The organism is Bradyrhizobium sp. SZCCHNS2022, from assembly GCF_032377575.1.
Lineage (GTDB): Bacteria > Pseudomonadota > Alphaproteobacteria > Rhizobiales > Xanthobacteraceae > Bradyrhizobium > Bradyrhizobium aeschynomenes.
Map to the genome: position 1 here is coordinate 7528515 of NZ_JAUHHZ010000001.1, position 57463 is coordinate 7585977.

General features: G+C 66.3%; 47 protein-coding genes (2 of these 47 only partly in view). 28 read left to right on the plus strand and 19 right to left on the minus strand.

Features of this window, described 5'->3' with window-relative positions:
• The 8 genes from QXZ94_RS33620 to QXZ94_RS33655 all read left to right on the plus strand — a co-directional run.
• On the plus strand, positions 1-1684 hold the 3' portion of the coding sequence (locus QXZ94_RS33620) for a penicillin-binding protein 2 (protein WP_315725721.1). 65 nt of this gene lie to the left of the window's left edge; only the last 1684 of its 1749 coding nucleotides appear in the window; its start codon lies off the left edge, out of view; its stop codon occupies positions 1682-1684.
• Positions 1685-1752: 68 nt separating this feature from the next.
• Entirely contained in the window at positions 1753-3213 is a 1461-nt protein-coding gene (locus QXZ94_RS33625) for a UDP-N-acetylmuramoyl-L-alanyl-D-glutamate--2,6-diaminopimelate ligase (protein ID WP_315725723.1), read from the plus strand.
• Positions 3210-4586, plus strand: a complete 1377-nt coding sequence (murF, locus tag QXZ94_RS33630) for a UDP-N-acetylmuramoyl-tripeptide--D-alanyl-D-alanine ligase (protein ID WP_315725725.1) — start codon at positions 3210-3212, stop codon at positions 4584-4586. The genes QXZ94_RS33625 and murF overlap by 4 nt, the downstream gene beginning before the upstream one ends.
• Before the next feature lie 181 nt (positions 4587-4767).
• Positions 4768-5874 carry a phospho-N-acetylmuramoyl-pentapeptide-transferase gene (gene mraY / locus QXZ94_RS33635; protein WP_315725727.1) on the plus strand — a complete coding sequence of 369 codons (1107 nt, stop codon included), beginning with the start codon at positions 4768-4770 and terminating at the stop codon, positions 5872-5874.
• A 109-nt stretch (positions 5875-5983) separates the two neighbouring features.
• Positions 5984-7384 carry a UDP-N-acetylmuramoyl-L-alanine--D-glutamate ligase gene (gene murD / locus QXZ94_RS33640; protein WP_315725729.1) on the plus strand — a complete coding sequence of 467 codons (1401 nt, stop codon included), beginning with the start codon at positions 5984-5986 and terminating at the stop codon, positions 7382-7384.
• Between the two features lie 248 nt (positions 7385-7632).
• Positions 7633-8784 (plus strand): putative lipid II flippase FtsW, encoded by a 1152-nt coding sequence (gene ftsW, locus QXZ94_RS33645; RefSeq protein ID WP_172179612.1) that lies wholly within the window; start codon positions 7633-7635, stop codon positions 8782-8784.
• Between the two features lie 46 nt (positions 8785-8830).
• The gene (gene murG / locus QXZ94_RS33650) at positions 8831-9934 is read left to right on the plus strand and encodes an undecaprenyldiphospho-muramoylpentapeptide beta-N-acetylglucosaminyltransferase (protein WP_315725732.1); all 1104 of its coding nucleotides are present in this window, start codon (positions 8831-8833) and stop codon (positions 9932-9934) included.
• Positions 9935-9956: 22 nt separating this feature from the next.
• Positions 9957-10811 carry a hypothetical protein gene (locus QXZ94_RS33655; protein WP_315725734.1) on the plus strand — a complete coding sequence of 285 codons (855 nt, stop codon included), beginning with the start codon at positions 9957-9959 and terminating at the stop codon, positions 10809-10811.
• Here QXZ94_RS33655 and QXZ94_RS33660 read toward each other — a convergent pair.
• Complete coding sequence (locus QXZ94_RS33660; RefSeq protein WP_315725736.1) at positions 10801-11538, minus strand: carbonic anhydrase; 738 nt, start codon at positions 11536-11538, stop codon at positions 10801-10803. The two genes, QXZ94_RS33655 and QXZ94_RS33660, sit on opposite strands and share 11 nt — an antisense overlap.
• A gap of 363 nt (positions 11539-11901) precedes the next feature.
• Between QXZ94_RS33660 and murC the strand changes: the two genes are divergently transcribed.
• The 9 genes from murC to recN all read left to right on the plus strand — a co-directional run bounded on the left by murC (position 11902) and on the right by recN (position 24284).
• Positions 11902-13305: a UDP-N-acetylmuramate--L-alanine ligase gene (murC, locus tag QXZ94_RS33665; protein WP_315725738.1), complete on the plus strand. Its 1404-nt coding sequence runs from the start codon at positions 11902-11904 to the stop codon at positions 13303-13305.
• 4 nt (positions 13306-13309) lie between these two features.
• Entirely contained in the window at positions 13310-14233 is a 924-nt protein-coding gene (gene murB / locus QXZ94_RS33670; RefSeq protein WP_315725740.1) for a UDP-N-acetylmuramate dehydrogenase, read from the plus strand.
• Between the two features lie 69 nt (positions 14234-14302).
• Positions 14303-15292, plus strand: a complete 990-nt coding sequence (locus QXZ94_RS33675) for a D-alanine--D-alanine ligase (RefSeq protein WP_315725742.1) — start codon at positions 14303-14305, stop codon at positions 15290-15292.
• Between the two features lie 306 nt (positions 15293-15598).
• Positions 15599-16654: a cell division protein FtsQ/DivIB gene (locus tag QXZ94_RS33680; RefSeq protein WP_315725744.1), complete on the plus strand. Its 1056-nt coding sequence runs from the start codon at positions 15599-15601 to the stop codon at positions 16652-16654.
• Positions 16651-17970 (plus strand): cell division protein FtsA, encoded by a 1320-nt coding sequence (ftsA, locus tag QXZ94_RS33685; protein ID WP_172111034.1) that lies wholly within the window; start codon positions 16651-16653, stop codon positions 17968-17970. Before QXZ94_RS33680 ends, ftsA begins: the two co-directional genes overlap by 4 nt.
• Before the next feature lie 90 nt (positions 17971-18060).
• Positions 18061-19902, plus strand: coding sequence for a cell division protein FtsZ (ftsZ, locus tag QXZ94_RS33690; protein WP_315725746.1), 1842 nt, complete (start codon positions 18061-18063; stop codon positions 19900-19902).
• A gap of 344 nt (positions 19903-20246) precedes the next feature.
• The gene (gene lpxC, locus QXZ94_RS33695) at positions 20247-21206 is read left to right on the plus strand and encodes a UDP-3-O-acyl-N-acetylglucosamine deacetylase (protein WP_315725748.1); all 960 of its coding nucleotides are present in this window, start codon (positions 20247-20249) and stop codon (positions 21204-21206) included.
• A 385-nt stretch (positions 21207-21591) separates the two neighbouring features.
• Entirely contained in the window at positions 21592-22485 is an 894-nt protein-coding gene (locus QXZ94_RS33700; RefSeq protein WP_315725751.1) for an outer membrane protein assembly factor BamD, read from the plus strand.
• Between the two features lie 125 nt (positions 22486-22610).
• Positions 22611-24284 (plus strand): DNA repair protein RecN, encoded by a 1674-nt coding sequence (recN, locus tag QXZ94_RS33705; RefSeq protein ID WP_315725753.1) that lies wholly within the window; start codon positions 22611-22613, stop codon positions 24282-24284.
• Between the two features lie 138 nt (positions 24285-24422).
• Here recN and QXZ94_RS33710 read toward each other — a convergent pair whose 3' ends face one another.
• Positions 24423-24710, minus strand: coding sequence for a GIY-YIG nuclease family protein (locus tag QXZ94_RS33710; protein WP_315725755.1), 288 nt, complete (start codon positions 24708-24710; stop codon positions 24423-24425).
• Between the two features lie 89 nt (positions 24711-24799).
• On the opposite strand from QXZ94_RS33710, the gene ligA reads away from it, so the two are divergent.
• Positions 24800-26950, plus strand: a complete 2151-nt coding sequence (gene ligA / locus QXZ94_RS33715) for an NAD-dependent DNA ligase LigA (RefSeq protein WP_315725757.1) — start codon at positions 24800-24802, stop codon at positions 26948-26950.
• Positions 26951-27207: 257 nt separating this feature from the next.
• On the opposite strand, the gene QXZ94_RS33720 is transcribed toward ligA, so the two are convergent.
• The 3 genes from QXZ94_RS33720 to QXZ94_RS33730 form a co-directional block, all read right to left on the minus strand.
• Positions 27208-28485, minus strand: coding sequence for a multidrug effflux MFS transporter (locus QXZ94_RS33720; protein ID WP_315725759.1), 1278 nt, complete (start codon positions 28483-28485; stop codon positions 27208-27210).
• 112 nt (positions 28486-28597) lie between these two features.
• Complete coding sequence (locus QXZ94_RS33725) at positions 28598-30421, minus strand: aminopeptidase P family protein (RefSeq protein WP_315726702.1); 1824 nt, start codon at positions 30419-30421, stop codon at positions 28598-28600.
• A gap of 482 nt (positions 30422-30903) precedes the next feature.
• Positions 30904-31800, minus strand: a complete 897-nt coding sequence (locus QXZ94_RS33730; protein ID WP_315725761.1) for a 50S ribosomal protein L11 methyltransferase — start codon at positions 31798-31800, stop codon at positions 30904-30906.
• 268 nt (positions 31801-32068) lie between these two features.
• On the opposite strand from QXZ94_RS33730, the gene QXZ94_RS33735 reads away from it, so the two are divergent.
• Positions 32069-32233 (plus strand): Flp family type IVb pilin, encoded by a 165-nt coding sequence (locus QXZ94_RS33735; protein ID WP_172111026.1) that lies wholly within the window; start codon positions 32069-32071, stop codon positions 32231-32233.
• A gap of 205 nt (positions 32234-32438) precedes the next feature.
• On the opposite strand, the gene QXZ94_RS33740 is transcribed toward QXZ94_RS33735, so the two are convergent.
• A complete protein-coding gene (locus tag QXZ94_RS33740) occupies positions 32439-34040 on the minus strand; it encodes an NAD(P)/FAD-dependent oxidoreductase (RefSeq protein WP_315725764.1) in 1602 nt (533 codons plus the stop codon).
• 214 nt (positions 34041-34254) lie between these two features.
• Between QXZ94_RS33740 and QXZ94_RS33745 the strand changes: the two genes are divergently transcribed.
• From QXZ94_RS33745 to QXZ94_RS33760, 4 genes are all read left to right on the plus strand, one after another.
• Entirely contained in the window at positions 34255-36534 is a 2280-nt protein-coding gene (locus QXZ94_RS33745; protein WP_315725766.1) for a fused MFS/spermidine synthase, read from the plus strand.
• Positions 36535-37030: 496 nt separating this feature from the next.
• Complete coding sequence (locus QXZ94_RS33750; protein ID WP_409998514.1) at positions 37031-37984, plus strand: sugar-binding protein; 954 nt, start codon at positions 37031-37033, stop codon at positions 37982-37984.
• A gap of 13 nt (positions 37985-37997) precedes the next feature.
• Positions 37998-39500: a sugar ABC transporter ATP-binding protein gene (locus QXZ94_RS33755; protein WP_315725768.1), complete on the plus strand. Its 1503-nt coding sequence runs from the start codon at positions 37998-38000 to the stop codon at positions 39498-39500.
• An 11-nt stretch (positions 39501-39511) separates the two neighbouring features.
• On the plus strand, positions 39512-40537 hold the full coding sequence (locus QXZ94_RS33760; RefSeq protein ID WP_315725770.1) for an ABC transporter permease: 1026 nt from the start codon (positions 39512-39514) through the stop codon (positions 40535-40537).
• Between the two features lie 51 nt (positions 40538-40588).
• On the opposite strand, the gene QXZ94_RS33765 is transcribed toward QXZ94_RS33760, so the two are convergent.
• Positions 40589-41386 carry a L,D-transpeptidase family protein gene (locus QXZ94_RS33765; protein WP_315725772.1) on the minus strand — a complete coding sequence of 266 codons (798 nt, stop codon included), beginning with the start codon at positions 41384-41386 and terminating at the stop codon, positions 40589-40591.
• Between the two features lie 313 nt (positions 41387-41699).
• On the opposite strand from QXZ94_RS33765, the gene QXZ94_RS33770 reads away from it, so the two are divergent.
• Positions 41700-42050: a hypothetical protein gene (locus QXZ94_RS33770; RefSeq protein WP_172131709.1), complete on the plus strand. Its 351-nt coding sequence runs from the start codon at positions 41700-41702 to the stop codon at positions 42048-42050.
• 26 nt (positions 42051-42076) lie between these two features.
• On the opposite strand, the gene QXZ94_RS33775 is transcribed toward QXZ94_RS33770, so the two are convergent.
• Complete coding sequence (locus QXZ94_RS33775) at positions 42077-42838, minus strand: ABC transporter permease (protein ID WP_172131710.1); 762 nt, start codon at positions 42836-42838, stop codon at positions 42077-42079.
• Positions 42835-43755, minus strand: a complete 921-nt coding sequence (locus tag QXZ94_RS33780; protein ID WP_172131711.1) for an ABC transporter ATP-binding protein — start codon at positions 43753-43755, stop codon at positions 42835-42837. Before QXZ94_RS33780 ends, QXZ94_RS33775 begins: the two co-directional genes overlap by 4 nt.
• 293 nt (positions 43756-44048) lie before the next feature.
• Between QXZ94_RS33780 and QXZ94_RS33785 the strand changes: the two genes are divergently transcribed.
• Positions 44049-44780, plus strand: coding sequence for a hypothetical protein (locus tag QXZ94_RS33785; RefSeq protein ID WP_315725775.1), 732 nt, complete (start codon positions 44049-44051; stop codon positions 44778-44780).
• 118 nt (positions 44781-44898) lie between these two features.
• Positions 44899-45948 carry a LysM domain-containing protein gene (locus tag QXZ94_RS33790; RefSeq protein WP_315725777.1) on the plus strand — a complete coding sequence of 350 codons (1050 nt, stop codon included), beginning with the start codon at positions 44899-44901 and terminating at the stop codon, positions 45946-45948.
• Positions 45949-45961: 13 nt separating this feature from the next.
• Here QXZ94_RS33790 and QXZ94_RS33795 read toward each other — a convergent pair whose 3' ends face one another.
• The 6 genes from QXZ94_RS33795 to QXZ94_RS33820 all read right to left on the minus strand — a co-directional run bounded on the left by QXZ94_RS33795 (position 45962) and on the right by QXZ94_RS33820 (position 52231).
• A complete protein-coding gene (locus QXZ94_RS33795) occupies positions 45962-46585 on the minus strand; it encodes an isoprenylcysteine carboxylmethyltransferase family protein (RefSeq protein ID WP_315725779.1) in 624 nt (207 codons plus the stop codon).
• Positions 46586-46626: 41 nt separating this feature from the next.
• A complete protein-coding gene (locus QXZ94_RS33800) occupies positions 46627-47652 on the minus strand; it encodes an NAD-dependent epimerase/dehydratase family protein (RefSeq protein ID WP_315725781.1) in 1026 nt (341 codons plus the stop codon).
• Positions 47652-48203, minus strand: a complete 552-nt coding sequence (locus tag QXZ94_RS33805; protein ID WP_315726706.1) for an Mpo1-like protein — start codon at positions 48201-48203, stop codon at positions 47652-47654. The genes QXZ94_RS33800 and QXZ94_RS33805 overlap by 1 nt, the downstream gene beginning before the upstream one ends.
• A 245-nt stretch (positions 48204-48448) precedes the next feature.
• Positions 48449-49117 (minus strand): OmpA family protein, encoded by a 669-nt coding sequence (locus QXZ94_RS33810; RefSeq protein ID WP_315725784.1) that lies wholly within the window; start codon positions 49115-49117, stop codon positions 48449-48451.
• Positions 49117-49533: a hypothetical protein gene (locus QXZ94_RS33815; RefSeq protein WP_315725785.1), complete on the minus strand. Its 417-nt coding sequence runs from the start codon at positions 49531-49533 to the stop codon at positions 49117-49119. Before QXZ94_RS33815 ends, QXZ94_RS33810 begins: the two co-directional genes overlap by 1 nt.
• A 118-nt stretch (positions 49534-49651) precedes the next feature.
• Positions 49652-52231, minus strand: coding sequence for an ATP-dependent helicase (locus QXZ94_RS33820; protein WP_315725787.1), 2580 nt, complete (start codon positions 52229-52231; stop codon positions 49652-49654).
• A 292-nt stretch (positions 52232-52523) separates the two neighbouring features.
• On the opposite strand from QXZ94_RS33820, the gene QXZ94_RS33825 reads away from it, so the two are divergent.
• Entirely contained in the window at positions 52524-52697 is a 174-nt protein-coding gene (locus QXZ94_RS33825; protein ID WP_006614063.1) for a DUF1328 domain-containing protein, read from the plus strand.
• 83 nt (positions 52698-52780) lie between these two features.
• On the opposite strand, the gene QXZ94_RS33830 is transcribed toward QXZ94_RS33825, so the two are convergent.
• The 4 genes from QXZ94_RS33830 to QXZ94_RS33845 are packed head-to-tail and all read right to left on the minus strand — an operon-like array spanning position 52781 to position 55813.
• The gene (locus tag QXZ94_RS33830; protein WP_210267840.1) at positions 52781-53425 is read right to left on the minus strand and encodes a hypothetical protein; all 645 of its coding nucleotides are present in this window, start codon (positions 53423-53425) and stop codon (positions 52781-52783) included.
• Positions 53422-54165 carry an OmpA family protein gene (locus QXZ94_RS33835; RefSeq protein ID WP_315725792.1) on the minus strand — a complete coding sequence of 248 codons (744 nt, stop codon included), beginning with the start codon at positions 54163-54165 and terminating at the stop codon, positions 53422-53424. Before QXZ94_RS33835 ends, QXZ94_RS33830 begins: the two co-directional genes overlap by 4 nt.
• A gap of 1 nt (position 54166) precedes the next feature.
• Positions 54167-54928, minus strand: coding sequence for an MBL fold metallo-hydrolase (locus tag QXZ94_RS33840; RefSeq protein WP_315725794.1), 762 nt, complete (start codon positions 54926-54928; stop codon positions 54167-54169).
• Between the two features lie 51 nt (positions 54929-54979).
• Positions 54980-55813 carry a roadblock/LC7 domain-containing protein gene (locus tag QXZ94_RS33845; protein WP_315725796.1) on the minus strand — a complete coding sequence of 278 codons (834 nt, stop codon included), beginning with the start codon at positions 55811-55813 and terminating at the stop codon, positions 54980-54982.
• A gap of 262 nt (positions 55814-56075) precedes the next feature.
• On the opposite strand from QXZ94_RS33845, the gene QXZ94_RS33850 reads away from it, so the two are divergent.
• Positions 56076-57463: the 5' portion of an amidase gene (locus QXZ94_RS33850; protein WP_315725798.1), read on the plus strand. It continues 124 nt past the right edge of the window; 1388 of the gene's 1512 nt are visible here — the first part of the coding sequence; its start codon is at positions 56076-56078; its stop codon lies beyond the right edge, outside the window.

The following is a 57463-nucleotide window of genomic DNA, read 5'->3' on the forward strand; positions in this document are numbered from 1 at the left end:
GCTGCTGTACGGGCGCGACGTCGATCGCACCGCCAAGGCGCGTGCCCGCATCGGGCTTGCGATCATCGCCTTCGCCGCGGTTTACGCGATCATCGGCGGCCGGCTCGTGATGTTTGCGGTCGGCTCCGACGGGCCGAGCGCGCGTCGTGCCGCGCAGCAGGACGCCATCGCGACGGCGCGGCCCGACATCGTCGACCGCAACGGGGCCGTGCTTGCCACCGACGTCAAGACGCCGAGCCTGTTCGCCGAGCCGCGCCGCCTGATCGACAAGGACGAGGCCATCGAGCTGCTGACGGCGACCTTGCCGGATCTCGATACGAGCGAGGTGCGCGACCGCCTGATGTCGCGCAAGGGTTTCGTCTGGCTCAAGCGCGAGATGACGCCGAAGCAGCAGCAGGACATCCATCGCCTTGGTCTGCCGGGGATTGGGTTCCTGCGCGAGAACAAGCGCGTCTATCCGACCGGCAACGAGGTGGCCCACCTGATCGGCCTGGTGAACATCGACAACCAGGGCATCGCCGGCATGGAGAAGTGGCTCGACAATCAGGGCCTCGCCGACCTGCATCGCGCCGGCTTCGCCACCGACCGTCTGCAGCGGCCGATCGAGCTCTCGGTCGACCTGCGCGTCGAGCATGCGCTGCGCGACGAACTGCTCAAGGCCAAGGAGAAGTTCAAGACCAAGGCAGCCTCCGGTCTCGTCGTCAACGTCAGGACCGGCGAGATCATCGCGATGGTGTCGCTGCCGGATTTTGATCCGAACAATCCAAAGGAGGCGCACGATCCCGACCGGATCAATCGTCTGACCACCGGCGTCTACGAGATGGGCTCGACCTTCAAGGCGTTCACCCTGGCGATGGCGCTCGACACCGGAAAATATGATCTCAACTCGCTGTGGGATGCGCGCGGGCCGCTACATTATGGCAAGTTCACGATCCATGACGACGAGCCGAAAGGACGCTTCCTCAACATGAAGGAGGTGTTCTACTTCTCCTCCAACGTCGGCGCTGCCAGGATCGCGCTGACGCAGGGCGTCGAGGGCCACAAGGCGTTCCTGCGCAAGATGGGCCAGTTCGACCGGTTGCGCACCGAGCTGCCTGAGAGCGCCTCGCCGATCCTGCCCAAGCGCTGGGCCGAGCTGAATACGGTCACGATCGCGTTCGGTCATGGCATGGCGGTGGCGCCATTGCAGGGCGTGATGGGCGTCAGCGCGCTGGTCAATGGCGGCTATCTGATCCCGCCGACCTTCATGAAGCGCACCGAGGCCGAGGCGATGGCGATCGCCAAGCGTGTGATCAAGCCGGAGACCTCGGAGAAAATGCGCTATCTGATGCGTCTGAACGCCGAGGTCGGCACCGCGCGCAAGGCCGACGTGAAGGGCTATTACATCGGCGGCAAGACCGGCACCGCCGAGAAGGTGATCAACGGCCGCTACGCCAAGAAGAAGGTGCTGACCCTCTTCACCGCCGTGATCCCGGCCGACAAGCCGAAATACCAGCTGCTGATCATGCTCGACGAGCCGCAGCCGCTGAAGGAAACCTACGGCTTCATCACCTCCGGCTGGAACGCGGTGCCGACCGCCGGCAATGTGATCTCCCGGATCGGGCCGCTGCTCGGCATCGAGCCCCGTTTCGACCTGCCGCCGTCCGACCGCCAAATTCTTGCGGCATCGCGGCTGACACAGTAAGCCGTCCGCGAATCGTCGGCTTTGCAGGTTCCGCCGCCCGGGCGGGCCAGAACCGGTACGGGACCAGGATGAAACTTCACGACCTCTTCGGGGATCAGGCGGAGCTCGCCCCGCAGATCGCCGCCGTCGAAGTCTCCGGCCTTGCCGTGGACAGCCGCGCCGTCCGGCCCGGCGATCTGTTCTTCGCACTCTCGGGAACCAAGGCCGACGGCGCCAGCTTCATCACCGCTGCGATCGCTGCCGGTGCGGTCGCGGTAGCTGGCGCCGCAGCGCCAGGATCAGTGCTGTCCGTTCCCTTCATCACGCTGGCGAACCCGCGGCGGGCACTGGCGCTCGCCGCCTCGCGCTTCTTCCCGCGCCAGCCTTCCACCATCGCCGCCGTCACCGGCACCAGCGGAAAGACCTCGGTCGCCGCCTTCACCCGGCAGATCTGGCAGATGCTGGGCCACAGCTCGGCCAGCATCGGCACCGTCGGCCTCGTGTCGGACAAGCGCACCGTCTACGGCTCGCTGACCACGCCCGATCCGATCGCGCTGCATCGGCAGATCGACGAGATCACCCGGGACGGCGTCACGCATCTGGCGTTCGAGGCCTCCTCGCATGGCCTCGATCAATTCAGGCTCGACGGCGTGAAGGTCTCGGCCGGTGGATTCACCAACCTGTCGCGCGACCACATGGATTATCATCCGGACCTCGCGCACTATCTGAGTGCCAAGCTCAGGCTGTTCCGCGATCTCGTTCCGCCCGGCGGTGCCGCCGTGATCTCGGCCGATCATGAGTGCTCTCCGGAGGTCATCGCGGCGGCGCAAGCGCGCGGGCTTCGCCTGATGACGGTCGGGACGAGCGGCGACGGGACCGGGGAGGGCATCCGGCTCGTGGCCGCCGCGGTGGATGGCTTCACGCAACAGCTCGAGCTGCAGCATTGCGGCCGCATGTCGACGGTCCGGCTGCCGCTGGTCGGTGCGTTCCAGGTCGAGAATGCGCTGGTGGCGGCGGGCCTTGCCATCGGCACCGGCAGTGATCCCCAGGCAGTGTTTGAATCGCTCGAGAGGCTCGAGGGCGCCAAGGGCCGGCTCGAGCTGGTCGGCGAGCACAATGGTGCGCCCATCTTCATCGACTACGCCCACAAGCCGGACGCGCTCGCCAAGGCGCTGCAGGCCGTGCGGCCCTATGCCTCAGGAAAGCTTGTGGTGGTGTTCGGCGCCGGCGGTGACCGCGACACCGGCAAGCGGCCGCTGATGGGGGCGATTGCCGCTGAAGAAGCTGACAGCGTCATCGTCACGGACGACAATCCGCGCAGCGAGGATCCCTCGGCGATCCGCGCCGCGATCCTGGCCGCGGCCCCAGGCGCCCGAGAGATCGGCGATCGCGCCGAGGCGATCCGGGCCGCGATCGGCGAGCTGAAGCCGGGCGATGCGCTGGTGATCGCCGGCAAGGGCCACGAGACCGGACAAATCATCGGCAGCACGGTGCTGCACTTCAGCGATCATGAAGCGGTCGCGGACGCATTGGCAGCGAGGGCATCATGACGAAGGCGCTGTGGACGGTGGCCGAGGCGGCACGCGCGCTCGGCCTCACCGGCGATTATCCGGAGACGCCGATCGACTTCGTCACGCAGGACAGCCGCGCCGTGAAGCCCGGCAGCCTGTTCGTTGCGCTGAGCGGGACCCCGAGCGGCGGCTTCGTCTCGAGCTTCGCCTCGAGCCGTGACGGCTGGGAGTTTGCCGCGAATGCCGAACTGGCCGGCGCCGTCGCAATGATCGTGCCGCGTCGGATCGAGGGCGTCGCGGTGCCGCAGCTCGTGGTGGCGGATACGCTGATCGATGGGTTGTGGGCGCTCGCGCGTGCGGCACGGGCGCGTTTTCATGGGCCGGTGATCGGATTGACCGGGAGCGCGGGCAAGACCTCGACCAAGGAATTCATCGCGGCCTATCCCAGCGCTTCAGCCAGCCCGTCGAGCTTCAACAATTTCTGGGGTGTGCCGCTGACGCTGTGCAATGCCGATCCGGATGCGTCCGTCTGGGTGGTCGAGATGGGCATGAATCAGAAGGGCGAGATCGCGCGGCTGACCGAACTGTCGCAGCCGACGGTGGCGCTGGTGGTCAATGTGCAGCCCGTGCATCTGGAAAAGCTCGGCAGTCTCGAGGCGATCCGGCAGGAGAAGGTCTCGATCGCGCGTGGCTTGCCGGCGGACGGCATTTTGGTGCTTCCCGCCGATCTCGCTGCGCCCGAGTGGAGCGGCAAGGTGGTCCGTTTCGGCGGCGTCGCCGAGGTTCGCGAGCTGTCGCACAGCTCCCGCGGCGAAAGCTGGGACGTCACTGCCGACATCGCCGGCCGCCATGTGGATTTTCTGCTGACACCCGGCGCCCCGCATCGCCTGCACAACGCGCTGGCGGCGCTGGCGTCGGTCGCCGCAGCCGGCCTCGATCCGGCGCAGCTGGCGCCGGCGCTTGGCCACGTCGGCATCATGACCGGCCGCGGCGTCGAGCAGAGCGTCGGCGACATCGTCCTGATCGACGACAGCTTCAATGGCAATCCGGCCAGCATGGCCGCGGCGCTCGACAGCCTGCAGGCGCGGCCGGTCCGGGGGCGGCGGATCGCCATCATCGGCGACATGCTGGAGCTCGGCGAGGAGGCGCCGGCCTATCATCAGGGAATGATCAGCCATCTCGCGGGGATCGACGGCGTCTACTGCGTCGGCCCGCTGATGCGGCACCTGTTCGACGAGTTGCCACAGCAGAAGCGGCTGGGCTGGCACGAGGACCCGGTGACGCTGGATCCCGGCCACGTCGCGGCGCTGCTTGCACCTGGCGACGTCGTCGTCATCAAGGGCAGCAAGAAGATCTTCTGGGTCAACAAGTTCGTGTCGAAGCTGGCGGCGGCCCTGCGCCCTGCGACGTGAATCCGGCGATATCGCGGCGCTGCAGAATATCTTCCACTGGTGGCCGGGCTGCCGTGCCGGACGGGTCCCTCGTCGCAGGCAACGATTCGCACCCGGCCCCGATCATGGTTAAAAGAGATTGGACTGGATTCGCGACAGAATCCGTGTTCGCGGTCTCGGTGAGGCGGCATAGGCGGGTTGAATGTTCTACTGGTTGATCGAGCTCACGAATACCTTTCCAAGCCTGTCCGTGTTTCGCGGGCTGCTCAACGTGTTCCGCTACATCACGTTCCGGACCGGCGGCGCCGTCGTCACCGGGGCGCTGTTCGTGTTCCTGTTCGGGCCCTGGATCATCGACCATCTCCGCTTGCGTCAGGGCAAGGGGCAGCCGATCCGCACCGACGGACCGCAATCGCATATCATCAGCAAGAAGGGCACGCCCACGATGGGCGGGCTGATGATCCTGTCCGGCCTCGTCGTGTCCACCGTGCTGTGGGCCAATCCGCTCAATCCCTATGTCTGGATCGTGCTGGCGGTGACGCTCGGCTTCGGCTTCGTCGGTTTCTATGACGACTATCTGAAGGTCACCAAGCAATCGCATTCAGGCTTCGCCGGCCGCCTCCGTTTGCTGATCGAAGCGGCGATCGCGCTGGTCGCCTGCTATGCGCTGGTTCGCCTGGGACGCGATCCGTCCTCGACCGGGCTTGCCATTCCGTTCTTCAAGGATCTCGTCTTCAAATTCGGCTGGATGTACGTCATCTTCGGCGCGTTCGTGATCGTCGGCGCCGGCAATGCCGTCAACCTGACCGACGGCCTCGACGGCCTCGCCATCGTCCCCGTGATGATCGCCTCCGCCAGCTTCGGCTTGATCGCCTATCTCGCCGGAAATGCCGTGTTCTCCGACTACCTGCAGATCCACTACGTCGCGGGCACCGGCGAGCTGGCCGTGCTGTGCGGCGCGGTGCTCGGCGCCGGCCTGGGCTTCCTCTGGTTCAATGCGCCGCCGGCCTCGATCTTCATGGGCGACACCGGCTCGCTGGCGCTCGGCGGCATGCTCGGCTCGATCGCGGTCGCGGTGAAGCACGAGATCGTGCTGGCAGTGATCGGCGGCCTGTTCGTGCTCGAAGCCGTGTCGGTGATCGTGCAGGTGGCCTCGTTCAAGCTGACGGGAAAACGCATCTTCAAGATGGCGCCGATCCACCATCATTTCGAGCAACTTGGCTGGACCGAGCCGCAGATCGTGATCCGGTTCTGGATCATCTCGGTGATGCTGGCGCTGGTCGGCCTGTCCACGTTGAAGCTGCGCTGATGATATCGTTTCAAGCCCACCGTCATTCCGGGGCGCGCGCAGCGCGAACCTGGAATCTCCAGATGCCGGATCACCGCTGCGCGGTGTCCGGAATGACAGAGTTCTCCACATGATCCCCGTCACCTCATTCGCCGGCAAGACTGTCGCCGTGTTCGGGCTCGGCGGCTCGGGGCTGGCCTCGTGCCACGCGTTGCGGGCCGGCGGCGCGGAAGTCATCGCGGCTGATGACGGTGCCGAGCGTATGACGGAGGCCGCAAGGGCCGGGTTCATTACCGCCGATCTCCGCACCGTCTCCTGGGCGAACTTCGCCGCCCTGGTGTTGGCGCCCGGCGTGCCGCTGACCCATCCCGTGCCGCATTGGAGCGTGCTCAAGGCGCGCGAGGCCGGCGTCGAGGTGATCGGCGACATCGAGCTGTTCTGCCGCGAGCGCCGGCGCCACGCACCGGATGCACCGTTCATCGCGATCACCGGCACCAACGGCAAGTCGACCACAACGGCGCTGATTGCGCATCTGATGCGCGTGGCCGGCTACGACACCCAGATGGGCGGCAATATCGGCACCGCGATCCTGTCGCTGGAGCCGCCGCGGATGGGCCGGGTCCACGTCATCGAAATGTCGTCCTACCAGATCGACCTGACGCCGTCGCTCGATCCGAGCGTCGGCATCCTGATCAATGTCAGCGAGGACCACATCGACCGCCACGGCACGATCGAGAACTACGCGGCGGTGAAGGAGCGGCTCGTTGCGGGCGTCCAAGCCAGGGGCACCGCGGTCGTCGGCGTCGACGATGGTTTTTCGCGCGCGACCGCCGACCGGCTGGACCAGGCCGGCAAGCGCGTCGTGCGCATCTCGGTGCGGAACCCGCTGGCCGACGGGATGTATGTCGAGCATGAAACGATCGTGCGCAGCGCGGGCGGGGCGCGCAGCGAGATCGCGCGGCTCGGCGGCATCGGCTCGCTGCGCGGCCAGCACAACGCCCAGAACGCGGCCTGCGCCGCGGCCGCCGCGCTTGCGATCGGCGTCAAGGAAGACGTGCTGCAGCAGGGGCTGCGCAGCTTTCCCGGCCTCGCCCATCGCATGGAGCAGGTCGGCCGCCGCGCCAACGTGCTTTTCGTCAACGATTCCAAAGGTACGAATGCGGACGCGACCGCGCACGCGCTGTCGTCGTTCGCCGACATCTTCTGGATCGCCGGCGGCAAGCCCAAGGCCGGCGGCATTACCAGCCTGTCCGGTTTCTTCCCGCGCATCCGCAAGGCCTATCTGATTGGCGAGGCGGCGGCGGAATTCGCCGGGACGCTGGGCGAGAAAGTGCCCCACACCATGTCAGGCACGCTCGAGGTTGCGGTGGCCCAGGCGGCCGCCGATGCCGCCGCTTCCGGACTGAAGGATGCAGTCGTCCTGCTATCTCCCGCCTGCGCCTCGTTCGACCAATTCCGCAACTTCGAGATCCGCGGCACCCGCTTCCGCGAGCTGGTGCAGACGCTGCCGGGCGTGACACCTGTGGTGTGACCGCTCTCGCGTCACCGTTAGCTGTCGTCCCGGCGAACGCCGGGACCCATACCCCCAGGACGCAATTTGAGGCACGCCGGCAATTGGCTCTTCGCCCATCGCGACGGCCGCGGCGTATGGATCCCGATCGGCGCCGCGACGCGCTTACGCGTCACGGCTTGTCCGGACGACAGCGGAGAGGTCCTTAACCCTTCGATAACCATCCTGGGCGCCAATGGGCTGATTCCTTCGGCTCAGGTGGTGGTCCGATGCTCTCCCGTGAAGAACGCAATCCGCTGTCCGATTGGTGGTGGACCGTCGACAAGCCGCTGCTCGGCTCGATCCTGGCGCTGATGCTGTGCGGGGTGATCCTGTCGCTGGCGGCGAGCCCGCCGGTGGCGACCCGGATCGGGCTCGATCCATTCCACTTCTTCAACCGCCACGTCCTGTTCCTGCTGCCGTCCTTCATCGTGCTGATCGGTGTCTCCTTCCTGTCGCCGCGGCAGATCCGGCGCAGCGCGCTGGTGGTGTTCACGATCGCCATCGTGCTGATCGTGCTGACGCTGGCGATCGGCCCGGAGGTGAAGGGCTCGCGCCGCTGGATCACGCTGGTCGGCGTCAACATCCAGGCGTCCGAGGCGGCGAAGCCGGCTTTCGTCGTCGTCTCCGCCTGGCTGTTCTCGGAGTCCGCGCGGCGGCCCGACATGCCAGCGACGACGATGGCGCTGGTGCTGCTGTTGATGCTGGTGTCGCTTCTGGTGATGGAGCCGGATTTCGGCCAGACCATGCTGATCCTGATGGTCTGGGGCTCGCTGTTCTTCATCGCCGGCATGCGCATGATCTGGGTCGCGGGCCTCGCCGGTGCCGCGGCCGCGGGCCTGTTCGGCGCCTATCTGCTGGTGCCGCACGTGGCGGGGCGCATCAAGCGCTTCATGAACCCGGCGTCGGGTGACACCTTCCAGGTCGACACCGCGATGGAGGCGTTCTCCAATGGCGGCTGGTTCGGCCTCGGGCCGGGCGAGGGCATCGCCAAGCGGAGTCTCCCGGACAGCCACACCGACTTCGTCTTTGCCGTCGCGGCCGAGGAGTTCGGCATCATCCTGTGCCTGGCGCTGGTCGCGCTGTTCGGCTTCATCGTGATCCGCACGCTGTCGCGCGCCTATGCCAGCGAGGACGGCTTCTCGCGCTTCGCAGCGTCGGGACTCGCGATCCTGTTCGGCATCCAGGCGGCCATCAACATCTCGGTCAATCTGCAGCTGATCCCGGCCAAGGGCATGACCTTGCCCTTCATCTCCTATGGCGGCTCGTCGATCGTGTCGCTCGCCTATGGTGTCGGCATGATGCTGGCGCTGACGCGGCAGCGGCCGCGGATCGAGATGGAGGCGACCGACGCGGCCGGCTCGCTGCGCAACTATGCGTGAGCCGCCTCGCTCGCAATGACGACACATTGGCTGTAAACAAGCGCGCATGACCTCAACTGCGCCCCTCATCCTGCTCGCGGCCGGCGGCACCGGCGGCCATCTGTTTCCTGCCGAAGCGCTCGGTGTCGAGCTGATCAGACGCGGCTATCGCGTCCGTCTCGTCACCGATGCGCGGGCGCTGCGCTACAGTGGCCTGTTCACCAAGGACATGATCGACGTGGTCCCGAGCGAGACGGTGCGCAGCCGCTCGCCGGTGGCGCTGGCGCGCACGGCGCTGCTGCTCGGCACCGGCACGGTTGCCGCCTTCAGCCTGATGCGCCGGCTGAAGCCTGCGGCGGTGATCGGCTTTGGCGGATATCCGACCGTGCCACCGCTGTTGGCAGCGCGGCTCGCCGGGGTGCCCAGCCTGATCCACGACGCCAATGCCGTGCTCGGCCGCGCCAATCGTTTTCTCTCCTCGCATGTGAAGGCGATCGCCACCTCGCTGCCCGGCGTACTCGACCGCGATCCCGCGCTGGCGGCCAAGACGACCACCGTCGGCACGCCGATGCGACCCGCGATCCTGGAAGCGGCGGCCGTGCCCTATGTTGCGCCGGAGACCGCAGGTCCGCTGCGGCTGCTGGTGGTCGGTGGCAGCCAGGGCGCCCGCGTGATGAGCGACGTCGTTCCTGGCGCGATCGAGCGGCTCGAGCCCGCCCTTTGGGGGCGGCTGGTGCTGACCCAGCAGGTCCGGCAGGAGGACATGGCGCGGGTGCGCGCGGTCTATGACCGGCTCAAGATCAATGCCGAGCTGCAGCCGTTCTTTACCGATCTGCCGGCGCGGCTTGCCGCCAACCATCTCGTGGTCTCGCGCTCCGGCGCCGGCACCGTGGCCGAGCTCGCCGCGATCGGCCGCCCTTCGATCCTGGTGCCGTTGCCCGGCGCCATCGACCAGGACCAGTTCGCCAATGCAGGCGTGCTGTCCGAGGCCAACGCCGCGATCCGGATCGTGCAGAGCGACTTCACGCCCGATCGACTGGCCTCGGAGATCTCGGCGCTCGCGGCCGAGCCTTCACGCCTTGCCGCCATGGCCCAGGCCGCGCGTGCGGCCGGCCGGCTCGATGCCGCGGAGCGGCTGGCCGATCTCGTCGTCAAGACCGCCACGCCTTGAGCGGAGCGCGCGCAGGCCTGTCATGACTGGACTGACAGAGTCGCAGCACGATCCGATGCGCCTGCGGCAGCATCCGTCGTTTGTCCCGGTCTTTGTCAGCTTCTGCGACCAGCTGGTCGCGCCGCTGCGCGGCCAGCGCCTGATGATCAAGCTGTTCGGGCAGCGCGCACCGACCGAGATCGCCGCGCATATCGTCATGATGCATGTGTCGGCCGGCGACGCCACCGAGCGTCCGACCCTGACGCGCCTGCAGGCGCGGCTGCCGGGGCCGCGGCAGACGGCGGTCTTCGTTGCGATGCTGCGCGGTCTGTCGCTGGTGAAGGTGGAGCGCGATCCCGACGATGCCCGCATCCGCTATTTGATTCCCGGGCCTGTCATCCTCGAAGGCCTGCGTGGTTGGCTCGCCCTCCACCTCGACTGCCATGCCCAGCTGACGCGAAGCGAGCGACTGAGTCCGCGTCTGCACAGCGACGACACGTTCTTCGCCGAGATGATCCGGCAATGCGCGACATGGCTGTGCCGCGCCAACCGGCCGCTGACGAGCTTTCCGGATCTCGCCTGGACCGATGAGCATGATAGCGGCATTCACCTCGCGCTGACGCTGGTCGCCCGCTCTGCGGCTGGCCAAGCCGCCGTCGACGTGTCGACCGCCGAGCTTGCGACCTCGCTCGGTGTGTCACGCTCGCATATCCGCAACCTGCTCACGGCGATGGAAGGGCGCGATCTGCTGCGCTTCGACGAGCGGCGCCAGCGGTTGTCGCTGACGCCGGATTTCGTGGACGCCGTCGAGGCCTGGTTCTGCCATCAGATCTGCTGGCTGGCGGCGGCCGGCGAGCGTGCCGGTCGCGCGCTGCTGTCGGCCGGCGTCAAAGCGTGACGACGCGGCCGGACTCGATGTCGTAGACGCCGCCGATGATCTTCACCTTGCCGTCGGCAACCATGCTGCTGACGATCGGCTTCGCCTTCGACAAACGCTGCACGTTATGGCGGACGTTCTCCTTCGTCGCCTCTGCCAGCAGATCCTGCGGCTTCCTGGCGATTGCAGCCTCGACCCCCGGCTTCAGCGCGTTCACCAGCTCCGGCAGATGACCCGGCAGCTTGGTGCCGTCCTTCAACACCTTAATGGTGGCGTCGACGGCTCCGCAGCCGCTATGGCCGAGCACGAGCACGAGCGGAATGCCGAGGAACTTCACGCCATATTCCAGGCTGGCCAAACCGTCGTCATTGACGAAATTGCCGGCGACGCGGACCACGAACAACTCGCCGGGAGCCTGATCGAACACCAGCTCCGGTGCGACGCGGGAATCGGCGCAGCTCACGATCGCCGCGATCGGATATTGCGCGGTGGCGCGCGCGGCGCGTCCGGCCGAGAAGTCCTTGTTGTCGAGATTGCCTGCGGCGTAACGGGCATTGCCGTCCATGATCCGCTTCAGGGCCTCGTCTGCGGAAATGGCGTTGGGCACGGGCTGCTTCGCATCCTTGTTGGCATCCTTGGCCCAGGCGGTGCCGGCGCCCAGCGTGGCTGCGGCCAGCAGGCCGGCGCCGCTCCCGAGCAGCCGGCGGCGGGAGAGAGCGGGAGATTTGGTTTCACACAGCGCGCACATCGTCAGGTCACTCCATCGGCATTGCACGCGGCGCGTGTGGCCGCGGCTGGACAAGCGCCATGCCACGGCAGTGCGCGGAGTGAACGCGCAAAAACTGCAGGTATCTGACTGCGCCCGTCCGGCCTGAGGTTGCACTTAATGAATTGTGAAAGAATCTCGGGGGCGAGGGCAGGCGGCACCCGGGATGTTGGGGGAGCGGAGCCGGAAAATCGGCCAAAATCAGGCGGTTGACCCTCGATTTGGCGATTTTTGCGGTCGAAGCGGCTTGTCCCGGTCGGCCATGTCTTGCAAGAAGGGCGGGTGATTCGCGGTCGCTCGCCCTCCGACGGGCGTGGCGGAGCCCCCTTTGAGACGAGATGCCCCATGAGACTGCCGCGCGAGATCGGACCCATCCACTTCGTCGGGATCGGCGGCATCGGCATGAGCGGCATCGCCGAGGTGCTGTGCAATCTCGGCTACACGGTGCAGGGCTCGGACGCCTCCGACAACGCCAACGTCGCACGCCTGCGCGAGAAGGGCATCACCGTCAGCGTCGGCCATAAGGCCGAGAACGTCGCAGGCGCCGACGTTGTCGTGGTCTCGACCGCGATCAAGCGCGACAATCCCGAGCTGATGGCGGCGCGTGCCCAGCGCATTCCCGTCGTGCGCCGTGCCGAGATGCTGGCCGAGCTGATGCGGCTGAAGAGCTGCGTCGCCATCGCCGGCACCCACGGCAAGACCACGACCACCTCGATGGTCGCGGCGCTGCTCGATGCCGGTGGGCTTGATCCGACCGTCATCAATGGCGGCATCATCAATGCCTACGGCACCAATGCGCGGCTCGGCGGCGGCGAATGGATGGTGGTGGAAGCCGACGAGAGCGACGGCACGTTCCTGAAGCTGCCGGCCGATGTCGCGATCGTCACCAATGTCGATCCCGAGCATCTCGATCATTTCAAGACCTTCGACGCCGTGCAGGACGCGTTCCGCGCCTTCGTCGAGAACGTGCCGTTCTACGGCTTCGCCGTGATGTGCATCGATCATCCCGTGGTGCAGGCCTTGGTCGGCAAGATCGAGGACCGCCGCATCATCACTTATGGCGTGAACCCGCAGGCCGACGTCCGGCTGGTCGATCTGACGCCGACGGGCGGCGGCTCGTCGTTCAAGGTCGTGTTCCGCGACCGCAAGAGCGGCGCGACGCACGAGATTGCCGACATCGTCCTGCCGATGCCGGGCCGGCACAATGCCTCGAACGCGACGGCGGCGATCGCCGTGGCCCGTGAACTCGGCCTGTCCGATGACGCCATCCGCAAGGCGATCGCCGGCTTCGGTGGCGTCAAGCGCCGCTTCACCCGTACCGGCGAGTGGAATGGCGTGACTGTGATCGACGACTATGGCCATCACCCCGTCGAGATCGCCGCCGTGCTGAAGGCGGCGCGCGAATCCACCAACGGCAAGGTCGTCGCCGTGGTGCAGCCGCATCGCTACACCCGGCTGCAGTCGCTGTTCGAGGAGTTCTGCACCTGCTTCAACGACGCCGACGCCGTCGTCGTGGCCGATGTCTATCCCGCCGGTGAAGCGCCGATCGAGGGCATCGACCGCGATCACTTCGTGCTCGGCCTGCGCGCCCACGGTCATCGCGACGTGCTGCCGCTGCCGAAGGCCGCCGACCTCGCCGGCATCGTCAAGGATCTCGCCAAGCCGGGCGACCTCGTCGTCTGCCTCGGCGCCGGCAACATCACGCAATGGGCCTACGCGCTGCCGAACGAGCTGAAGGCGCTGGGGTAGGGCGGTGAGCTTTCCCGACATCACGCCCGAGCTCAGAGCCGCGATGCCCGAATTGCGCGGGCGTCTGCTCGCCAATGAGAGCCTCGCGCCGCTCACCTGGTTTCGCGTCGGCGGACCGGCGCAGGTGCTATTCACGCCAGCCGATGCTGACGACCTCGCCTACTTTCTGAAGCATCTCGCCGCTGATCTGCCGGTCTCCGTCATCGGCGTCGGCTCCAACATGATCGTGCGCGACGGCGGCGTGCCGGGCGTGGTGATCCGGCTGGCGCCGCGCGCGTTCGGCGAGGTCAAGGCGGAGGGCGACATCGTTGCGGCCGGCACCGCGGCGCTCGACAAGCGGGTCGCCGAGGTTGCCGCTTCAGCCAATCTCGCCGGTCTGGAATTCCTGTTCGGCATCCCCGGCACCATCGGTGGCGCGCTGCGGATGAATGCCGGCGCCAATGGGGGCGAGACCAAGGATGTCCTGGTCGAAGCGACCGCGATCGACCGTCACGGCGAGACGCATCGCTTCACCAATGCCGGCATGAAGTTCACCTACCGTGCGAGCGGCACCGATCCCTCACTGATCTTCACGGCGGCGCGCTTCCGCGGCACGCCGTCCGCGCCTGACGCGATCCGCGCGCGCATGGCCGAGGTGCAGGCGCATCGCGAGACGGCGCAGCCGATCCGCGAGAAAACCGGCGGCTCCACTTTCAAGAATCCGCCGGGACATTCGGCCTGGAAGCTCGTCGATGCCGCCGGCTGTCGCGGCCTCCAGCTCGGCGGAGCCCAGGTCTCGGAGATGCACTGCAACTTCCTGATCAACACCGGCAGCGCGACCGCCGACGACATCGAGACGCTCGGTGAGACCGTCCGCGAGCGCGTCAAGGCGACTTCGGGCATCGAGCTGCAGTGGGAAATCAAGCGGATTGGACTCAAGGCGAGCTGAACGGCCCGCCTGTTGACGCAACTTCCGTATCGTCGCGACCGCGTTTTGAGATCAACCGGGAAGCCATTGATGCGCACCACGATTTTATTCGGCGGCTCCAACAAGGAACGCCTCGTCTCGGTCGCCAGCGCCAAGGCGCTGCATGCGGCGCTGCTGGAAGCGGACCTGTGGTTCTGGGAGGCCGACGACACGGTGCATCAGGCGAGCGGCGAGGCGCTGACCGCTCACGCCAAGCCGTTCGAGGAGCCGTTCACGGCCGACGGCGCGAGGATCGGAACGCTGACCGAAGCGCTCGATCGAGCCCGCGCGGAACAGCGACTCCTGGTGCTCGGACTTCATGGCGGACGCGCCGAGAACGGCGAGCTTCAACTGATGTGCGAGCTTCGCGGCGTGCCGTTCACCGGCTCGAGCTCAGCGTCCTCACATCTTGCCTTCGACAAGGTGGCGGCCAAGCGCTTCGCCGTGCTCGGCGGCGTGACGGTGGCTGAGGGCGTCGCGCTGGAGGATGCCGAGGCTGCGCTCGCCCGCTACGGGCGGCTGATCGCCAAGCCGGTGAAGGATGGATCGAGCTTCGGGCTGATCTTCGTCAACGCCAGGCAGGACCTCGTCGCCGTCAAGGCGGCGGCTGCAACCGAGGAGTATCTGATCGAGCCCTTCGTCACCGGCACCGAGGCGACCTGTGGCGTGCTCGAACAGGCCGATGGCGCGCTGATCGCGCTGCCGCCGATCGAGATCCTTCCCGCCGATGGCGCCTTCAACTATTTCGCGAAGTACCTCGCGACGGCGACGAAGGAGATCTGTCCCGGGCGGTTCAGCCCGGAGGTGACGGCCGCGCTGCAGACCGAAGCGGTCAAGGCGCATCGTGCGCTGTCCTGCGGCGGCTATTCGCGCACCGATTTCATTGTCTCGGCCAATGGCCCTGTTTATCTCGAGACGAACACCCTGCCGGGGCTGACCGCCGCCTCCCTGTATCCGAAGGCTTTGAAGGCTGAAGGCATCGCCTTCGTCGATTTTCTGCAGCAGCAGATCGCCTTGGCCGAACGCCGCGTCCGAAGATAGGGCGTTCGATACGCGCACCGGAGGAACCCGGCCCGGCGTCCCCCGGTGGTTCCTGTAATCGGTAAAATGCTTAAGAATCCTGGGCAAGGTCCTCATAAATCGGAGAAAAAAATCGTCTCCCCGGACCGATTTTACTTTTTGTTTACCAGGACGTCCGAAGGTTAACGCTGGCGCTTCAGTGGTGCTCGGCTGCCGGGTCGAGCTGTCGTGACGATGCGCATCGCGATCGTCACCAGTATCGGCCGGCCGGGACCGTGGGCGTGGGTCCGCGAGTATTGCGGGCGCAACAGTTGATGAGCTCGTGCAATGGATGGTGCAGGACGCCTCGCTCGATCGCAGAGGCCTCAAGCTGACCTCAAAGCCGCTGCCCTTGGCGCGGTGATCCTGCTGCGCGAGTATGTCTCAGCCCGTCTTCCGCGCGTCAGGCTGCCGCGGCGACAGACGAAGCCGCAGCACGGCAGGCGGCCGCCGCGCGGGGATCGTGCGCAGGTGCCGGGCGCGCTGGCGCCGATGGTCGAGCGCGAGGCGCCGCCGCGCATCGTCGCGTTCGTCGAGCGCTATCTGCCGCGCCGGCTCGGCACCATTGCCACGGTGGCCCTGCTGTTCGGCAGCGTCTGGCTCGGCATCGTCAAGGGCGGCCACGCCCAGGATGTCAGCGCGGCTCTCTCCGACACCCGTAACGCCCTGGCCAATGCGGCCGGCTTCCGCATCACGGCGGTTGCGATCAATGGCCGCAAGCAGCTCACGCAGGACGAGGTGCTCGCGGTCGGCGGCGTCTCCGGCCGCTCCTCGCTGTTGTTCCTCGATGCCGCCGCGGTCCGCGACAGGCTCAAGGCCAATCCCTGGATTGCGGAAGCAACCGTGCAGAAGTTCTTCCCGAACCAGCTGCAGATCGACATCGTCGAGCGCAAGGCGTTCGCGCTGTGGCAGCAGGACGGCCGCCTCTCGGTGATCGCCGACGATGGCGCCGTGCTCGAACAATATGTGTCGCGCCGCTTCCTGACCCTGCCGCTCGTGGTCGGCAAGGGCGCCGAGAGCCGTGCGCGTGATTTCCTGGCGCTGCTCGCGCGCTATCCGCAGGTCCGCGCCGTGACCAAGGCTGCGGTGTTCGTCGGCGAGCGCCGCTGGAACCTGCGCACCAAGGACGGCCTCGACATCCGCCTGCCCGAATACGACGTCGGCAACGCGCTCGCCACCCTGAGCCAGCTCGATCAGGAGGACAAGCTGTTCTCGCGCGACATCGTCGCCATCGACATGCGCCTTCCGGATCGGCTGACGGTGCAGCTCTCCGAAGATGCGGGCAAGGCGCGCGACGAGCTGTTCAAGGACAAGAAGTCCAAGAAGAAAGCCGGTGACGCATGACCGGCTTCGATCGCCAGACTCCGAAGACGCGCCCGATGGGCCAGAAGCGCACGGCGCTGGTCGCCTCGCTCGATGTCGGCACCAGCAAGATCGCCTGCATGATCGCGCGATTGAAGCCGGCGCCACCGAGCGACGCGCTGCGTGGCCGCACCCATGCCGTCGAGCTGATCGGCTACAGCCAGATCCAGTCGCGCGGCGTCAAGGCCGGCGCCGTGGTCGATCCGGTCGAATGCGAGCAGGCCGTCCGGCAGGCGGTCGCGCTGGCCGAGCGCATGGCCAAGGTGCGGGTCGAGTCCGTGCTGTTGCCGGTCGCCGGCGGCCGCGTGATGGGTCATCTGATCGAGGCCACGTCGGATATCCGCGGCGCTGCCGTGACCCAGGCCGATGTCAGCCGCGTGACCTCGACCGGGATGCACCATGCGACGGGCGAGGGCCGGGCGGTGCTGCATGCCCTGCCGGTCGGCTACACCCTCGACGGCGTGAAGGGCATCCGCGACCCCCGCGGCATGCTGGCGCGGCAGTTCGGCGTCGACATGAACGTCGTCACGACCGACGCCACCGTGGCCAAGAACCTGATGCTCGTGGTCGAGCGCTGCCATCTCAACGTCGAGGCGATGGCGGCGAGCCCGTATGTTGCCGGGTTGTCGGTGCTGACCGACGACGAGGCGGATCTCGGTGCGGCCGTGGTCGAGATGGGCGCGGGCACCACGACGATCGCGTTCTATTCCGGCGGCCGCTTCGTCCATGCCTCCGGATTTGCGCTGGGCGGGCATCACGTGACCATGGATCTTGCGCGCGGACTATCAGCGTGCATTGCAGATGCCGAGCGAATCAAGACGTTATATGGCACGGTGCTGACTGGCGGGTCCGACGCGCGTGAGTTGATGTCTGTTCCGACGGCGGGTGACAACGAGCGGGATGTTCCGCAGATCGTGTCCCGCGCCACCATCGCGAACATCGTCAGGCACCGCGCAGAGGAGATTTTTGAAATGGTCCGCGACCGGCTGAAGGATTCGCCCTTTGCGGCAGAACCCAAGGCGCGCGTCGTCCTCAGCGGAGGCGCCTCCCAGCTGACGGGGCTGGTCGAGCTTGCGACGCGGATCCTGGATCGGCCGGTCCGGGTCGGGCGTCCGCTCGGCTTTGGCCGCCTTCCCAACGAGGCCAAGAACGCTGCCTTCGCGGTCCCCACCGGGCTCCTGGTCTATCCGCAATACGCGCATCTCGAACATGTTGAACCGCGGCATACGCGGCAGGTCGGGACAGGAACCGACGGCTATTTCGGAAAGGTCGGACGATGGCTACGCGAGGGCTTCTGATGACCGCTATCCGCCCCAACCGATTTTCACCAACACCACCCACGGCCGGCGGCCGGGGCGAACCCACGCGCGCGTGATCGAGAGGCAATCATGGCACTCACTATTACACCTCCTGATATCCACGAGCTGAAGCCCCGGATCACCGTGTTCGGCGTCGGCGGCGCGGGCGGCAACGCCGTCAACAACATGATCACGGCCGGCCTGCAGGGTGTCGACTTCGTCGTCGCCAACACCGACGCGCAGGCGCTGACCATGTCCAAGGCGCAGCGCATCATCCAGATGGGCACGCAGGTGACGCAAGGGTTGGGCGCCGGCTCGCAGCCGGACGTCGGCGCTGCCGCCGCGCAGGAGGTGATCGACGAGATCCGCGATCATCTCTCGGGTGCCAACATGGTGTTCGTGACCGCCGGCATGGGCGGCGGAACCGGCACGGGTGCGGCTCCCGTCATCGCCAAGACGGCGCGCGAGATGAACATCCTGACGGTCGGTGTCGTCACCAAGCCGTTCCACTTCGAAGGCGCGCGCCGCATGCGCACCGCGGAGTCGGGTATCTCGGAGCTGCACAAGGTCGTCGACACGCTCCTGATCATCCCCAACCAGAACCTGTTCCGGGTCGCCAACGAGAAGACGACCTTTGCCGACGCCTTCGCGATGGCCGACCAGGTGCTGTATTCGGGCGTCGCCTGCATCACCGACCTGATGGTCAAGGAAGGCCTGATCAACCTCGACTTCGCCGACGTCCGCGCTGTCATGCGTGAGATGGGCAAGGCGATGATGGGCACCGGCGAAGCGTCGGGCGAGAAGCGCGCGTTGACCGCGGCGGAAGCTGCGATCGCCAACCCGCTGATCGACGATTCCTCGATGAAGGGCGCCCGTGGCCTGCTGATCTCGATCACCGGCGGCAAGGACCTCACGCTGTTCGAGGTCGACGAAGCCGCGACCCGCATCCGCGAGGAAGTCGACCAGGACGCCAACATCATCGTCGGCGCCACCTTCGACGAATCGCTCGACGGCCTGATCCGCGTCTCCGTCGTTGCCACCGGCATCGAGCAGGCGCAGTTCAACCGCGGCGTCGCGACGACTGCACAGCCGGCGGCGGCTGTCGCTCCGATTGCCGCCGCCCCGACCGCTCATGCGGGTCTTCCTGAAAGCCGCCTCGCCGACCTGACGGCGCGCCTGCGCGCCGACAATCAGCGGCTGGCGGAACGCGCCGCCAAGCTCGAGCAGCAGGCGTCGCAGGCTCCGGCCGTCGCCACGTCCGCGCCCGCGCCGATGGCTCCGGCGCCGCGGCCGGCTCCGAATCTCGAGCGCGACACGCTGGCCGCCGTCGCCGCCGCGATGGCGAGCGAGCCGGCGCCGGTCGCTGCTCCCGTGCAGCCGGCCTCCTACGGTGACGTGACCGTTCGCCCGATCGCGCAGAAGCCGTCGCTGTTCCCCGAGCCGGAGGCGCAGCGCACCGCGCCGGTGGAACCGGCGGCGCCGCCGGAGACCTTCATTCCGCAGGCGGCCGAGCGGGTTCCAGTCCGCGCCCAGCGTATGCCGAAGTTCGAAGATCTGCCGATGCCGGCTCAGGCCGAGATCCGGCAGGCGAGGGGAGACGAGGGCGAGGAGCATCCGCAGAAGACCCGGATGTCTCTGCTGCAGCGTCTCGCCAATGTCGGCCTCGGCCGGCGCGAAGAGGATGGCGAGCAGCCGATCTCAGCGCGCAACGTCGCTCCGGCCATGCCGCAGATGCCGCCGCTGCCGGAACGCAAGCCGCAGCGGAGCGTTAGCCAGCAGGTCGCGAGTCACGAATCGCCGGTCTCGGAATATGCGCGCCGTCCCGCTCCGCAGGGTTTGGACGTCCATGGCCGTCCCGCGCCTGTGGCCCCCGCGCCACAGGGCGACGACCATTTGGATATCCCGGCCTTCCTGCGCCGGCAGGCAACCTGAGAATTGTTACAGCCCCGATGGCGCTGAACAGGCCCGGCTCGCGAGAGCCGGGCCTTTTTGATGGGCTGCCGGGAGGCTCGAGTTGTGGTTCAACTAACTGATTTTAAATGATTAATTATTCTTTCGGTGCTTGGATGCGGAACCAGGAGGGTTAAGGCCACGTTCCAGTTTGGTTAAGGGTTGGCGCGAATACGGCAGAGATGGGGTAACAATCCGTAAAGAAGCGTGAGTTGGCGCTCTTTGGGGGGCTCGTTAAGTTCTGCCGTGACTTGGGGATGCCTGAAGATGAGTCGGTTCGCGAGGGGCGGCCGGTACGTTTCAGGCGGGGTCTTGGGCGATCGTCGATGAAATTCAGCCGGCAAACAACGCTTCGTTCGCAAGCCACCGTCACCGGTGTAGGCGTCCACTCCGGCGCGCCTGCCAGCCTGACGATCGGGCCGGCGCCGATCGATACCGGAATCGTGTTCCTTCGGACGGGACTGGATGGCGCCGACCGTGAGGTCCAGGCCGCTTTCGGTTCGGTGATCGCCACCGAGCTCGCGACCGTCCTGGGTGACCGCCAGGGTCCGCTGGTCTCCACTGCCGAGCATATTCTGGCCGCGCTGCGCGGCATGGGTGTCGACAACGCTTTGATTGAGGTCGACGGTCCCGAAGTTCCGATCATGGACGGCAGCGCTGCCCCGTTCGTGGCTGCGATCGACCAGGCCGGCATCATCAACCAGTCCGCTCCCCGCCGCTACATCCAGATCCTCAAGCCCGTTCAGGTGACCATGGGGTCCTCGATGGGTGAGCTGCGTCCTTACAATGCGGGCTTCCGAGTCGAGGTCGAGGTCGACTTCTCGAACGCCGTGATCGGCCGTCAGGCCTGCCATTTCGAGCTCAATCCTGAGCGCTTCCGCCGCGAGATCGCACGCGCCCGCACCTTCGGCTTCATGAGCGACGTGTCGCGGCTGTGGAATGCCGGCTTCGCGCTCGGCTCGTCGTTCGACAACACGCTGGTGTTCGACGAGGAGCGCCTGCTCAATCCGGAAGGTCTCCGCTACGCCGACGAATGCGCCCGCCACAAGGTGCTGGACGCGATCGGCGATCTGGCCCTGGCCGGCCTGCCGATGCTCGGCACCTACCGGTCGGTCCGTGGCGGCCACAAGCTGAACCACGCCGTGCTCACCGCTCTGATGGCCGATCGGACCGCGTGGCGGCTGGTCGAGGGCGAGACGGTGCGTCGTCCGCGCGCGGCGACCGAGGCGGTCGGCGGCATGGTCGGTGGCATGATCGCCCCGGCCTTCGGCCCGGACGTGTCCTGAGTTCATTTAGCCTGAACCAGCCGCGAGCTCGGCTGATCGCGCCGCGGCGAGGCGGATCGCTGCGGGTTCTGCGCGACGTCCCTTTCTCCACGAGTATTTCGTTAAGGAATGTTGCCGGCGGCCTGTGCACGGCCAGCAGCCGGTCGCTTGTAGCTGGTTTCCACCGCCTTTTCCGGAGGTAACCACGATGCGAGGCCGCAGCCTCGGTCTTGCCTTAATCCGGACGGATTGGCTGCCTATGCGGTTGGTTGACGAAGTGTTTTCGGTTAGAGAGGCGGTGGCAGCGTGATGCGCGCCACGAGCGGGGCTCTTCCTTCGCGGTCATGAGACGATGGTCATGGTCCGCGGCGTAGATCAGATCACAGGCATCGGGTTCCAAAGAAGCATGTCGATACAGCGTCTCACGCGCGAACTCCGTTCCCACGCAAGCCCCGCCGGCAGCCGTTTGCGGCTTGCCGCGTCGCTGGCCCTGCTGGCGCTTCCGCTGGCCGGTTGCGGCACCGGCGGTCTCTGGGACAAGTTCATGGCCAAGGACGACACCTTCGTCGATGAGCCTGCGGACAAGCTCTATAATGAGGGCTTGTTCCTGATGAACGAGAAGAAGGACGTCAAAGGCGCGACCAAGAAGTTCGAGGAGGTCGACCGCCAGCATCCTTATTCCGACTGGGCCCGCAAATCGCTGCTGATGTCGGCCTACGCGTCGTATCAGGCCGGCGACTACGATGGCTGCATTGGCGCGGCGACGCGCTACGTCACCTTGCATCCCGGCAGCCCTGATGCGGCCTATGCGCAGTATTTGATCGCGGCCTCGCATTACGACCAGATCCCGGACATCAGCCGTGATCAAGGGCGGACCGAAAAGGCCATCGCCGCCCTCGAAGAGGTGGTGCGCAAATATCCGACCTCCGAATACGCCACCAACGCCAAGACCAAGATGGAGGGCGCCCGCGACCAGCTCGCCGGCAAGGAGATGGACGTCGGCCGCTACTACATGCAGAAGCGCGACTACACCGCCGCCATCAATCGGTTCAAGACGGTGGTCACGCAGTACCAGACCACCCGCCATGTCGAGGAAGCCCTGTTCCGCCTGACCGAGGCCTACATGACGATCGGCATCGTCGGCGAGGCGCAGACCGCCGCCGCCGTGCTCGGGCACAATTTCCCGGACAGCAAGTGGTACAAGGACGCCTATAATCTGGTGAAGTCGGGCGGCGTCGAGCCCGAGGAGAACAAGGGCTCCTATATCTCCCGGGCCTTCAAGAAACTCGGACTGGGCTGAGCGGACGTCTGATCGCTCGATCTGATCCGTCTTTGTTCTCAATTCTTGTTTTGTTCTCTTTTTTCTGCTAGTGTCGAGTCGTTCGCTCAGGGGCTTTCCGCCCCCTTACGAAGGACTCTGGCTCCATGCTGGCGCGACTGTCGATCCGTGACATCGTCCTGATCGAACGACTCGATCTCGAGTTTTCCCATGGGCTTGCGGTGCTGACCGGCGAGACCGGCGCCGGCAAGTCGATCCTCCTCGATGCATTCGCGCTCGCCCTCGGCGGCCGCGGCGATGCCAGCCTGGTGCGGCATGGCGCCGATCAGGGCCAGGTCACGGCCGTATTCGAGATCGGCAAGGATCATCCGGCGGCCCGGATTTTGGCCGCCAACGGTCTGGACGCGGATGGTGAGATGATCCTGCGCCGCGTCCAATATGGCGATGGCCGCACCCGGGCCTTCATCAACGACCAGTCGGTGAGTGTGCAGACCTTGAAGGCGATCGGGGCCACCCTGGTCGAGATTCATGGCCAGCACGACGAGCGCGCGCTGGTCGATGCTGCCACCCATCGCCGGTTGCTGGATGCCTTCGCGGGCCTGGAGAAGGATGTCGCCGGGGTCGAGTCGCTCTGGGCAGCCCGCCGCACCGCGGTCACGGCGCTCGATCAGCATCGCGCGGGCATGGAGCGCGCCGCCCGCGAGGCCGACTATCTGCGGCACGCCTCGGACGAATTGAAGAAGCTGGCGCCGAAGGAGGGCGAGGAGACACAGCTCGCCGCCCGGCGCACGGCCATGATGCAGGGTGAGAAGATTGCCGGCGATCTGCGCGATGCCCAGGACGCTGTCAGCGGAAACCAGTCGCCGATTGCGGCGCTCGCGGCCGCGGTGCGTCGGCTGGAGCGACGCGCCGTCAGCTCGCCGGCTTTGGTCGATCCGGCGGTGAAGGCGATGGATGCCGCGATCAACGCGCTGGAGGAGGCTGATCAGCATCTGACCGCGGCGCTCGCGGCGACCGATTTCGATCCGCTGGAGCTGGAGCGCATCGAGGAGCGGCTGTTCGCGCTGCGCGCCGCCGCGCGCAAATATTCCACGCCGGTCGACGGTCTGGCGGCGCTCGCCGCCAAATACGCCGCCGATGTCGTGCTGATCGACGCCGGCGCCGAGCAACTCAAGAAGCTCGAAGCCGCGGCGGCTGCGGCAGACGGGCGCTATGCGGCGGCTGCCGCCAAGCTCTCCGCGGCGCGTATCAAATCCGCAGAGAAGCTGAACCGTGCGGTTCATGCCGAACTGGGTCCGCTGAAGCTGGAACGCGCCAAGTTCATGACCCAGGTCGACAGCGATGCGGACGCGCCGGGACCGGAAGGAATCGACCGCGTCGAGTTCTGGGTCCAGACCAACCCGGGCACCCGGCCGGGCCCGATGATGAAGGTCGCCTCCGGCGGCGAGCTGTCGCGGTTCCTGCTGGCGCTCAAGGTCGTGCTGTCCGATCGCGGTTCGGCGCCCACGCTGGTGTTCGACGAGATCGATACCGGCGTCGGTGGTGCGGTCGCCGACGCCATCGGTGCCCGGCTGGCGCGGCTCGCACATGGCGTCCAGGTGATGGCCGTCACCCATGCGCCGCAGGTCGCGGCGCGGGCGGACCAGCATCTCCTGATCTCCAAGGACGCGCTCGACCGTGGAAAGCGCGTCGTCACCCGGGTCAACACGCTCGCCACCCTGCACCGCCGCGAGGAGATTGCCCGCATGCTGGCCGGCGCCGAAGTCACCGCCGAAGCCCGCGCCGCCGCCGACCGGCTGCTTGAGGCAGCGGCGGCGTAGCAATTGTAGCGGAACGCGGTTAGGCCGCCTTGGAAGCTTGCAGTCGTTTGACGCCGTCATTCCGGGGCGGTCCGAAGGACCGAACCCGGAATCTCGAGATTCCGGGTTCAAGGCCTGCGGCCTTGCCCCGGAATGACGTCAGACACAAATCGAATCGTACAGGTCGCTCCACCCCGGATTGTCTTTCTCGATTAAGTGCACCTTCCACGCCCGCTTCCATTGCTTCAGCTCCTTCTCGCGGGTAATCGCGGAAATCGGATCGTCGTAGACCTCGAACCAGACGAGGCGCGTGATATTGTACTTGAAGGTGAATCCAGGTACCGCCTTCAATCGATGTTCATAGACTCGTCGAACCAGATCGTTGGTCACCCCGACGTAGATCGCGCCATCCTTTCGGCTCGCGAGGATGTAGACGTAATAGCTCATGGTCGACCTTCGGAGGAGCTCGGGACAGGACCATCCCTGGTCGCGCGCAGAGCCTGTCGGCTCGGACTAACGAGCAGATGATACAAAGCATGCCCAAGACAGCCAAATCCAAGCAGCCCGTCGACGTCGCCGACCTCACCAAGGCGCAGGCCAAGGTGGAGTGGAAGCGGCTGGCGCTGGAGCTGGAGACCCACGACAGGCTCTATTTCCAGGACGACGCTCCGAAGATCTCGGACGCTGCCTATGACGAGCTGCGCCGCCGCTTCAACGCCATCGAGGCACGCTTCCCCGAGCTGGTCAGCAGCGAATCTCCATCGCAGAAGGTCGGTGCTGCGCCGTCCGGCCGCTTCAAGAAGGTGCGGCACGCCGTGCCGATGCTGTCACTCGACAATGCCTTTGCCGAGGAGGACGTGCGCGACTTCGCAAGCCGCATCGCACGGTTCCTCAAGCTTGCGGACGATGACCGGATTGATTTCTCCGCCGAGCCGAAGATCGACGGGCTGTCGATGTCTCTGCGCTACGAAGGCGGCGAGCTGGTCACGGCAGCCACGCGCGGCGACGGCGCCGAGGGCGAGGACGTCACCGCCAACATCCGAACACTGAAGGACGTGCCGCACAGGCTGCACGGCCACGACCTGCCTGACGTCTGCGAGGTGCGCGGCGAGGTCTACATGACCAAGCAGGCGTTCCTGGCGCTGAACGAGCGCCAGAAGGAAGCGGGCGACACGATCTTTGCCAATCCGCGCAACTCGGCCGCCGGCTCGCTGCGGCAGAAGGATCCGACCATCACGGCCTTGCGTCCCCTCGGCTTCTTCGCCTATGCCTGGGGCGAGATGAGCGCGATGCCGGCGGAGACGCAGAGCGGCATGATCAAATGGTTCGAGCGTTGCGGCTTCACCACCAACCCGCTGACAAGGCTCTGCCACTCGGTCGAGGAGCTGATCGCATTTCATCGCTCCATCGAGGAGCAGCGCTCCGAGCTCGACTACGACATCGACGGCGTCGTCTACAAGGTCGACCGTATCGACTGGCAGGAGCGGCTCGGCTTCGTGTCGCGCACGCCGCGCTGGGGCATCGCGCACAAATTCCCGGCCGAGCGCGCCATGACCGTGCTCAAGGACATCGAGATTCAGGTCGGCCGCACCGGCTCGTTCACGCCGGTCGGCAAGCTGGAGCCGGTCGGCGTCGGCGGGGTCATCGTGCAGAACGTCACCCTGCACAATGAGGACTACATCAAGGGCATCGGCAACAAGGGCGAGGTTCTGCGCGAGGGCCGCGACATCCGCATCGGTGACACCGTCGTGATCCAGCGTGCCGGCGACGTCATCCCGCAGGTGGTCGACGTGCTCGTCGACAAGCGCCCTGCCGACGCCGAGGAATTCCACTTCCCAAGAAGGTGCCCGTGCCCGCTGCACACCGATGTCGTGCGCGAGGAGATTGCGACCGGCGAGGAAGGCTCGCGGGCGCGCTGCACCGGCGAGTTCGCCTGTCCCTATCAGAAGATCGAGCATCTCAAGCTGTTCGCTTCGCGCCGCGCCTTCGACATCGACGGGCTCGGCGAGAAGCAGATCCAGTTCTTCTTCGACGAGGGCTGGGTGAAGGAGCCGGCGGACATCTTCACGCTGCAGAAGCGCAACGCCAAGCTCAAGCTGGAGGAGGTCGAGGGCTACGGCGAGACCTCCGTGCGCAACCTGTTCAACGCCATCGATGCGCGGCGCGAGATCGCGCTGGAGCGCTTCATCTTTGCGCTGGGCATGCGCCATGTCGGCGAGACCACGGCGCTGGCGCTGGCGCGCGGCTATGGCTCCTGGGAGGCCTTTCACGAGGCGTGCCTCAAGGTGGCCGCAGGCGATGAGGAGGCGATCGCCGAGATGGATGCGCTCGATCAGATCGGCGATACCGTGATCAAGAGCGTTGCCGCTTATTTCGCTGAGGACCACAACCGCGGCATCGTCGAGCGGCTAACGAAAGAGGTGAAGATTCTCGACGCGGAGAAGCCGAAAAGCAATTCGCCTGTCGCAGGCAAGACCGTTGTGTTTACGGGCACTCTAGAAAAGATGACACGCGACGAGGCCAAGGCCACGGCCGAGCGGCTCGGCGCAAAGGCAGCGGGCTCAGTGTCGAAGAAAACGGATTACGTCGTCGCAGGGCCAGGCGCGGGTTCCAACCTAAAGAAGGCGCAGCAGCACGGCGTCCAGGTACTGACCGAGGACGAGTGGCTGCAGCTGATCGGGGAGTAGCTGCATCGCGCTGCCAGCGGTCGCAGATGATGTCCGAGACACTTACAGCTGTCATCATCCGCGAAGGCGGATGATCCAGTATCCCAGAGGCCGCAGTGGTCATCCCGAGGCGGCTCGGCGTATTGGATGCCCCGCCTGCGCGGGGCATGACACCGCTTGTTTGCGATGCTGTGCCGGCCGCATCACCTGCCCGGGTATGGGTATGGTCTCGCGGCGCGTCTGGGGAGGACACTCATGTCCACGATCTCGCCGCCCCGTCACATCACCCCAGCCTCATCCTCTTCCGCAGCTTCGATCAGCTCCTTGGTCACCGTCACCGACGTGCGCGGGACCAGGAAGATCATGCTGGCGGCGCAGGCGAGCGAGAGCATGAGGATCGCAGAGGTCAGCGGCAGCGTGCTCGCATAGTGGCCGCCAAGATAAGCGCCGAGTTGCGACGTCAGCGCGCCGACGCCCATCTGCAGGAAGCCCATGGCGCCTGAGGCGGTCCCCGCAGCCCCCGGCCGCACGCTGATCGCGCCTGCGGCGGAGTTGGCCATCACCGCGGCATTGGCGAACATGATCAGCATCTGCGTGCCGAACAACACGGACGGGACCTGGTTGAAGCCGAAGATGCTCCAGGTGAAGTTCAGCGCCGCGCCCGTGAGCTGCAATCCCAGTCCGAACCAGATCAGCCGATCGAGGGAGTGGCGCGGCGCATAGCGCACGCAGAAAAGGTTTCCAACAAAGTAAGCAAAACCAGTCGTCGCGAACCACGCGCCATATTCGGCCGAGGAGCGGCCCATCTGCATCTCGACGACGTAGGGGCCGCCGCCGGCGAAGGCGAAGATGATCTGCGACGCCATCACCTGGCACAGCATGTAGCCGAGGAAGGCGCGGCTCTTGACGAGAACGGCAACGTCGCGGCGGAAGCTCGCGCCGTCGACACGGGCAGGGCGGGTCTCGGGCAGCGCGAGGGTCACTGCGATCGCAATCCCGATCGACAGGGCCGCGACCACGTAGAAGATGGCATGCCAGCCGAACGCGATTTCGATCAGGCCGCCGGTCAGCGGCGACAGCATCTGCGCGATCATCATCACTGCGACGACGAGGCTGATCATCGCGCCGATGCGCTCGCGCGGATAGAGGTCGCGAATGATGGCGCGGCTGATCACCATGCCGCTGGCGCCGCCGAGCGCCTGGAAGAAGCGCGCCGCGATCAGCTGCGGCAAGGTGTCGGCGAAGATGCAGCCGAAGCTGGCGACGATCGAGAGCGCGAGGCCCACGAGCATCACCGGGCGGCGGCCGAAGCGGTCCGACAACGGACCGAGCAGCAGTTGCGAGATGGCGATGCCGATCATGTAGAACGACACCGTCATCTGCACCACGGAGGCGTCGCGCCCAAACGTGGTTGCAAGCAGCGGCAGCGCGGGCACCAGCAGATACAAGGAGATCGGCGCCAGCCCGGTCATGACGACGAGCAGGATCAGCACCGTGCGGGACGGGGCGGCGCGCGGTGGCGCAGCCACGGGCGGTCCGCTGATCATTCCATGCATCGAGAGCGCCGCTCGGATCGTTTCAGACCCGACCGACTGTAGCGACGTCCCGCGTCACGGAAACGCCTGTTTCCGCATATGCCCATGCGGCGAGCGATGCGCGCCGGTGGGGTCAGAGCGGCGCGGTCGCCTGATCCAGCCAGAGCTGGTCGGGCTCGTCGAGCGCGGCGCGCACGGCGTCCCTGACGCGGGCATGATAGGCATCGAGCCAGGCGCGCTCGTCGGCGGTCAGCATGTTCACGTCGATCAGGCGCCGGTCGATCGGCGCGAGCGTCAGCGCCTCGAAGCCGTTCATCGGCTTCTCGGCGCCGGCAATATCCTTCGGCACGACCAGCTCGAGGTTCTCGATCCGGATGCCGAAGGCGTCGGTCTTGTAGTAGCCGGGCTCGTTGGACAGGATCATGCCGCGCTTCAATGGCGTGGTGCCGAGCTTGGAGATCCGCGCCGGCCCCTCGTGCACCGACAGATAGCTGCCGACGCCGTGGCCGGTGCCGTGCTCGAAATCGATCCCTGCCTGCCACAGGAACTGCCGCGCCAGGGTATCGAGCTGGGCGCCGGTAGCTCCGTCAGGGAAGACTGCGCGGGCGATGGCAAGATGCCCGCGTAGCACGCGGGTGAAGCGGTCGCGCATCTCGTCGGTCGGGGCGCCCACGGCGATCGTTCGGGTGACGTCGGTGGTGCCGTCCTCGTATTGCGCGCCGGAATCGATCAGCAGCAGGTCGCCGGGCATGATGCGGCGGTTGCTCTTGCGGGTGACGCGATAGTGTACGATGGCGCCGTTGGGACCCGTGCCCGAGATGGTCGGGAACGAGACGTCCTTCAGCGCGCCGGTGTCGCGGCGAAAACTCTCCAGCGCCTCGACGGCGTCGATCTCGGTCAAGCTGCCCTTCGGCGCCTCGCGATCGATGTAGGCGAGGAAGCGCGCCAGCGCGACGGCATCGCGCCGGTGCGCGCGGCGGGTGCCTTCGATCTCGACACCGTTCTTGGCCGACTTCAGCAGGCTGACCGGATCGGCGCCGCGCACCGGCTTGCCGCTGGCGCCCTGAATCAGCCGCGTCAGCGCGTCTGCCGCCGTCGCGCTGTCGAGCGCGATCGCAGCGCCGGATTGCGCAAGCTCGGTCAGCCGGATCGCCAGCGCGTCCGGCTCGGCCACCTCCGCGCTCTGCTCGAGATGATCGCGCGTCAGGTTCGAGAGCTTGCGGGAATCGATGAAGATCGTCGGCCGTCCACTCCGGGGGACGACCGCATAGGAGAGCGGCAGCGGTGTATGCGACACGTCGGCGCCGCGGATGTTGAACGTCCAGGCGACGTTGTGGGAATCGGACAGCACCAGCGCCTCGACGCCAAGCCGTTCGATCTCCTTGCGGATGCGGTCGAGCTTCTCAGCCTCGGCCTCGCCCGACAATTCCGCGCCGTGGATTGACACCGCGCCGAGCGGCGGCAGCGGCCGCTCGGTCCAGATGCTGTCGAGCGGATTGGTCTCGACCGGGACCAGCTCTGCGCCCGCCTTGGCACAGGCGGCGGCGAAGCGCTCGGCTGCCGCCGTCGTATGCAGCCACGGATCGAACCCGACGCGATCGCCGCTCTGCAGATGGCCGGTCAGCCAGTTCTCCGGCGGCGGCTCGATCAGCGATTCCACGGTCCAGGCCTTGCCGTCGACCTGCTTGCCCGCCTGCAGGGTGTAGCGGCCATCGACGAAGATCGCGGCCTGTTGCGGCAGCACGATCGCCAGACCAGCCGAGCCGGTGAAGCCGGTCAGCCACGCCAGCCGTTCGTCCGAAGGTGGCACATATTCGTTCTGCTGCTGGTCGGCGCGCGGCACGATGAAGCCGGTGAGCCGGCGCCGCGCCAACTCCTCGCGCAACGCAGCGAGTCGCGCCGTCAGCGCTACACCGGTTTCAGGTTCTTCGAACGTCTGGAACAGGGCTTCGAACATCATTCTCATACTTTAGAAGTGGGTGTCGTCTGCGACGAATACTCTCCCAGGGAAAGGTGCAGTGCACGAAGAATCTCCTTGCATTCGCCAGTGCAAAAAGATTTGCTGTCGCATGCCGGTCATCCGAAAGAGATGCGGCGAGGAAACGTGATGGATGTGACGACCACGATCGTAAAGATCATCCACGGTCGCACAATCCGGGGAGTGCCTCAACTCTATGGCGAGGGGATGCACAATGCCTGCTTTTACCTTCGAGAAACTGTCGGCGCCGACGCCACGCGCACCGGCCTCACCACCTGTCGAGAAGCCGCGCAGCGCGCTGGCGGGTCTCGTCAATCGTCTGGTCGAACCGCGTCTTCGACGCGCGCCTCGTGACCAGTCCGACTCCGGCGCTCAGCCGAACCAACCGAAGACGTAGCGAATCCTCCAAGCCGTCGTCCCCGGCCTAGCCTTGTTTCGCCGCCTCGAGCCGAACTGCTTCGTTATTGCCGCTTCTGCAGCAGCAGGCTGCTCCAACCCTCGATTTTCAGATGCCGGACGGGAATCAGACCGCGTGCGCGATAGGCGGCAACGACCGCACGCGCCTGCGGCGTCAGTAGGCCCGACAGGATGACGAAGGCGCCTCGTGCCAGATGACGCTGCATCGGCGCGGCCAGCTGCCGGAGCGGGTTGGCGAGAATGTTGGCCAGCACCAGGTCGAACGGGCCCCGTTCGGCAAAATCGTCGGCCGCGAAACCTGTGGCGCGGATGACCTGGACCAGGGGGCCTGCGCCGTTGAGCCGGGCATTGTCGCGGGCGACTGCGACCGAGGGGGCATCGATGTCGCTGGCCAGCACCGGCTGGTGAAGCGCCTTCGCGGCGGCGATGGCGAGGACGCCGGTTCCGGTACCGAGGTCGAGCACACGCCGCGGCGCGCCCCTCTTCAAGACGTGGTCGAGCAGCAGCAGGCAGCCGCGGGTGGTGCCGTGATGGCCGGTGCCGAAGGCGAGCGCCGCCTCGATCTCGATGCCGAGCTTGTTGCCGGGCACGCGCTCGCGATCGTGGGCGCCGTGGACCAGGAAGCGGCCGGCCGGGACCGGAACGAGGTCGTCGAGGCTGGCCTTGACCCAATCCTTGGCCTCGACAACGTCGAACGTCAGGCTTTGGGCCGTCTCGGGCCCCGCTGCTCCGCCGACGAGCTCGCGCACCAGGTCCTGGTCGGGCGGGTCGGCGAAATGGACCGTGACGTCCCACTGTCCGTCCGGCCGCTCGAACGCCGCGACGGCCGCGTCGCCTTCGAAGAACACCTCGGTCAGCGCGTCCACCGCCGGCCGCGCCGTCGCTTCGTCCGGAACCGTGAAGGTGGCTTTGTAGGTCGCAGGCGTCGTAGCTGATGTCATTTGGCTCGTCCGGGAACAAACTCCACGGTGTGGTTAAGCAATCTCACCGCCGGCGCAAGCTCTTTGGCCGAACCTCGCGGTTTTTGGGCAACTTCCGGCTGTCGTCGAGGGGGCATCTTCCGTGCCTAAAAGTTGCATCGTAATTGGCGTGAAATATCGTCACGAGTTGAGTGAGCCTCGTTAGACCAACCTTAGGTTCTCTCTGCGTAAGGTTCCCGTCATGGGAACCGGAAAAGCCTCGGTTCCTGGGTTGGGAAACGAGGTGAAGATGACGACCATTCTCTTGAAGTTCTTGCGCGATGAGTCCGGTGCAACCGCGATCGAATACGGCCTGATTGCGGCCGGCATTTCCCTCGCGATCATCGCGGCCGTCAACGGCCTGGGCAGCTCCATGAGCAGCAAGTTCGACTCGATCAATTCGTCCTTGAAGTGATCTGCGAAGCGGCGTTCTCGGAGGACCGGGCCTCAGCGCCCGGTTTTTCGTTTGGGACGCCGAATTCGACAGCTCAGCCACGATCGCCCCACAGCATTCTGCACAGTCTTCGCGGCGATTCGTCCACCGGCTGACCCGCGTCGTTTGCACAGCTTGTCCACGGGGTTGCGGGTAAAGCCTTCCACAGTCTGTCCCCGGCTTGTCCTCAGCCGAACAAGGCCCGATGATCGGCCAGAATAGCCTGCGCCGCATTATGGCCGGGCGCGCCGGTCACGCCGCCGCCGGGGTGGCTGCCCGAGCCGCAATGGTAGAGGCCTTTCAGCGGCGAGCGATAATCGGCGTGACCGAGCATCGGGCGGGCCGAGAACAGCTGGTTCAGGGTCAGGGCGCCGTGGAAAATGTCGCCGCCGAGCAGACCGAATTGGCGCTCCAGATCCAGCGGTGACAGCACCTGCCGGCCGATCACGCTGCCTGCAAAACCGGGCGCGTAGCGGTCGACGGTCGCGATCATGAGATCGGCGACCTCCTCGCGATGATCGTCCCAGGAGCGTCCGTCCGGCAGCTCGGGCGCGACATGCTGGCAGAACAGGCTGGCAACATGCTGCCCCGGCGGGGCGAGCGTCGGATCGAGCGTGGAGGGGATCAGCAGCTCGACCACGGGATCGCAGCTCCAGCCCTGCGCGCGAGCGTCGAGATAGGCCCGGTCCATATAGCTCAGGCTGGGGGCCAGGATGATGCCGGCGGAGAGATGATCGCCATCGCCCGGCAGCGCGCTGAACGAGGGCAGGCCGCTCAGTGCCACGTTCATGCGGAACGTGCCGGAGCCGTTGTGCCAGTTGCGGATGCGGGTGAGGAACGGCTCCGGCAGGACGCCTGGCGGCACCAGCCGCGTATACAGCAGCTTGGGATTGACGTTGGCTGCGACATAGCGCGCTCGGATGCTGCGGCCGTCCTCCAGCACGACGCCGACCGCGCGGCCGCGCTCGACGATCACCTCGCGCACGCCACATTCGACCTCGACCAGCGTGCCCAGCTCCTTCAGCGCGCTGGCCATCGCCTGGGTGATCGCGCCCATGCCGCCGATCGCATGGCCCCAGACGCCCTTCTTGCCGTTCACCTCGCCGAAGGCGTGATGCAGCATCACATAGGCGGAGCCGGCCGCGTAGGGGCTCGCATAATTGCCGACGATGGCGTCGAAGCCGAACAGCGCCTTCACCAGGTCGGTCTCGAAGATCTCCTCGAGCATCTCGCCGGCCGAGCGCGTGAACAGGTCGAGCAGATCGCGCTGCTGCTCCAGCGACAGGGCCCGCAGGGTGTTGGCTGTGCCGAGTGCGTTGAAGGCCTCGCGGATCGCCGGCAGCCCGAACTGGGCCACGAGATTCGGCGGCGCTCGCAGCACCAAGCTGCGGAGCACGTCCGCGATTGCTTCCAGCCGGGCTGAGAACGGCCCGATCGCTTCGGCGTCGCGGCTGCTGAGGCGGGCGATCGAGGCCTGCGTGCGGCCCTCACCGGTCAGCAGATAGCGGCCATCGGGCGACGGCAGAAAATTCTGCGCCCGCCGCTCGACGATCTCGAGCCCATGCTGATGCAGCTTCAGGTCGGCGATGACGCGCGGATTGAGCAGGCTCACCGTGTAGGAGGCGACCGAGTTGCGGAAGCCGGGATGAAATTCCTCGGTCACGGCCGCACCGCCGACCACCTTGCGACGCTCGACCACATGCACGCGCAGTCCCGCCATGGCCAGATAGGCCGCACAGGTCAGGCCGTTATGGCCCGCGCCGATGATGATCACGTCGGTTTCGTTCATGTGCGCTTCAAAAAGCCCTGATTAATGACCGACAGGAGTCCGTCCTTTCGGGAACCGTCGAGACGTGCTGTCGCCCCGGATCGGCGCCGCGTCAAGGGGAACTCGGTTTTGCCCCAGCTGCTCGCCATACCGCCTCTCGATCCGCTATGTCTCGTCTGCGCGTCGTGGTCTGGCCCCGCACCTGATTGACGGCCGCGCCGCTGCTGGAGTTGCCATGACCTCAATCGCCTCGTCCGCCGCCGTCGCCCACCCCTCCGCTGCGCGCAACCGGCTGGTGCTCGTCGTCTATACCGCAGCGATCTTCGTCAGCGCGCTGCTGCTGTTCTCGGTGCAGCCGCTGTTCACCAAGATGGTGCTGCCGCGGCTCGGCGGCTCGCCGGCGGTGTGGTCGGTGGCGATGGTGTTCTTCCAGGCGCTGCTGCTCGCCGGCTACGCCTACGCCCATTTCCTCACGCAACTGCGCAGCCGGGTGATTCCGGTGGCGATCCATCTTCTGCTGCTCGGTTTTGCGCTTTTGAGTTTGCCGCTGTCGATCGCGGGTCATTGGGGCGATCCGCCGACCTCCGGCTATGCGCTCTGGCTGCTCGGCCTGTTCGCGGCCTCGATCGGCCTGCCGTTCTTCGCGCTCGCCGCCAACAATCCGCTGCTGCAGGCCTGGTTTGTGCGAACGGGCCATCCGGCCGGCCCCGATCCATACTTCCTCTATGCCTCGTCGAACATCGGCAGCTTTCTTGCGCTGCTGTCCTATCCTTTGCTGATCGAGCCCATCTTCAGCCTGCGCATGCAGAACCTGATCTGGACCGGCGGCTATGGCATGCTGATCGCGCTGATCGCAGGCTGCGGCGTGTTGCTGCTGCGCTCGCCCGTCACGGTGGCGAGCCTGCTGCAGAACGACGTGAGCGACGCGCCCGCGCCGCGCTGGCTGCTGCGCCTGCGTTGGATCTTCCTCGCAGCCGTGCCCTCGGGCCTGCTGATCGCAGTGACCGCGCACATCTCTACGGACGTCGCGGCCGCGCCGCTGCTGTGGGTGCTGCCGCTGTCGCTCTATCTGCTCACCTGGGTGCTGGTGTTTCAGTCGCGGCCGCTGCTGCCGCACAAATGGATGCTGGCGCTGCAGCCGCTCGCGATCGCCGGTGTCGTCGTGCTGCTGGCCTTCGGCGGCGAGCAGAACCTCGCGCTCACATTGGGTGGTCACCAGCTCTGCTTCTTCGTGATCGCGATGGCCTGTCATGGCGAGCTGGCCCGCACGCGGCCGGCCGCGAAATATCTCACCGGCTTCTATGTCGCGCTGTCGTTCGGCGGCATGGTCGGTGGCCTGTTCGCCGGGCTGATTGCGCCGTTCACCTTCTCCTGGGTCGCCGAATATCCGATCCTGCTGGCGCTCGCCGCGCTGTGCCGCCCGGCGGTGACCGAGCGGTGGCCGCGACTGACACGCTGGTACTGGATCTTGCTGGCGGCCATCGCCGTCGCGTTGCTGGTGCCGGCCGGGATGACCGGGAAGGTCACGACCTATCTCGAGGATCATCGCGTCTATGTCGCCGGCGCCGTGGGCGTGCTCGCGGCGCTGCTCGCGCTGCTGCTCAATGGCGGCCGCTGGAAGGTGTTCGCGACCGCCGCGCTCGCGCTCGTCCTCATCCGCGCCTATCCGGCCGACGACGGCCGCGTCGAAACGGTGCGCAGCTTCTTCGGCGTGCACAAGATCGTGGTGACCTCGGATGGCCACTACCACGTGCTGATGCACGGCACGACGATTCATGGTGCTCAGAAATATCTCAACGCCGACGGCTCCAAGGTCACCGGACGTCCCGAGCCGATCACCTACTACCACAAGGACGGCGGTATCGGCCGCGCCATCACCGCGATCCGCGAGCGCAAGGGCGCGCCGCTGAAGGTCGCCGTGATCGGCGTCGGCGCGGGCACGCTCACTTGTGCTGCCGAGCCCGGCGAAGATTGGAAATACTTCGAGATCGACCAGACCATGGTCGATACCGCCAGTGACCCGAAATATTTCAGCTACATCAGGAATTGCGCGCCAGACATCAAGCCCGTCATCGGCGACGCCCGGCTGACCTTCGCCAAGGAGCCCGATGGCGTCTACGACCTCATCATCGTCGATGCCTATTCGTCCGATGCGATCCCGATCCATCTCGCAACCGAGGAGGCGATGGCGATCTACAAGGCCAAGCTGGCGCCGCAGGGCGCGGTCGTCATGCACGTCTCCAACCGCCACCTCGAGCTCGAGAGCGTCGTCGTCGGCATCGCCGACGCCAACGACCTGAAGAGCTGGGTCTACAACGAAGACTCCGGGCGCGACGACGAGTACATCTTCTCCACCGACGTCGTCATCAGCGCCCGCGACGACGCCGACGTCGGCAAGCTCGCGTCGTCGAACAAATGGACCGAGACCGACCCGACCGAGGGCGAGCGGGTATGGACAGACGATTATTCCAACATTCTCGGCGCCGTGTATCGGCGGCTGCGCGACGGCGAATAGCGCAGGCGAAGGCTGCTCGCGCGCGCTGCCCGTTCCGTTGCCCTGGGCACCGACATCACGCGCGGCGATAAGAGGTGCGCACCTCGCAGTGCGCCTTCCTCTCGGTTGCATTGCAGTGGCAGTTCGCCATGCCGATCGTTTGGCGTTTAGACGTATTGCGCCGCAAAACGCTTAGATATTCATCTTCCTTCCGGCTTTGTTGCGCGGCTGCGCCGATCATGCTACCTGAGGTGCGTGCCTCATATGCTGGTCCCGATTGCGGTGCTTTTCGAAGGGCCAGCAGCTGGCATGCGCGGGCGATCTTAGATTCAAATCTCCACGACCCCATGGGCTGATGCCGCTGTGCCAGCGGGAATCAGCACGCCGGGCTGCCGAGATCGAGCTGAGACTCTCTGCCCGACCGAGCGGAAGCTTTCCTCTCGGCCCTATGAGTTCTTGTGGCGACTACAAAGCGCCGGCCGCATCAAGCAGGTCGGCTTCACATGGGAGGGGTTCGATGAAGCGTCTTTGGATGGCTGGTGCGTCTGCGTTGTTGGCGATGGCGCTCGGCGTAGGCTCGGCCGGAGCGGCGGACAAGAAGGTGCTGGCCTTCGTGGTCAACGGCGCGTCCGACTTCTGGAAGATCGCCGAGGCCGGCGTGAAGAAGGCGCAGGGCGAGCTGCCCGATTACAGCCTGCAGCTCAAATATCCGGAGCAGGCGGCCGCCGCCGTGCAACAGCGGATGCTGGATGACCTCGTCGCGGCGGGTGCGGCCGGAATCATGGTGAGCGCGGTCGATCCGAAGAACCAGACCGAGCACCTCAACAAGGTCGCCGGGCAGACGGTGCTCTTCACCACGGACAGCGACGCTCCGCAATCGAAGCGCATCGCCTATATCGGCTCCTCCAACACCGAGCTCGGCAAGGATGCCGGCAAGCTGATGCTGAAGGCGCTGCCGAACGGGGGCAAGTGCGTCGGCTTCGTCGGCCTGCTCGGCGCCGACAACGCGCGCGAGCGCATCGAGGGCGTGAAGGAGACGATCAAGGGCTCGAAGGTCGAGCTGGTCGACGTGCGCGGCGACGAGATCGATCAGACCCGCGCCAAGCGCAACGTCGAGGATATTCTCGCGGCGATGCCCGATGTGAGCTGCCTGGTTGGCTTCTACTCCTACAACACCCCGCGCATCTATGAGGTGCTGAAGGAGGCCGGCAAGCTCGGCAAGATCAAGATCATCGGCTTCGACGAGGATCCGATCACCCTCGGCGGCGTCAAGGACGGCGCGATCGAGGGTACCGTCGTGCAGCAGCCGTTCGAGTGGGGCTATCAGGGCATGAAGCTGATGGCCAAGGTCGTGCAGGGCGACAAGTCGGGCGTCCCGGCCAACGGCATCATCATCGTGCCCGGCAAGGTGATCGAGAAGTCGAACGTCGACGACTTCATGGCGCAGATGAAGACGATGCTGAAGAAGTGATGCGACGGCTGGCGTGCGCGAGCCCTTCCTCGAGCTGATCGACATCGGCAAGACCTATCCTGGCGTGGTCGCGCTCGACCACGTCAGCCTGTCGGTCGCGCCGGGCGAGGTGATCGCCCTGCTCGGCGAGAACGGCGCCGGCAAGTCGACCCTGATGCGCGTGCTCGGCGGCGTGGTCGCGCCGAGCAGCGGCACGATCCGGATCGATGGCGTCGATCGGACCGGCTACACCGTGACGGATGCGATCGCCGCCGGCATCGCGTTCGTCCACCAGGAACTGAACCTGTTCGACAATCTCGATGTCGCGGGCAACGTGTTCATCGGCCGCGAGCCGGTCTTTGGCGGCCCGTTGCGGCTGATCGACCGCGGCACGCTGCGCGCCAAGGTGCGGCCACTCATCGCGCGGCTCGCGGCCGATTTCGCGCCGGACACGCCGCTCGCGGAGTTGTCGCTGGCGCAGCGCCAGCTGGTCGAGATCATCAAGGCGCTGTCGCTCAACGCGCGCTGCGTCATCATGGACGAGCCGACCTCGAGCCTGACCCTGTCGGAGACCGAGCGGCTGATGCAGGTGATCGCCGGCCTGAAGGCCGACGGGGTCAGCGTCATCTTCATCACCCACCGCCTGAACGAGGTGGTGCAATGTGCTGATCGTGCCGTCGTGCTGCGCGACGGCCGCACGGTCGGCACGCTGACGCGCGGCGAGCTCAATCCGGCGGCGATGATCCGGCTGATGATCGGCCGTGATCTGCGGTCGCTCTATGTGCCGCCGGCCGCGCCGCCCGGCGACACGGTCCTCGACGTCGTCGATGCCGTCACATCCACCTATCCCAGCCGTGCGGTGAGCCTGCAGCTGCAGCGCGGCGAGATCCTCGGTCTCGCCGGGCTCGTCGGCTCCGGACGGACCGAGCTTGCCCGCGCCATCTTCGGTGTCGAACCCTTGCTGGCCGGCGGCATCCATCTTGATGGCGAGCCCGTCCGCATCTCGACGCCGCGCGCGGCGATCGATCGGGGGATCTATCTCATTCCGGAAGACCGCAAGGGCTGCGGCCTGCTGCTCGACTTTCCAATCGCCGAGAATATCTCCCTGCCGGATCTCGCATCCTATGCAAGCCTTGGATTGGTGGACAAGTCTCGCGAGACCGACAACGCCGACCGCCAGCGCGAACGCCTCAAGATCCGGGCCACCGACGTCAAGATGCAGGTCGGAACACTATCCGGCGGCAACCAGCAGAAGGTCGTGCTCGCCAAATGGCTGTCGATGCGGCCGAAGGTCCTGATCTTCGACGAGCCGACCAGGGGCATCGATGTCGGCGCCAAGCAGGAGATCTACGACATGCTGCGGCGGCTGGCCGATGCGGGCGTCGCGATCCTGATGATATCGAGCGACATGGAAGAGGTGATCGGGGTCAGCGACCGCATCGCGGTGATGCACGAGGGCCGGATTTCCGGCTTCCTGGCGCGCAGCGAGTTCAGCGAGCACAACGTGCTCCAGCTTGCCGTCGGCCATAGCATCTGAGAGGGGCGAACGTGCACAAGAAAGATCTCAGCCTGTTGGTCCTGATCCTGGTGGTCGGCGCGGTCGTGGCCTTCATCAATCCGCGCTTCCTGCTGGTCGGCAATCTCTCCAACACCGCCAACCAGGTCGGGATGTTCGGCATCTTCTCGATCGCGGAAGCCTTCGTCATCATCGTCGGCGGCATCGAGCTCGCGGTCGGATCGGTGATCGCGCTGCTCGGCGTGCTGTTCATCGACCTGATCGTCAACCGCGACGTCGACTGGATCCTGGCCTTCTTCCTCATCATCGCCGGCGGCATCGCCATCGGCACGATGCACGGCGTGCTCACCACCAAGATGCGCATCCAGCCTTTCGTGGTGACGTTGTGCGGGCTTCTGATCTACCGCGGCGCTGCGCGCTACTATACCGAGGATGCGACCGCCGGCTTCGGCTATGGCGCGAGCTTTCCGATGCTGGAATGGCTCGCGGCGGGCCGCACCAACGTGCTTGGCTTTCCGCTGCCGCACAGCGTCGTCGCGCTGGTGATCGTGGCCGGCATCGCCTGGCTGGTGCTGCACCGCTCGGTGTATGGCCGCTACTTCTACGCCGTCGGCAAGAACGAGGAGGCCGCACGCTATTCCGGCATCCGCTCCGATCGCGTCACGATATCGGCCTATGTGATCTGCGGCGGATTGACCGCGCTGTCCGCGGTGCTGATCGCGATGTACACCCGTTCGATCTCGCCGGCGGTGCACGGCTCGTTCTACGAGCTCTATGCGATCGCCGCGGCGGTGCTCGGCGGCTGCTCGCTGCGCGGCGGCGAGGGCTCGATCATCGGCGTCGTGCTCGGCACGATCCTGCTGCAGGTGCTGCAGAACCTGGTCAACCTGCTGGGCATCCCGAGCTCGCTGAATTTCGCGGTGATGGGCACGGTCATCCTGATCGGCGTGCTGGCGGACCAGTACTTCGTGCAGCGCCGCAAGCGCGCGCCGTCCGCTCGTGGGCAGGCTGCCGCCGAACCCGCGCCAGCATCGCTGGAGCGCGTCAACGCGGAATAGGGGACGAACGGAGCCGGCCGCTGAAGCGGCCGGCTCCGCCGATCGGCCGGATCAGTCCTGATAGGTGTAGTAGCCGCCGCGCGGCTGATAATACGAGCGCGGCTGGTAGTAGCGCGGCTGCGCATAGCTCGGATTGCCGTTGTCGTAGTAATACGACTGGTCCTGCTGCTGCGGATAGGCTTGAGCGTCATAGACGCGGCGGCCGGTGCCGCGCGGGGCAGGATAGCGAACACCGTTGTCGCTGCCGTCGGCCGGATAGATGTAGCCATCATCCGGGCGCTGCTGCGGAACGACCTGGCGACCCGGCAGCAATTGCGGCTGCGGAGTGAGCACCACCGGTTCGCCGCTGTCGTCATATTGCGGCGGGACGTCGCGCCGGGCGACGGCGGTGCCGCGGCGCGGATTGCGCGCCATCGCCACCTCGGCCGATCCGGTCAGGGTCACCGTGGTGTTGAGGACGCCATCCTTCTGCACCAGGGCGTAGAGCGTTGCGGCATTGGCTTTCGACAGACGGACGCAGCCATGCGAGGCCGGAGTGCCGAGCCGGCCTTCGGAGTCCGTGCCGTGAATGGCATGACCGGCCTTGGTGAAGAAGATCGAGTTCGGCATCGGCGCGTCGTCGAACTCCTTCGAATAGTGGTCGGCCTCCATGCGGAAGGCGCGGAAGGTGCCGTTCGGCGTCTCACGCGAGGGAATGCCGCTCGACACCGGCCAGCGATAGCGTTCGACGCCATCGACCGCCACGGTCATGATCTGGTTGTTCTTGTCGACGGTGATGTCGATCTTGGCGAGCGCCGGCGTGGCGGACAACAAGGCGAAGCCGGCAACCGCAAAAAGAATGGTACGCATGTAACCTCTGGCCTCCAGGCCCTCGACTTTGCCGAGACCTTCGAACGGGATTTCAGTGAACGCCGCGGATCATCGTCTCGGCCTGCAATATGTCGGAAATCCGGGCTTTGTTCCAGCTGAGGGCGACCTCAACCTTAATGGGCGGAACGCGCCGGGCAAAGGCTCGGGCGCGTCCTCCGGCGCTGACATTTCCGCGACCGGCTGCGGCCATTAGTTTAGGAGCCCTCTAATCCGGCCATTTCGTCACGAGCGCGCAACTTTTCGGCCGCATCCGCGTTTCAAGCATTCCTCCATGCGGTTCCCAGGATTCAAAATGCTCACGATGAAGGCCAAGACGGCGGTGCTCGACGACCGGGCTCCACAGAAGCTGACCTATCTGCTCGCCGCACTCGCGCTGTTCATCTTGGCGCTCGCCTGGCTGGCGCTCCCGCAATTTGCTCATGCCCAAGGCATCATCCGTGGCGCGCACGAGGGGGCGCACGAAGGTAACCGCATCGCCGGTCCGGTGGGTGGCGTCGTCGGAGGCGCTGTCGGCGCGGGCGTCGGCGGCGCAGTCGGAGCCGTCGAAGGCGTGCTCGGCATCCCGCATCGCTCCTACTACCACCGCCATTATCACTGCCGCGGCTATCGCGACGGCTATGGCCGCTTCCACTGCTACCGCTGATGAACGCCGGCTGAAGCGGCACCGGCTCAGCGCTTGAGCCGGTAGCCCGTCTTGAAGATCCACCAGATGATGGTCATGCAGATCGCGAGAAACGCCAGCGTCATGGCGACACTGATCTCGACCCTGACGTCGGCGATCTCGTAGAAGCTCCAGCGAAAGCCCGAGATCAGGTACACGACCGGATTGAGCAGCGCGATCGAGTGCCACGCCGGCGGCAGCATGTTGACCGAGTAGAAGCTGCCGCCGAGAAACGTGAGCGGCGTCACCACCAGCATCGGGATCATCTGCAGCTTCTCGAAGCCGTCGGCCCAGATGCCGATGATGAAGCCGAACAGGCTGAAGGTCACGGCCGTCAGCACCAGGAACGACAGCATCCACACCGGGTGCTGGATGTGCAGCGGCACGAACAGGCCAGCGGTGGCGAGGATGATCAGCCCGAGGATGATCGATTTCGTCGCGGCTGCCCCGACATAGCCGAGCACGATCTCGACATGCGAGATCGGCGCCGAGAGGATCTCGTAGATCGTGCCGATGAACTTCGGAAAATAGATCCCGAACGAGGCGTTGGCGATGCTCTGCGTCAGCACCGACAGCATGACGAGGCCGGGCACGATGAAGGTGCCGTAGCTCACGCCCTGCACCTCGCTGATGCGCGAGCCGATCGCGGCGCCGAAAACGACGAAATAGAGCGAGGTCGACACCACGGGAGACACGATGCTCTGCAGCAGCGTGCGCCAGGTGCGCGCCATCTCGAATTTGTAGATTGCGGCGACTGCGCGAAAATTCATTGCCGCACCAGGCTCACGAAGATGTCTTCCAGGGATGATTGCTTGGTCTCGAGATCGACGAAGCGGATGCCGGCCGTCCTGAGATCGCCGAGCAGGCTTGTGATGCCGGTGCGCTCGCCCTTGGTGTCGTAGTCATAAGCGAGCTTCCAGCCGTCGTCCGACAGAGCGAGCTGATACGGCGCGAGCGCCTCCGGAACGGCGTCGATCCGCTGCTGCAGGTGCAGGCTGAGCCGCTTGCGGCCGAGCTTCTGCATCAGCTGGGCCTTGTGCTCCACCAGCACGATCTCGCCCTTGTTGATCACGCCGACGCGGTCGGCCATCTCCTCGGCCTCCTCGATGTAGTGCGTGGTGAGAATGATCGTGACGCCGGCGGCCTTGAGCTCGCGCACGACGTCCCACATGCCCTTGCGCAGCTCGACGTCGACGCCGGCGGTCGGCTCGTCCAGGAACAGCACCTGCGGCTCGTGCGACAGCGCCTTCGCAATCATCACGCGGCGCTTCATGCCGCCGGACAGCGTGATGATCTTGGCGTCCTTCTTGTCCCAGAGCGAGAGATCCTTGAGGATCTTCTCGATGAGGGCAGGGTTCTTCGGCTTGCCGAACAGCCCGCGGCTGAAGCTGACGGTCGCCCAGACGCTCTCGAACGAATCGGTGTGCAGCTCCTGCGGAACGAGGCCGATCATCGCCCGCGCGGCGCGATAGTCGGCGTCGATGTCGTGACCGCCGACCGCGACCTTGCCCGAGGACGCGTTGACGATGCCGCAGATGATGCTGATCAGCGTGGTCTTGCCGGCGCCGTTCGGTCCGAGCAGCGCAAAGATCTCGCCGCGCTCGATCGAAAGGTCGATGTTGTTCAGCGATGTGAAGCCCGACGCATAGGTCTTCGACAGGCCGGAAACGGAAATGACGGGAGCCATCACGAGGGGATTCGATCAGAGGAGGATGGGGATGCGATTCGAACGCTGCGCCTTCAACAGGCACGGCAGCCGGAGAGAGGGCTCAGATAGGGACGGACCCATGCTCCTGCAATCGCGCGCCCCCTCCCGATCGTGTCGCTTGTTGGGCTTTTTCGTGGCTCGCTTGGTCGAGTGTTGCCGTGAGGCAACGTCCCAGGCATGAACGCATCTCCAAGCGGCCGGCGATGTTGCGTCCGCGAGCATCTTGGGTACGGTTCGCGCCGTCTCGACATTTCCGCCGCGGAGAAGGACCGATGACGCCATCGACCAGCACCATTCGAACCATCGCAACGCGCATCGTCTCGGCGCGCGGGCTGAGCATGGTCGCACTGGCCCTGGCGCTCGTTCTGCCGCTCGGGAGCGGACCGGTCCGGGCGGCGCCGAGCCCTGCGGCCGCCAGCGCAGCCAGCACCACGCATGTGTATCTCCTGCGCGGCGTGCTCAACATCTTCTCGCTCGGCCTCGACGACATCGCCGCCAAGCTGGATTCGCAGGGCATCCCGAACACGGTCGCGAATTTCGTGTCGTGGTCGTCGCTGGCCGACGAGGCCGCGGCCGCCTATCGCGCCGGCCGCATCAAGACCATCATCCTGGTTGGCCATTCCTCCGGCGCGACCGCGCTGCCCGACATGATCAACAAGCTCGGCCAGCTCGGCGTGCCCGTGAAGCTCGCGATCGGTCTCGACTCCGTGTTCAAGACCAAGCTCGTGGGCGGCAATGCCGAGCGCTACATCAACTTCTACATCGCCAGCGGCAACGGCGAGCCGGTCCGCCGCGACGACGGCTTCCGTGGCAAGCTCGAGAATGTCGACGTGGCGGCGGTGCCGGGCGTCGGCCACATCACCATCGAGAAGAACCAGATCATGCAGCAGAAGGTGATCGGGGCGATCGATTCGGTCGTGTTCGGCGGCAAGGGCCGGCCGGCTGCGCCTCCGACCCGCATGGCGGCTCCGCAGCGCGCCGCCAACGCCGCCGGCTACCGGTAATCGGCGGCCGCGCCATCGCGCGCGCGCCCCAAAATGCTCCCATTCGGCGCCGACAAGCGGTATGGCAGGGCCGCATGACCCTGTCCGATTTCAGCTTTGAGCTTTCCCGGGAGCACGAATGACCGGCGTGGCGCAGATCGCGAGGCGGCGGCTCGATGCAGCCAACCCGGCGGCCGGCAGGAGGCTGCCCGCGCTCCTGGTGACCGCAACCTTTCTCCTTGCCGGACTTGCCGCCTCGAGCAATTCGTTGGCCGCGCAGTCCGGCGCCGCTTCGGCCTCCGCGCCCACCCGATCCGCCAAAGCATCCCCGGCATCCACTCCCGCCGCGATCCGCGCCGTGCCGCCCCCGTCGCCGGAGGCGACCCAGCCGCTGCCGCCGCCGCGGGTCTACCTGTTCCGCGGCGCGCTCGGGCCGCTGTTCTCCACCGGCATGGACCGGCTCGCGGAGAAGATCGAGAAGGCCGGGTTCTGGGCGAGCGTCTATGAATTCACGCTGTGCGACCTGATCGGGCTGCAGGTTGCCAAGAACTACCGCCAGGAGGGGGGCCCGATCGTGCTGATCGGCCACTCGATGGGCGGGCTGTGCAGCGTCCGGATCGCGATCACCCTGCAGGAGCAGAACATCCCGGTCGCCCTCGTGGTCACCGTCGATCCGGCACATGCGACCAAGAGCGTGCCGCCGAACGTGCAGCGCTTCATCAATCTGTTCCTGTCGGACAACATTCTCGGCGGCGGCGACGTGAAGCCCGAGCCGGGCTTCCGCGGCCACTACGCCAGCTTCGACATGAAGGATCATGACGAGGTCACGCACATCAACATCGACAAGATGGAGGATGTGCACGCCCAGCTGGTGACGATGATCAGCCAGCTCTCGCAGACCTCCGCGACGGCGGACGTCGACCCGGTGCAGCTGCGCTATCTGGTCCCGCCCAAGACATCTGTGGAGTTGTGGGACAGCGGCACGGCCGTGGCGGTGCGGCCGGGCGAGACCCTCGACCAGATCGCCGCCAATTATCGCGTTCCGCTCTGGGCGTTGCAGCAGTCCAATCGCGGCCTCGCGGCCCAGCCTCTGGTCCCCGGGCAGCGCATCATCCTGCCGCGCCATCTGCTGCCGCAGGCTGCCAATCAGCCGGCTTCGCCGCAGCCCGAAGCCGTCGTCAGGCGCTGAGCGGCCTTGCGCGTCAGCCTGCCGGCATGAACGGGATGATCATCGGCACCCGCTGGCTGTAGGCAACGTAGTCGGGTCCCAGCTCCTGGGCCAGGAAGACCTCTTCCATCTTGGCCTTCCAGGCCATGCCGAGTGAGATCAGGACGGCGCCGAGCACCGCGCTGACCGTCCCCACCGCAATGCCGGTCGCGATCATGCCGAGGATGAGGCCGGTATAGATCGGATGCCGGACCATGCCATAGGGACCGGTATCGATGACCTTGTGGCCTTCCTTGTGGGTGATGGCGTTCGACCAGAACCGGCCGAGATGGATGCGCGCCCACCAGGTGAAGGCGATGCCGGCCAGGGTCACCACAGTCAGCAGGTAGACCCCGGCCTCGCCGGGGTGCCAGAACGGCTTCTCGCCGAGCAGCCGCGAGGTCCAGGGTGTGAACAGGATGCCGCCGAGCACGATCAGCGCGTGATAGCGGCTGGTCTTGATCACGGTGACATGTTTGCGGGTCTGTCCGGACCAGAACGAGGCCCCGACCCAGCTGGCGAGCCAGATCAGCCAGATGATGGCGAGCAGGGAGGTGGGCCAGGTGGTGGTCCATCCGCTGAACGCAAACGACGAGATGGGGCTGGCATCGCCGGACATGTCTTGGAACCGTTATGAGACGTGGGACCGGCCGCTCTTAGCTATTCGGCCGCGGTGCGAAAAGGGTGTTGTTTGTCGTCGAGCCGTTTTCCCGGCTCGGAATCGAGCAGGAAGGCGATGGTCTCGCGCAAGGTGGGCTCGATCGGGCGGGGCGCGTAGCCGAGTTCCCGCTTGGCCCTGTCGATCGACAGATCGGAGGCGGATCGGGCGATCCGCACCCCCTCGGCGGTGCCGGAGGGGCAGCGCTTGGTGAGGTGATCGGAGACGAACTCCAGCATGCCCGCCGACAGTTCGGCCAGCCGGCCGGGAACCGGCAGCGCCACGTGCTTGCGGCCGCTGATCACCGCCATCAGCTCCAGGATGCGGCTGAGGCGCAGGCTCTCGCCGCCGAACACGTAGCGCCCGCCGACCTTGCCGCGCTCCATGGCCAGGATCAGGCCTGCGGCGACGTCGCGGACATCGACCAGGTTGACGATGAAATCGAGATAGAGCTGGACACGGCTGTCCAGGAAATGGCGCAGCATCTGTGACGGCGGTGTCAGGTTGCTGTCATGCGGTCCGATCGGCATCGTCGGGGTGCCGACCACGACCGGAAAGCCGTCCGCGGCGGCGGCCATGGCGCGGGCTTCGGCCAGCGCCTTCGACCGCGTATAGGCCCCCGGCATGGCCTCGGCCGGCGGCGCCGTGGGGGCCGAGGCGGCGCCCGTCGATCCCGGATAGTCGAACAGGATCGACTCTGTCGAGCAATGCAGGAAGCGGCGCACCCGGTTGGCGCGGGCCGCCGCCAGCACCGTTTCAGTGCCGACGCAATTGACCCGGTAGAAGTCCTCGCGGTCCGGCATCCACATGCCGGGCAGCCCGGCGAGATGATAGACCTGATCGACGCCGGCCACGGCCTGTCGCACCAGGCCTGCATCGAGCACCGAGCCCTCGATATATTCCACCTCGGCCATCATGTGCGTCGGGCAGCGGATATCGAGCACCCGCACCTCCGCGCCCCGCGCGACCAGCGCAGAGACGAGGTGATGTCCGATAAAACCACTGCCGCCGGTGACGAGGACTTTCATTAGGGACGTGAGCGTTGATCGCCTTGAAGAGGACGGGATGTGAGCCGGTCCGGCGACGGGTCGGACGCGACGAGATCGGCCACCGAAGGCTTGAATCCCAACGCCACGTACAACTTCGCCATCACGAACATCGGCCCGAGAAACAGATGCGCCGGATGATCCAGCAGTGACGGATTGTTGCGCTCGAACAGCTTGTGACCCACCGCCTGCGACACGAGGCCGAGGATCACGAGTGCGGCAAACAAGGCCCACAGGGCCAATCCGTGGACGTGATCGGCAATCATCATGGCCACAGAAAGGAACAGCACGGCAAAGGCAAGAATGCCGGCGCCGAGCGCCGCATCGAGCAGCAGCCAATACAACAGCACCGGCAGCGCGAGCACGGCGCCGAGGCTGATGCGAATGCCGAACGCGTCGAAATGCCACAAGCTCAGCGGCAGCACCGCGCCGAGGAACAGCAAGATGATCCCGAGCACATGCATCAGGCCGTTGCGCGGATCGCGATGATATTCGACGTAGTCGATCATCTGGCGTCGGAACATGGCGTTCATGGCTATCTCGCTCGTCAATGCGATCGACCACCGCTCAATCGACGGCCGTAAAGACCGGGCTATACCATCAAGCGGCTGCATCGACAAACCGGCAATCGGTATGCCCCGGGCTCAGCGCAGCCGGGCTGCGCCGATTTGAGAACGGGTTCCAATAGCGCCGATCGTTGCAGCGTGCCGATGCCTATCCAAGACAGTCGCGCCCGGACGGCCCCGGGTTCACGGCATTCGCGCAGGGCTCATTTGCGTCAATTGCGGTGCTTGCGCGGAGCCTGCTTGCCGGATGCAGCCGGAGCAGGGGCCGGCGGCGGCGGCGCGGCCTCTTCGGCGGCCTTGGCGACCGTGATGATCTGGATCTGCTGATTGACGGGGGCGGTCGGCTTGCTCGGATCGAGCAGTTGCTCTTCGCCCAGGCCGATCGACTGCAGCCGCTTGACCGAGATCTTGAAGGTGTTCGCCAGGATGTCGCGGATCGCGTCGGCGCGGCGCTGGCTCAGGATGACGTTGGACTCGCGCTTGCCGTTGGCTTCGACGTGCCCGACGATCAGGAAGCTGTAGGGAAGCAGCTCGGAATAGACCATCGCGTCGGCGATCCGGCCGACGGCCTGGTAGGATTCCGGCCGCACGATCGGCGTGTCCACGTCGAACTGGATGTCGACGTTGAAGGCCGGCAGGGTCATCAGCTCCGGCGCGATCGGCGTCCGCTTCTGCGGCGGCGGTTCGTTGCGGCTGCGGATCTTGGAGCGTTCCTGGGTCTGCTGCTTGAGCGCGGGCAGATCGAGCGTCGGTGCCGTCTCGAACCGGCTGAGCTGGCGCACGATGTCCTCGCGCGTCACCTCCTGCGACCATGCCGGCGCGCTCGCGACCAGCAACGAAGCCGTGATCAACCCGAGCAATGCTGTCGCCGTCCGCTGCATCAGCGATACCCCGCCTCGCCCAGCGACTGCTGGCAGCGCGCGCCGACGCCGCTCGCGGTCATCAGGCAGGGAATCGATTTGCTGGTCTCCTTGGTCGAGCCGCCGCACAGCTTCACGATCTCGCGCTGGCAGGCATTGGCCACCGTGACCCGCGCGGAAATGCGCTTCTGGATCGCCTCGAACGCCTTGAAATAGGTGGCCTTGCACTGCGCGGACACCACGTCCTGGTTGCGCGACAGGCATTCCTTGAGGCGGTTGGAGTCGAGATTGACGCCGCGGCAATTGGCGGTGATGTCGGCACCGCAGCTCGAAGCAATCAGCCCCGCCGAGTCGCCAAAGCTCATCGTCTGCGCCGCCGCAAGCGACGGCGCGCTCAGCGCGATCGCAACACTCAACAGGATGTATCGCCGGACCATGGTTGCATCTCATACGATGCGCGCTGCCATGGTCAAGGCCTAACCAAGGCGAAGTGTGAAGTTCGATTGCCGCGGTCCGCGCCGGCCCGGCGGTGGCCGGCGCACCGTGGCCGTGGGGTCACGCCCTCTGCACGAAGCTGTCGACCACGTGCTTCTCGCCGGCCTTGTCGAAGGCGATGGTCAGCTTGTTGCCGTCGATCTTGATGACGCGGCCATAGCCGAACTTCTGGTGAAAGACGCGGTCGCCGACGGTGAATTCCGAGATGGTGCCGGTCGATTTGGCCACCAGCTCGCCCTCGATGGTCATCGGTCCGCGCTTGTTGCGTCCGAAATTACCGCCGAACGGATCACGCCCTGCGAATGGCGATTGCTGCTCGCTGAAGCCGCCCTCGGACGACCCGCGTGCTGCGCCGGGGCGGCGGGCCTGCGCGCGCTGCCAGCCCGGCGTCGAATAGCTCGATCCGAACGACTCGACATTGTCGAAGCGCGACGGGCCATAGCCGCCGGCGCCGCCCCAGCCCGAGCCGCCCTTGGATTCGGTAATCTCGACGCTGGCGGCCGGCAGTTCGTCGAGGAAGCGCGACGGGATGGTCGTGGTCCAGGTGCCGTGGATGCGGCGGTTGGTGGCGAAATAGATCTTGGCGCGCCGCCGCGCGCGCGTCAGGCCGACATGGGCGAGACGACGCTCTTCCTCCAATCCGGCGCGCCCCTGTTCGTCGAGGGTGCGCTGGCTCGGAAACAGGCCTTCCTCCCAGCCCGGCAGGAACACGTTGTCGAACTCCAGGCCCTTGGCCGAGTGCAGGGTCATCAGCGACACCGCTTCCTCGTCGGCCGCGCCCTCGCGGTCCATCACCAGCGAGATGTGCTCGAGGAAGCCATGCAGGTTCTCGAACTCCTCCATCGAGCGGATCAGCTCTTTCAAGTTGTCGAGCCGGCCCGCGGCGTCGGCCGAGCGGTCCTTCTGCCACATCTCGGTGTAGCCGCTCTCGTCGAGTACGATCTCGGCAAGCTCGGTGTGCGGCGTCACCTCGCGCTGGGCGCGCCAGCGCTCGAATTGCAGCAGGAGGCCGCGCAGCGAACCGCGCGCCTTCGGCTTCAACTCGTCGGTCTCGACCACGGCGCGCGCGGCCTCGAACAGCGGGATGCGGCGCTTGCGGGCGTGGTCGTGCAGCATCTGCACGGTGGCATCGCCGAGCCCGCGCTTGGGCACGTTGACGATGCGCTCGAAGGCGAGATCATCGGCCGGCGAGTTGATGACGCGCAGGTAGGCCAGCGCATCGCGGATCTCGGCGCGCTCGTAGAAGCGCGGGCCGCCGATGACGCGGTAGGGCAGGCCGAGCGTGACGAAGCGGTCTTCGAACTCGCGCATCTGATAGGAGGCGCGCACCAGGATCGCGACGTCGTTGAGGTTCTCGCCCTTGCGCTGCAGCTCCTCGATCTCCTCGCCGATGCCGCGGGCTTCCTCTTCCGAATCCCATGCGCCGGTGACGGTGACCTTCTCGCCCTCGACGTCCTCGGTGTGCAGCGTCTTGCCGAGCCGGCCTTCGTTGTGCGTGATCAGATGCGAGGCGGCGGCGAGGATGTGCCCGGTCGAGCGATAGTTGCGCTCCAGCCGAATGACTTTTGCGCCCGGAAAATCGTGCTCGAAGCGCAGGATGTTGTCGACCTCGGCGCCGCGCCAGCCATAGATCGACTGGTCGTCGTCGCCGACGCAGCAGATGTTCTTGGGGGGAGGCACGCTCGCGTCGTCATTCCGGGGCGCACCGTCAGGTGCGAACCCGGAATCTCGCAGTTGGCTATCCGCGGCTCGGGATTCCGGGTTCGGCTCTTCGAGCCGCCCCGGAATGACGGGGGATGGCGTGACGGCGCGCGACGAACTCGGCGCCTGCGACAGCAGCCGCAGCCACAGATATTGCGCGACGTTGGTGTCCTGATACTCGTCGACCAGGATGAACTTGAAGCGGCTCTGGTACTGCCGCAGCACGTCCGGGTTCTCGCGGAACAGCCGGATGCTTTCCAGCAGCAGGTCGCCGAAATCGGCGGCGTTGAGGATCTTCAGCCGCTCCTGATAGCTCGCATAGAGCTTGCCGCCCTTGCCGTTGGCGAACACGGCGGCCTCGCCCGACGGCACCTGGGAGGGCGCCAGGCCGCGGTTCTTCCAGCCATCGATCAGTCCGGCCAGCATGCGCGCGGGCCAGCGCTTGTCGTCGACGTTCTCGGCCTGCAGCAGCTGCTTGAGCAGGCGGATCTGGTCGTCGACGTCGAGCACGGTGAAATTGGATTTGAGCTGCACCAGCTCGGCATGGCTGCGCAGGATGCGGCCCGAGATCGAGTGGAAGGTGCCGAGCCACGGCATGCCCTCGACGGCCTGTCCCAGCATCTCGGCGAGGCGCGTCTTCATCTCGCGCGCAGCCTTATTGGTGAACGTCACCGACAGGATCTCGCTCGGCCGCGCGCGGCCCTGGCTCAGGATGTGCGCGATGCGCGTGGTCAGCACGCGGGTCTTGCCGGTGCCGGCGCCCGCAAGCACCAGCACCGGGCCATCGAGCGTCTCGACCGCCTCGCGCTGCTCCGGATTGAGGCCCGCAAGATAGCGCGCACCGCCGCTCGCAGCCGCGCGGGCGCGCGCGGCGATGCCGCCGGCGACGGGCTGGTGGTCGGGCGCAGGAAAAGGGCTCACGCGGTTGGGCTCGGTCATCAGCGAATCAATCTCGTCCCTCTGACCGCATCATACGACGGCATCGAGAGGTCTGCAGGAAGGAGCCCTCATAGCAGGGATTGACGGCTATATGGGGCCGGCCGAGGCGTTTTACAGCCCTAAATCGGGCAGGCTTGCGGGGCGGCGCCCCTCGCCCCGAGCTTTGTTCCGGCGAATCGCGAATTTTTAGCGGCGGGAGGCGCCGGAACCATTGTTCCCAGTCCCGATTGTTCTGGCAACGGCGCAAGCTCCGCGTCGCTTTGAACCGCAATCGAGAGACAGAGGTCGTGTCATGTTAGGCTGGGTCGTCACCTTCCTGGTTATCGCATTGATCGCCGGCATCCTCGGCTTCGGCGGCATCGCCGGTGCGTCCATCGAGATCGCCAAGATCATCTTCTTCATCGCCATCGTGCTGTTCCTGGTGTCGGCCGTCGTGGGTCTCGCCCGCGGCCGATCCCGCGTGTAGTCGGCCTCATCCCTGACAATGAGGTCGGCGAAGGGCGCAGTGCCTCGCAAGAGGTGCTGCGCCCTTTGCGTTGTGGGTACGTCTCAGGCCGGCGCCGTCAGCGCGACCTGCACCTTGGCCAGCGCGGGATCGAGCGCCACGGACGCGAGCCGCGGATCGTTGGACAGCGCCGTCAGCGTCAGGGTCTGATCCTGCACCCGGAAGATGCGACACAGCGTCGTCGCCTCCGACGCATCGCGCAGCATGACCGACAGCGGTGCGACGCCGTGCTCGCCACTGACCTTCTCGGCGACCAGCGCCAGCCGCGTCGCCGCCGCCGCCAGCCTCTCGGTGTGGCGGCCGGCCGTGTTGGCCGCGAGCGGCAGGCCTTCCTCGTTCGTCAGCAGCACGGTTTCGAACCGCCCGACCTCGGCGATCCTGTCGAGCAGCGGCACCAGCTCGCGGCGCCGGCCCGGCCGGCTCGCGAGCTGAGCCAGATCGAGCGAGATGCGCTCGCGTTCGACCAGCGGCGCCAGCACGTCCTGGATCGCGCTGCGCAGGCTGGTCTCGCGCTCGATCGCGTCGTGGCTGCTCTGCTCCTGCAACTGATCCAGGCTCGCGGCCTGCAATTGCACCTGTCGCCGCAACTGATCGCGCGCCAGCGTGCCCTGGCGCGCGCCGAACAGATAGCCTGCGGTCAGCAGGAGAATGGCGGCGCCGAGGCCGCTCACGATGGCATAGATGGTCATGGTCGCTTCACTGCCGTGAGTTGATCGCAATCGTCGACGCCGGCAATGCGCAGCAGCGCCTTGCGGTCCGCGGCCACAGCCTCGGCATCGCCATGCGCCGCGCCGGCGCCGGCGGCGCGCACCGCGATCTGCTGGGCCGGGATGCCGTCCTTGCGCAACAGATCCGCGACGGCCTTGGCGCGCGAATAGCTCAGGAGCACGTTGAGATCCTCGCTGCCGCTGGCATCGGCATGTCCCTCGATGACGAGGGTCGCGTCGGCGTGCCGTGACAGCGCCTTCTGCAGGATCGCCCGCGAACGCTTCATGTCGGCAGGATTCGGTCGCGTGCTGCCGCGCTCGAACGCGATCGCCAGCGGCGCAAAACATTCGGTGCTCGCCTTGGCGGCGCCCGGCGGCTCGGCGCGAGCCGTCGGTGCGGCGGGGGCCGCCGGCGGTTCGACCGGGGCGGCGGAGGGCAACGGCAGCGGCGGCGCGACGATCAGAGCGGGGAGAGGCGCCGGGGGCTCGGGCGGTCTCCATGCCGGCTCGGCGACGATCGGCTGTGGTGCCGGGATTGCGGCCACCACTTGCGGCGCAGCCGGCGCCTGTTGCCACAGCGAGGCCGACATGATGGCGACCAGCGTGCCCGCGACGGCAAAGGCGGTTGCGAGCCAGACCGGCGCGTCCTCGCCAGCCACGACAGACGCATCGGCGCGCGCGGCTGGCGCGGAGAACGCGGCATTGGGGGAGGGCGCCAGCATGTCAACCTGCTGGCACCTTGAACATCGGCGTGATCAGGTCGATGCCGCATTCCAGTCCGGCACACCATTCGATGAACTGGCGCGACATCGCCGCGTCCGGAAACAGCGCGCCGTGTTGCGGAGCGATGATCTCGATGTCGAGCGGCCGCACCATCTGCGCCCACGCCTTCATCACGCGGTTCGAGACCATGTAGCGGCGGTGAAAGCCTTCCATGAAGCGGATATGCGCCTTGAAGTCGCGCGTGACGATGTAGTCGACGCCGATCGAAGCGCCGAGATCGCCGCTGTAGAGGATCTTGGAGATCGGATCGTAGAGCTGGAAATTGCCCTCGCTGTGCAGGAAGTGCGCGGGCAACGCATAGAGCTTGCAGCCGGCGAGATCGAATACCATGCCTTGGTCGGGGATCGGCTTCAGCCGGTCGGCGACGATGTGGTCGAAGCCGAAATGCGGCACGAAGCGGGTCCAGAGCTCCGAGATGTAGGCGTCGGCGTCGGTCGTCATCAGCCAGCCGTTGATCGCCGCGACGATGTCGGGGTCCTGGTGCGACAGGAATAGGTATTTCAGGCGTCCGCCGGAGAGCTCGCTGAAGGTCTCGCCCAGCACCTTGGAGTAGACCTTGTGGCCGCCGGGATCGAGCAGCATGCCGACGCGGTCGTGGATGATCAGATGCTGGTTCGCCTGCACGGCGAGATCGCCGGCGCTGAAATCCTCCAGCAGAATGTTCTTGTGAACGCCGTCATCATAGAGGACGGTATTGGCCATGAAGCTACTCCTGCCGGCGCAGCGCGCCGGCTTAACTGGATGACGACTGCGCTACAGCACCTTCTGCAGCGACCGGACGGCTTCGCGCATGTCGAAGAAGGTCAAGCCCAGCTTGCTGTTCTCGTTGGTCAGCGCGAGCAGCAGCGCGCCGCGGCCGGCGCTGACCAGCACCGCATAGCCGGACTCGCCGCGGATGATCACCTCCTGCAGATGGCTGCGGCCGAGCTCCATCGCGGCGCGGCCGCCGAGCGACAGCAAGGTCGCGGTCATGCCGGCGACCCGCGTCTCCTCCATGTCGGCCGCGAGCACGCTCGCGATCATCAGTCCGTCCTCCGAGATCAGCGCGCAGGCCTCGACGCCGAACGAGTCGCTCTGCAGCTTGCGCAGCACGCGGTTGATCTCATCGAGACGTGACATCGGCTTCTCCTCGACGGCGCGCGGTGAAAATCTGGAATTAAACTGACTTTGAGCCATGGTGGGATCCTGGGCGTCATCGGGGGCTGATGAAACGGAAGCAGTCGGAATGTCGGTATTGGCAGCAAAAAAGATGGGAGGGTCGTCGGGAACCAGCGGCGTTGGCGGTGTCTCAGCCTCATCCGGTGCCGTCACGGCCCGCGTCTCGATCGTGTCGACCGCGTCGTCGAGTGCGCGCTGCTCGGCCTTGATCCGTGATCGCGAGACCGGGGGATGCATGGCTTCGAGCTGGGTCACCAGCGCCTGGCGCGCCGACTGATAGACCTCGGCGCGACGTTCGGGACTGGAATCCGGCAGGTTCTCCATCGCGCGCGACAGCAGGATGAAGTAGTCGGCTGTCGTCACCGGCGCGGCCGCCGCATCCTCGTGCGGACCTTGCGCCCTGCTCAGCAGGCTTGCGAGGCGTCCCATCGCTCTCTCGTCCACTCTACGCAACTAACGATGCGTAAGGTTAGGTCGCCACAAGGGACGCCGCGAATGATCTGAATCAAATTAACTAAATTCGTGACGAGTGCTCGTCGTACGGCCATCATGCCTGCCGACATTCGCCATGATGTCGCCATGCTCATGGCTCTTGCGGCGCGATTTTGCCTTGATCAGTGCGACTGCGCCGCTGTTGCAGCCAGAATCAGCTACCATGGCGGCCAGTGGCAGTCGCCGCGGGGAGGGGATTGTGAACGTTCAGGACTATCTGCAGCGTGATGCGGTCGCGCTGGCTGAAGCCGTCCGCTCCGGCGAGACGACTGCCTCCGAGCTGCTGCAGCTCGCGTTGAGGCAGAGCGAGCGTGCGCAGTCCAAGACCAACGCCCTTTGCAAGCTGATGGAGCGCGAGGCGCGGGCGCAACTGGCCAAGCTCGCGGATGGCCCTTTCACTGGCGTGCCGTTCCTGATCAAGGACTGCGCGCAGGACTATGCAGGTCTTCCGACGGCCTATGGCAGCAAGGCGCTGTCGGGCATCGTTGCGAGCGAGCATGCCCATGTGGTGCGGCGCTATCTCGACGCCGGCTTCGTCATCTTCGGCAAGACCAACCTTCCGGAGCTCGCGCTCAAGGGCGTGTCGGATTCGCTTGCCTTCGGCCGCGTCAGCAATCCCTGGAATGCGGCGCATACGCCGGGCGGCTCCAGCGGCGGCGCCGCCGCGGCTGTTGCCTCCGGCGTCGTGCCGATGGCCGCCGGCAATGACGGCGGCGGCTCGATCCGTATTCCCGCCGCCTGCTGCGGCCTGTTCGGGCTGAAGCCGTCGCGCGGCCTGGTGTCGTCGGGACCGGGCTTCGGCGAGTACTGGTTCGGGGCCTCCAGCGAGGGCGTGCTGTCGCGCAGCGTACGCGACACGGCGTCGGCGCTGGACGTCATCACGGGCAGCGAGCCCGGCGATCCGTTCCTGGTGGCCGAGCCCGGCGTGGTCTATGCGAACGCGGTCGCGCGCGATCCCGGCCGCCTCCGCATCGGCTACACGGCGGCCTCTCCGATCGGTACGGAGGTGCATGCCGAAGCGAAGCTTGCGGTCGAGAACGCCGTGAAGCTGCTGCAGGGCCTCGGTCACGAGGTCGAGGAGGCCACGCCCGACATCGATGGCGCCGCGCTCGCGACCGCGTTCCTGCACATCTATTTCGGCCAGGTCGCGGCGCTGGTGGCCGACGCGCGCGCCAAGGGCGCCAGGCGCGAGGAGTTCGAGCTGCTGACGCGGGTGCTGTCGACGCTCGGCGGCGCGATCTCGGCCGGCGCGCTGACGACGCAACTGCTCAAATGGAACGGGTTCGCCCGCGCGCTCGCCCGTTTCCACGCCCGCTACGATCTGCTGTTGACGCCGACGCTCGCGCACCCTCCGATCCGGCACGGCGAGGGCGATCCGAGCACCGCCGAGCAGACGCTGCTCGACATGCTCGATCGCATCGGCCTGCTCGGGCTGTTGACGCGCTGGGGCGCGCTCGACGGCATGATCGACAAGATCGCCCGCGACAGCCTGCAATATGTCCCGTTCACGCAGCTCGCCAATCTCACGGGCACGCCGGCGATGAGCGTGCCGCTGCATTGGACGCGCGATGGCCTGCCGCTCGGCGT

Bases quoted from the DNA above. Each gene is read 5' to 3' on its own strand.
- QXZ94_RS33625 (WP_315725723.1), top strand. From the start codon at position 1,753: ATGAAACTTCACGACCTCTTCGGGGATCAGGCGGAGCTCGCCCCGCAG.
- murF (WP_315725725.1), top strand. From the start codon at position 3,210: ATGACGAAGGCGCTGTGGACGGTGGCCGAGGCGGCACGCGCGCTCGGC.
- mraY (WP_315725727.1), top strand. From the start codon at position 4,768: ATGTTCTACTGGTTGATCGAGCTCACGAATACCTTTCCAAGCCTGTCC.
- murD (WP_315725729.1), top strand. From the start codon at position 5,984: ATGATCCCCGTCACCTCATTCGCCGGCAAGACTGTCGCCGTGTTCGGG.
- ftsW (WP_172179612.1), top strand. From the start codon at position 7,633: ATGCTCTCCCGTGAAGAACGCAATCCGCTGTCCGATTGGTGGTGGACC.
- murG (WP_315725732.1), top strand. From the start codon at position 8,831: ATGACCTCAACTGCGCCCCTCATCCTGCTCGCGGCCGGCGGCACCGGC.
- QXZ94_RS33655 (WP_315725734.1), top strand. From the start codon at position 9,957: ATGACTGGACTGACAGAGTCGCAGCACGATCCGATGCGCCTGCGGCAG.
- QXZ94_RS33660 (WP_315725736.1), bottom strand. From the start codon at position 11,538: ATGTGCGCGCTGTGTGAAACCAAATCTCCCGCTCTCTCCCGCCGCCGG.
- murC (WP_315725738.1), top strand. From the start codon at position 11,902: ATGAGACTGCCGCGCGAGATCGGACCCATCCACTTCGTCGGGATCGGC.
- QXZ94_RS33675 (WP_315725742.1), top strand. From the start codon at position 14,303: ATGCGCACCACGATTTTATTCGGCGGCTCCAACAAGGAACGCCTCGTC.
- QXZ94_RS33680 (WP_315725744.1), top strand. From the start codon at position 15,599: ATGGATGGTGCAGGACGCCTCGCTCGATCGCAGAGGCCTCAAGCTGAC.
- ftsA (WP_172111034.1), top strand. From the start codon at position 16,651: ATGACCGGCTTCGATCGCCAGACTCCGAAGACGCGCCCGATGGGCCAG.
- ftsZ (WP_315725746.1), top strand. From the start codon at position 18,061: ATGGCACTCACTATTACACCTCCTGATATCCACGAGCTGAAGCCCCGG.
- lpxC (WP_315725748.1), top strand. From the start codon at position 20,247: ATGAAATTCAGCCGGCAAACAACGCTTCGTTCGCAAGCCACCGTCACC.
- QXZ94_RS33700 (WP_315725751.1), top strand. From the start codon at position 21,592: ATGTCGATACAGCGTCTCACGCGCGAACTCCGTTCCCACGCAAGCCCC.
- recN (WP_315725753.1), top strand. From the start codon at position 22,611: ATGCTGGCGCGACTGTCGATCCGTGACATCGTCCTGATCGAACGACTC.
- QXZ94_RS33710 (WP_315725755.1), bottom strand. From the start codon at position 24,710: ATGAGCTATTACGTCTACATCCTCGCGAGCCGAAAGGATGGCGCGATC.
- ligA (WP_315725757.1), top strand. From the start codon at position 24,800: ATGCCCAAGACAGCCAAATCCAAGCAGCCCGTCGACGTCGCCGACCTC.
- QXZ94_RS33720 (WP_315725759.1), bottom strand. From the start codon at position 28,485: ATGCATGGAATGATCAGCGGACCGCCCGTGGCTGCGCCACCGCGCGCC.
- QXZ94_RS33725 (WP_315726702.1), bottom strand. From the start codon at position 30,421: ATGTTCGAAGCCCTGTTCCAGACGTTCGAAGAACCTGAAACCGGTGTA.
- QXZ94_RS33730 (WP_315725761.1), bottom strand. From the start codon at position 31,800: ATGACATCAGCTACGACGCCTGCGACCTACAAAGCCACCTTCACGGTT.
- QXZ94_RS33735 (WP_172111026.1), top strand. From the start codon at position 32,069: ATGACGACCATTCTCTTGAAGTTCTTGCGCGATGAGTCCGGTGCAACC.
- QXZ94_RS33740 (WP_315725764.1), bottom strand. From the start codon at position 34,040: ATGAACGAAACCGACGTGATCATCATCGGCGCGGGCCATAACGGCCTG.
- QXZ94_RS33745 (WP_315725766.1), top strand. From the start codon at position 34,255: ATGACCTCAATCGCCTCGTCCGCCGCCGTCGCCCACCCCTCCGCTGCG.
- QXZ94_RS33750 (WP_409998514.1), top strand. From the start codon at position 37,031: ATGAAGCGTCTTTGGATGGCTGGTGCGTCTGCGTTGTTGGCGATGGCG.
- QXZ94_RS33765 (WP_315725772.1), bottom strand. From the start codon at position 41,386: ATGCGTACCATTCTTTTTGCGGTTGCCGGCTTCGCCTTGTTGTCCGCC.
- QXZ94_RS33770 (WP_172131709.1), top strand. From the start codon at position 41,700: ATGCTCACGATGAAGGCCAAGACGGCGGTGCTCGACGACCGGGCTCCA.
- QXZ94_RS33775 (WP_172131710.1), bottom strand. From the start codon at position 42,838: ATGAATTTTCGCGCAGTCGCCGCAATCTACAAATTCGAGATGGCGCGC.
- QXZ94_RS33780 (WP_172131711.1), bottom strand. From the start codon at position 43,755: ATGGCTCCCGTCATTTCCGTTTCCGGCCTGTCGAAGACCTATGCGTCG.
- QXZ94_RS33785 (WP_315725775.1), top strand. From the start codon at position 44,049: ATGACGCCATCGACCAGCACCATTCGAACCATCGCAACGCGCATCGTC.
- QXZ94_RS33790 (WP_315725777.1), top strand. From the start codon at position 44,899: ATGACCGGCGTGGCGCAGATCGCGAGGCGGCGGCTCGATGCAGCCAAC.
- QXZ94_RS33795 (WP_315725779.1), bottom strand. From the start codon at position 46,585: ATGTCCGGCGATGCCAGCCCCATCTCGTCGTTTGCGTTCAGCGGATGG.
- QXZ94_RS33800 (WP_315725781.1), bottom strand. From the start codon at position 47,652: ATGAAAGTCCTCGTCACCGGCGGCAGTGGTTTTATCGGACATCACCTC.
- QXZ94_RS33805 (WP_315726706.1), bottom strand. From the start codon at position 48,203: ATGAACGCCATGTTCCGACGCCAGATGATCGACTACGTCGAATATCAT.
- QXZ94_RS33810 (WP_315725784.1), bottom strand. From the start codon at position 49,117: ATGCAGCGGACGGCGACAGCATTGCTCGGGTTGATCACGGCTTCGTTG.
- QXZ94_RS33815 (WP_315725785.1), bottom strand. From the start codon at position 49,533: ATGGTCCGGCGATACATCCTGTTGAGTGTTGCGATCGCGCTGAGCGCG.
- QXZ94_RS33820 (WP_315725787.1), bottom strand. From the start codon at position 52,231: ATGACCGAGCCCAACCGCGTGAGCCCTTTTCCTGCGCCCGACCACCAG.
- QXZ94_RS33825 (WP_006614063.1), top strand. From the start codon at position 52,524: ATGTTAGGCTGGGTCGTCACCTTCCTGGTTATCGCATTGATCGCCGGC.
- QXZ94_RS33830 (WP_210267840.1), bottom strand. From the start codon at position 53,425: ATGACCATCTATGCCATCGTGAGCGGCCTCGGCGCCGCCATTCTCCTG.
- QXZ94_RS33835 (WP_315725792.1), bottom strand. From the start codon at position 54,165: ATGCTGGCGCCCTCCCCCAATGCCGCGTTCTCCGCGCCAGCCGCGCGC.
- QXZ94_RS33840 (WP_315725794.1), bottom strand. From the start codon at position 54,928: ATGGCCAATACCGTCCTCTATGATGACGGCGTTCACAAGAACATTCTG.
- QXZ94_RS33845 (WP_315725796.1), bottom strand. From the start codon at position 55,813: ATGGGACGCCTCGCAAGCCTGCTGAGCAGGGCGCAAGGTCCGCACGAG.